At 70.8% G+C, this 43,909-nt stretch carries 38 protein-coding genes; 23 read left to right on the forward strand and 15 right to left on the reverse strand.

Annotated features, from left to right (window positions below; genetic code table 11):
- Positions 1–302 precede the first annotated feature (302 nt).
- From HG543_RS16025 to HG543_RS16035, 3 genes are all read left to right on the forward strand, one after another.
- Positions 303–791 (forward strand): hypothetical protein, encoded by a 489-nt coding sequence (locus tag HG543_RS16025; RefSeq protein ID WP_169345641.1) that lies wholly within the window; start codon positions 303–305, stop codon positions 789–791.
- 40 nt (positions 792–831) lie between these two features.
- Positions 832–1,533, forward strand: a complete 702-nt coding sequence (locus tag HG543_RS16030) for a phytanoyl-CoA dioxygenase family protein (RefSeq protein WP_169345642.1) — start codon at positions 832–834, stop codon at positions 1,531–1,533.
- Between the two features lie 213 nt (positions 1,534–1,746).
- Entirely contained in the window at positions 1,747–3,891 is a 2,145-nt protein-coding gene (locus HG543_RS16035; RefSeq protein ID WP_169345643.1) for an apiosidase-like domain-containing protein, read from the forward strand.
- A gap of 63 nt (positions 3,892–3,954) precedes the next feature.
- On the opposite strand, the gene HG543_RS16040 is transcribed toward HG543_RS16035, so the two are convergent.
- Positions 3,955–4,950 carry a hypothetical protein gene (locus HG543_RS16040; protein WP_169345644.1) on the reverse strand — a complete coding sequence of 332 codons (996 nt, stop codon included), beginning with the start codon at positions 4,948–4,950 and terminating at the stop codon, positions 3,955–3,957.
- Between the two features lie 168 nt (positions 4,951–5,118).
- Here HG543_RS16040 and HG543_RS16045 point away from each other — a divergent pair, with 168 nt between their 5' ends.
- The 7 genes from HG543_RS16045 to HG543_RS16075 all read left to right on the forward strand — a co-directional run bounded on the left by HG543_RS16045 (position 5,119) and on the right by HG543_RS16075 (position 13,694).
- A complete protein-coding gene (locus tag HG543_RS16045; protein WP_246357061.1) occupies positions 5,119–5,718 on the forward strand; it encodes an RNA polymerase sigma factor in 600 nt (199 codons plus the stop codon).
- A complete protein-coding gene (locus HG543_RS16050; protein ID WP_169345645.1) occupies positions 5,715–6,482 on the forward strand; it encodes an anti-sigma factor in 768 nt (255 codons plus the stop codon). The genes HG543_RS16045 and HG543_RS16050 overlap by 4 nt, the downstream gene beginning before the upstream one ends.
- Positions 6,479–8,149 carry a caspase family protein gene (locus tag HG543_RS16055; RefSeq protein WP_246357062.1) on the forward strand — a complete coding sequence of 557 codons (1,671 nt, stop codon included), beginning with the start codon at positions 6,479–6,481 and terminating at the stop codon, positions 8,147–8,149. Before HG543_RS16050 ends, HG543_RS16055 begins: the two co-directional genes overlap by 4 nt.
- A 71-nt stretch (positions 8,150–8,220) precedes the next feature.
- Complete coding sequence (locus HG543_RS16060; RefSeq protein WP_169345646.1) at positions 8,221–11,991, forward strand: FG-GAP-like repeat-containing protein; 3,771 nt, start codon at positions 8,221–8,223, stop codon at positions 11,989–11,991.
- Between the two features lie 102 nt (positions 11,992–12,093).
- Positions 12,094–12,828 carry a class I SAM-dependent methyltransferase gene (locus HG543_RS16065; RefSeq protein WP_211193961.1) on the forward strand — a complete coding sequence of 245 codons (735 nt, stop codon included), beginning with the start codon at positions 12,094–12,096 and terminating at the stop codon, positions 12,826–12,828.
- Positions 12,829–12,976: 148 nt separating this feature from the next.
- Positions 12,977–13,249, forward strand: coding sequence for a hypothetical protein (locus tag HG543_RS16070; RefSeq protein ID WP_169345647.1), 273 nt, complete (start codon positions 12,977–12,979; stop codon positions 13,247–13,249).
- Between the two features lie 7 nt (positions 13,250–13,256).
- A complete protein-coding gene (locus HG543_RS16075; protein ID WP_169345648.1) occupies positions 13,257–13,694 on the forward strand; it encodes a DUF4326 domain-containing protein in 438 nt (145 codons plus the stop codon).
- Positions 13,695–13,708: 14 nt separating this feature from the next.
- Here HG543_RS16075 and HG543_RS16080 read toward each other — a convergent pair whose 3' ends face one another.
- The gene (locus HG543_RS16080; RefSeq protein ID WP_169345649.1) at positions 13,709–14,074 is read right to left on the reverse strand and encodes a VOC family protein; all 366 of its coding nucleotides are present in this window, start codon (positions 14,072–14,074) and stop codon (positions 13,709–13,711) included.
- A 122-nt stretch (positions 14,075–14,196) separates the two neighbouring features.
- Here HG543_RS16080 and HG543_RS16085 point away from each other — a divergent pair, with 122 nt between their 5' ends.
- From HG543_RS16085 to HG543_RS16100, 4 genes are all read left to right on the forward strand, one after another.
- Positions 14,197–14,496 (forward strand): helix-turn-helix domain-containing protein, encoded by a 300-nt coding sequence (locus HG543_RS16085; RefSeq protein WP_169345650.1) that lies wholly within the window; start codon positions 14,197–14,199, stop codon positions 14,494–14,496.
- A 198-nt stretch (positions 14,497–14,694) separates the two neighbouring features.
- Positions 14,695–15,078: a hypothetical protein gene (locus HG543_RS16090; protein WP_169345651.1), complete on the forward strand. Its 384-nt coding sequence runs from the start codon at positions 14,695–14,697 to the stop codon at positions 15,076–15,078.
- Between the two features lie 65 nt (positions 15,079–15,143).
- Positions 15,144–16,862: a sigma 54-interacting transcriptional regulator gene (locus tag HG543_RS16095; protein WP_169345652.1), complete on the forward strand. Its 1,719-nt coding sequence runs from the start codon at positions 15,144–15,146 to the stop codon at positions 16,860–16,862.
- Between the two features lie 74 nt (positions 16,863–16,936).
- A complete protein-coding gene (locus HG543_RS16100) occupies positions 16,937–17,422 on the forward strand; it encodes a hypothetical protein (protein ID WP_169345653.1) in 486 nt (161 codons plus the stop codon).
- Here HG543_RS16100 and HG543_RS16105 read toward each other — a convergent pair.
- Together HG543_RS16105 and HG543_RS16110 are read right to left on the reverse strand one after the other, a co-directional pair.
- A complete protein-coding gene (locus HG543_RS16105; RefSeq protein ID WP_169345654.1) occupies positions 17,412–21,116 on the reverse strand; it encodes a serine/threonine-protein kinase in 3,705 nt (1,234 codons plus the stop codon). The genes HG543_RS16100 and HG543_RS16105 overlap by 11 nt on opposite strands.
- Positions 21,117–21,208: 92 nt before the next feature.
- Positions 21,209–22,162 (reverse strand): DUF1152 domain-containing protein, encoded by a 954-nt coding sequence (locus HG543_RS16110; protein WP_169345655.1) that lies wholly within the window; start codon positions 22,160–22,162, stop codon positions 21,209–21,211.
- A gap of 63 nt (positions 22,163–22,225) precedes the next feature.
- Between HG543_RS16110 and HG543_RS16115 the strand changes: the two genes are divergently transcribed.
- The 3 genes from HG543_RS16115 to HG543_RS16125 all read left to right on the forward strand — a co-directional run bounded on the left by HG543_RS16115 (position 22,226) and on the right by HG543_RS16125 (position 29,662).
- Entirely contained in the window at positions 22,226–23,185 is a 960-nt protein-coding gene (locus tag HG543_RS16115) for an ornithine cyclodeaminase family protein (protein ID WP_169345656.1), read from the forward strand.
- Between the two features lie 372 nt (positions 23,186–23,557).
- Positions 23,558–26,341 (forward strand): Ig-like domain-containing protein, encoded by a 2,784-nt coding sequence (locus HG543_RS16120; protein WP_246357063.1) that lies wholly within the window; start codon positions 23,558–23,560, stop codon positions 26,339–26,341.
- Between the two features lie 489 nt (positions 26,342–26,830).
- A complete protein-coding gene (locus HG543_RS16125) occupies positions 26,831–29,662 on the forward strand; it encodes an Ig-like domain-containing protein (protein ID WP_246357064.1) in 2,832 nt (943 codons plus the stop codon).
- A gap of 15 nt (positions 29,663–29,677) precedes the next feature.
- Here the strand turns inward: HG543_RS16125 and HG543_RS16130 are convergent, their stop codons facing one another.
- The 3 genes from HG543_RS16130 to HG543_RS16140 form a co-directional block, all read right to left on the reverse strand.
- The gene (locus HG543_RS16130; protein ID WP_169345659.1) at positions 29,678–30,244 is read right to left on the reverse strand and encodes an imm11 family protein; all 567 of its coding nucleotides are present in this window, start codon (positions 30,242–30,244) and stop codon (positions 29,678–29,680) included.
- 20 nt (positions 30,245–30,264) lie between these two features.
- Positions 30,265–31,569 (reverse strand): AHH domain-containing protein, encoded by a 1,305-nt coding sequence (locus tag HG543_RS16135; RefSeq protein WP_169345660.1) that lies wholly within the window; start codon positions 31,567–31,569, stop codon positions 30,265–30,267.
- Between the two features lie 104 nt (positions 31,570–31,673).
- Complete coding sequence (locus HG543_RS16140; RefSeq protein ID WP_169345661.1) at positions 31,674–32,153, reverse strand: cupin domain-containing protein; 480 nt, start codon at positions 32,151–32,153, stop codon at positions 31,674–31,676.
- Between the two features lie 278 nt (positions 32,154–32,431).
- Between HG543_RS16140 and HG543_RS16145 the strand changes: the two genes are divergently transcribed.
- Positions 32,432–33,316: a DUF2381 family protein gene (locus HG543_RS16145; protein WP_281404412.1), complete on the forward strand. Its 885-nt coding sequence runs from the start codon at positions 32,432–32,434 to the stop codon at positions 33,314–33,316.
- Positions 33,316–35,166, forward strand: coding sequence for a serine/threonine protein kinase (locus HG543_RS16150; RefSeq protein WP_169345663.1), 1,851 nt, complete (start codon positions 33,316–33,318; stop codon positions 35,164–35,166). The genes HG543_RS16145 and HG543_RS16150 overlap by 1 nt, the downstream gene beginning before the upstream one ends.
- A gap of 94 nt (positions 35,167–35,260) precedes the next feature.
- Here the strand turns inward: HG543_RS16150 and HG543_RS16155 are convergent, their stop codons facing one another.
- Positions 35,261–35,647, reverse strand: a complete 387-nt coding sequence (locus tag HG543_RS16155; protein ID WP_169345664.1) for a helix-turn-helix domain-containing protein — start codon at positions 35,645–35,647, stop codon at positions 35,261–35,263.
- 313 nt (positions 35,648–35,960) lie between these two features.
- Between HG543_RS16155 and HG543_RS16160 the strand changes: the two genes are divergently transcribed.
- Positions 35,961–36,332 (forward strand): sensory rhodopsin transducer, encoded by a 372-nt coding sequence (locus tag HG543_RS16160; protein WP_169345665.1) that lies wholly within the window; start codon positions 35,961–35,963, stop codon positions 36,330–36,332.
- Positions 36,333–36,345: 13 nt separating this feature from the next.
- Here the strand turns inward: HG543_RS16160 and HG543_RS16165 are convergent, their stop codons facing one another.
- Positions 36,346–36,882 (reverse strand): hypothetical protein, encoded by a 537-nt coding sequence (locus tag HG543_RS16165; RefSeq protein WP_169345666.1) that lies wholly within the window; start codon positions 36,880–36,882, stop codon positions 36,346–36,348.
- A gap of 400 nt (positions 36,883–37,282) precedes the next feature.
- Here HG543_RS16165 and HG543_RS16170 point away from each other — a divergent pair, with 400 nt between their 5' ends.
- On the forward strand, positions 37,283–37,558 hold the full coding sequence (locus tag HG543_RS16170; RefSeq protein ID WP_246357065.1) for a hypothetical protein: 276 nt from the start codon (positions 37,283–37,285) through the stop codon (positions 37,556–37,558).
- A 6-nt stretch (positions 37,559–37,564) separates the two neighbouring features.
- On the opposite strand, the gene HG543_RS16175 is transcribed toward HG543_RS16170, so the two are convergent.
- Positions 37,565–37,912 (reverse strand): response regulator, encoded by a 348-nt coding sequence (locus HG543_RS16175; RefSeq protein ID WP_343073374.1) that lies wholly within the window; start codon positions 37,910–37,912, stop codon positions 37,565–37,567.
- Between the two features lie 322 nt (positions 37,913–38,234).
- On the opposite strand from HG543_RS16175, the gene egtB reads away from it, so the two are divergent.
- Positions 38,235–39,575: an ergothioneine biosynthesis protein EgtB gene (gene egtB, locus HG543_RS16180; protein WP_171817832.1), complete on the forward strand. Its 1,341-nt coding sequence runs from the start codon at positions 38,235–38,237 to the stop codon at positions 39,573–39,575.
- 4 nt (positions 39,576–39,579) lie between these two features.
- The gene (egtD, locus tag HG543_RS16185) at positions 39,580–40,596 is read left to right on the forward strand and encodes an L-histidine N(alpha)-methyltransferase (protein WP_169345669.1); all 1,017 of its coding nucleotides are present in this window, start codon (positions 39,580–39,582) and stop codon (positions 40,594–40,596) included.
- Between the two features lie 442 nt (positions 40,597–41,038).
- Here egtD and HG543_RS16190 read toward each other — a convergent pair whose 3' ends face one another.
- From HG543_RS16190 to HG543_RS16210, 5 genes are all read right to left on the reverse strand, one after another.
- Positions 41,039–41,227: a hypothetical protein gene (locus HG543_RS16190; protein WP_169345670.1), complete on the reverse strand. Its 189-nt coding sequence runs from the start codon at positions 41,225–41,227 to the stop codon at positions 41,039–41,041.
- 282 nt (positions 41,228–41,509) lie between these two features.
- On the reverse strand, positions 41,510–41,983 hold the full coding sequence (locus HG543_RS16195) for a CoA-binding protein (RefSeq protein ID WP_169345671.1): 474 nt from the start codon (positions 41,981–41,983) through the stop codon (positions 41,510–41,512).
- Positions 41,984–42,062: 79 nt separating this feature from the next.
- A complete protein-coding gene (locus tag HG543_RS16200) occupies positions 42,063–42,617 on the reverse strand; it encodes a hypothetical protein (RefSeq protein WP_169345672.1) in 555 nt (184 codons plus the stop codon).
- On the reverse strand, positions 42,617–43,075 hold the full coding sequence (gene bacM, locus HG543_RS16205; protein ID WP_169345673.1) for a bactofilin BacM: 459 nt from the start codon (positions 43,073–43,075) through the stop codon (positions 42,617–42,619). Before bacM ends, HG543_RS16200 begins: the two co-directional genes overlap by 1 nt.
- 3 nt (positions 43,076–43,078) lie before the next feature.
- A partial coding sequence (locus HG543_RS16210) for a ParB/RepB/Spo0J family partition protein (RefSeq protein WP_169345674.1) occupies positions 43,079–43,909 on the reverse strand: 831 nt, incomplete at its 5' end.

Raw genomic sequence — 43,909 nt, forward strand, 5'->3', positions numbered from 1 at the left:
AAGCGGCGAACAGTCGCCGCTCCTCCATCTGCTCGGGCGTCAGCCTGAATGGCTGCTGCCCCATCACCACCACCCCCTTCTTCGGAACAACCGCTCCGATGTTTAGGGGATTCGTCGAGGCGGTTTAGGAACCATCCACGATGAACTCGCCAACTGGAAAAGCTGGCGAATGGGTGCCAATACGCGCGCAGCATCTCAGAATCCTTGAGTGCGTTGCCTCTGTGCCGTCTTCACAAGCAGCCCTGATGATACGCAGCGCGTCCACCCACTCCTGAGTCGCCACTCGCGGAGCACTCCCACGCATGCCTCGCGAGCCACCCATCGTCCTGCCCGTCTCGCTCCCTCTGCTCGGGCATGCCAACCCGTGGGCGCTGCTCCTCGCGAAGGATGAGGGCTTCCCGCTCTCCACCGCCTCGCTCCTGTCCGAGCGCTATGCGTTGAAGAGCGACGAGAAGCCCTTCGTGCGCGAGCTGCTCGACCGCAAGCGCAACCTGTGGGTCTTCCGCTGCGACCAGCGCCGCTTCGCGGGTGACTTCGTCGTCGTCGACATGTCCGAGCCCCGCCCCGCTCGGCGCCACGTCGTCGTGCTCGACCTCAAGATGGGTGCGCCCCTTGTGCTCGGCGGAGGCGGCGCTGGCATCCAGCTCACCCACGCACAGGACGCCGTGGACGGTGTCGCCGCTCGCAAGGGCGTCATCGCGCCGGGCACGCCGTACATCCTGGCCACGGGGGACAAGGACGCGATGATTGCCTTCCTGCGCGGGGGACGGCGCCAGCCTCGCCCTACGTAGCCCCTGGACAACACCGCCCCGCCTGTGACGGGCTCATGGGATGATCCGCTCGTTCCTCCAGGCACTGCATGACGACGGCTTCGCCCTCGCCCAGGGTGCGGCATCCGAGGAGCTGCTTCACACGCTGGAGACCTCCCTGCGGGACCTTCCGAGCGAGGAAGACAGCAAGCGCCGCGGAGGCCAGCGCAACGTGCTCGACTCCCCCGCCACCGTGGCCGCCATCTCCCGCGCCACTCCGCTCCGTGCACTGGCCCAGGCAGTCCTCGGCCCCGACTGCTTCGTCGCTCGCGCCCTGCTCTTCGACAAGACCGCCGAAGCCAACTGGAAGGTGCGCTGGCACCAGGACCTCACCATCGCCGTGCAGGAGCGCCGCGACGTCCCCGGCTTCGGCCCCTGGACGCACAAGGACGGTGTCACCCACACGCACGCGCCCACGTCACTGCTCGCGCGCATGGTCTCCCTGCGCATCCACCTGGATGACTGCGGCGAGGAGAACGGCCCCTTGCGCGTGCTCCCTGGCTCGCACCGCGTGGGCCGCATCTCGGAAGCCGAGCTGGATGCGTGGAAGGACCGCGTGCCCTCCGTCACCTGCCTCGCCCGGCGCGGGGACGTGCTCGCCTTCCACCCGCTCCTCCTCCACGCCTCGTCCCCCGCCACGCGCCCCGGACACCGCCGCGTCCTGCACCTGGAGCTCGCCGCTGATCCGCTTCCCGATGGCCTCGAATGGCGCTGGCGCCTGTGACAACGCATCACGACAACGCATCGCGACACGGACACAAAAGTTACAAACAAGGTCCATGAAATCAGGACTTTCTGGCCGAAACGGCCAGATGACGCATGGCAACAGCTTCCCGGAATGAGGAGAACCGCTGCCGCTGGGTGCGCCACGACCCGGCAGCGCCGCAACCCCCCGTGCGGCGTCCAGACAGCTCGAACCACATCGCGGGAGAACTTCGTGCGTAGACAGTTGCTGTCGTCCCTGCTGTGCCTCTCGTTCCTGACGGCGTGCGGCCCTGAAACCCCCTCCGAGCCCTCCCCCGAAGCACCGGAGACGACTCCCGCCTCCCTGGCGACGCCGCTGCCGAAGCTGCGCGTGAGCAGCAACGGGCGCTTCCTGGAGACGGTGAACGGCGCCCCGTTCTTCTACATGGGCGACACCGCCTGGCAGCTCGTCAACTACGTCAACCGCACCGACACGCTGAGGTACCTCGACAGCCGCGCGGCCCTCGGGTTCAACGTCGTGCAGACGGTCGCCGTGCCGTCCATGAACGGCACCGGCCCCAACATGCATGGGGACGCGCCGTTCCAGAACAACAACTTCGCCGCGCCCCTCGTCACCCCGGGCAGCGACCCGGCCAACAGCACCCAGTACGACTTCTGGGACCATCTCGACTTCGTCGTCAACGAGGCCGAGGCGCGCGGCCTCTACATCGCGCTGCTGCCCGCGTGGGGCGACTACGTGAAGGGCGGATACCTCAACACGTCCAATGCCCAGACCTACGGCCAGTTCCTCGGCAGCCGGTATGCGAGCAAGGCCATCATCTGGGTGCTCGGCGGCGACACGGTCCCCACCGGGTTCGAGGCCGTCTACCGCGCGCTGGCCCGGGGCATTGCCATCGGCACGTCCGGCACCGAGGACTACAGCAAGGTCCTGATGACCTTCCACCCCGCGGGCCGGCAGAAGTCCTCCACGTGGTTCCACAACGAGCCGTGGCTGGACTTCAACATGCAGCAGAACGGCCACTGCGACTACACGACCATGTACGCGGACATCACCGCGGACTACGGCCGCACCCCGGTGAAGCCCACCCTGGATGGTGAGCCCGCGTACGAGCAGATTGCCCTCTGTCTCAACACCTCGCAGCCTCACGTCACCGACTACCATGTCCGCCGGTACGCCTGGCTGAGCGTGTTCGCCGGTGCGCTCGGCCATACCTACGGGCACAACTCGGTGTGGCAGATGTACGCGCCGGGCCGTCGGTCGTGGTTCAACGCGGTGACCTACTGGTACGACGCCCTCAACCATCCGGGCACGACGCAGATGCAGTACCTCCGCCGCCTCATCGAGTCGCGGCCGTTCCTCTCGCGCATCCCCGACCAGGGCGTGCTGACCCATGATGGCGGTGCGTGGCAGGTCCGCGTGCAGGCCACGCGCGATGCGAACGGCACCTACGCCTTCGTCTACAGCTCGGGTGGGCAGTCCTTCACGGTGAACATGGCCCGCATCACCGGCGGCTCCGTGCGCGCCACCTGGTACAACCCGCGCACCGGTGCCACGCAGGTCCTCGGCACCTTCCCGAACACGGGCAGCCGGCAGTTCACACCGGCCAGCAGTGGCACGGGCAATGACTGGGTCCTGATTCTCGACGACGCCACGAAGAACTACCCGCTGCCGGGTGGCGGCACGACGCCTCCGCCGACCGAGGCGTACTCGACGCAGGCGGCGTCGGCCACGCCCTCCACCGCGGCTCCGGGGCAGGCGGTCAGCGTGTCGGTGTCCGTCCGCGCCGCCGCCGCGGTGTCCGGCCGCCACGTGAAGCTCACGGTGCGCAACGCCTCGAACACCTCCGTGTACGACCTCAACTTCGTGAATCACTCCTTCGGGCAGGGAGAGACGCGGGCGTATCAGCTCACCACGCCCACGACCCTGGCCGCCGGCACGTACTGCGTGACGTCGGGTGTCGCGAGCACGGATTGGGTGACCTGGTACTACTGGGACAACTGCGCGACCTCGTTCACCGTGTCCACCGCGCCCGCGCCGACCGTGGGCTTCACGCTGACGACGGCGACGACGTCGCCCGCGACGGTGAGCCGCGGCGGCACGGTGCGGCTGTCCAGCACCTTCCAGGCGAACGCGGCCGTCAGCGGCGTGAATGTGAAGGTCGACATCCGCGACGGCACGGGCACGACCACCGTCGTCTCCAACCCGATTGGGAATCAGGGCTTCACGCAGGGGCAGAGCCGGACGTTCTCGCTCGACTACGCCGTCCCCACGACGATGAGCCCGGGCACCTACTGCCTGGCCACGGGTGTGGCCACGGGCGACTGGGGCACCTGGTACACGTGGAATGGCTGCGCGGCGAAGTTCACGGTCCAGTAGCCGGCAGGCGCGGCGGGAGCCCGACACAGGGGCTCCCGCCACATCCCCTTCACATCGAGCGGCTCACGTCTCGTAGCCGGTCTGCTCGAAGACGACGACCTTCTTCGACTCGGGGAAGAGGATGACGAAGAGGCGGAACCAGCCCGAGGCGCCCGGGGCCACCGGGTACTCGTGGTAGCGGATCGCCACCTGTACGTTCTCCGTGCCGTTGCCGTACGTCGCGAGAAGCTGCGGGCCCAGCGCCTCGAACTCCGAGTACAGGTAGGCCTTCGCCTGCGCATAGCTGTACGCGATGGCGTCATCCGCCGCGAACGCGCTGTACTCCTGCAGCGTCATCACCGACCGGTCCGCCTGGGACAGCGTGGGCACGCCCGGGTGCGGCCAGTAGGCGTCGTAGGCACGCAGCGAGCCCTCCGTGTAGTAACGCGCCTCGTTGCCCGCCTCCACCGTCGCCTCCAGCTGCGCGGTCAGCGGCAGCGGCGTCAGCCCCGGCCCGTAGCCCGACGTGTCCGGCGTCGCGGCCGGCGGCGGGGGGCACGCCGCGCCGCTCACGCACGTGGTCTGCAACTGGAACTGCTTGCCCGCCCCGGTGGCCGAGCTCACCACCACCAGGTACTCACCCGCGGGCAGCTGCGCCTCGATGCGGCTCAGCTGGCCATACCCGTAGTCATCGTCCTGCACCCACGGGTGGGTGCCATAGCTGCCGCTCGCGTTCTTCGGGCCGTACACCATCAGGCCCGTGTCCAGGTACATGGAGGTGCCCTCGTGCGTCACCTCGAAGCGCGTCCGGAGCAGGCTCGCCGGCACCGTCACCTTGAAGGAGTAGTACTGCGGGTTCTGCGTGAAGTACGTCCGCACCGAGCCCCCCAGCGCCACCGGCCCCAGGTACGTCGTGCTGTCGTAGATGTTTCCGCTCACCGGCGGCGGCGGGAAGTACATCACCGCCTGCGGGCTCTCGCGCAGCGACTCCACCGGCGCGTTGCCTCCCGTCGGATTCTCACAGCCCGCCAGCACGACCATCGGAAGGACACCGCACACCTTCAGCATCTGTCGAAGCATTCTCTGGACCTCGGATGGGGGAGCCGCCCGCCTGCCACGGCCAAACCCGCAACTCAAGTAACGTGCGGGAAAAATGACGCGACCCCCGGGAAAATCGGGCCGCGAAAAACCTTCGTCCATTTCCGCCGCCCCAATCGTTGAGGGGCTGATGCGGTGGTGGATGACACGATGGGTGATGCCAGCAGCCTCTCGGAGCGTGGGGACATGAGCGACGGCGCCTCGGCCGACGAGCGCGCGTGGCTGGGCCGCTTCCACGCGGGGGATGCCCGCGTGCTCAACGCCTGCTACCGCGAGCACTTCGATACCGTGTACCGCAGCGCCTCCCGCGTCCTGTCCGGCGTGGACGCGGAGACCGTCGTCCACGACGTCTTCCTCCGCCTGCTCTCCAACGAGGCCATGCGCCGCTCCTTCCAGGGCGGCTCGCTCGCGGCCTGGCTCAACACCCTCGCGCGCAACCTCGCCGTGGACACCCTGCGCCGCCGCCAGCGCGAGCAGAACGCCCTCGCCCACCTCGCCGACGAACCCCGCTTCGACGAGGAGCCCGCCCCTCCCGAGCCCTCGCTCGACGCCAGCCACCTGCTGGAGCGCTTCCGCCGCGAGCACCTGCCCGCGAAGTGGGCACCCGTCTTCGAGGCCCGCTTCGTGCGCCAGCTCAGCCAACGCGAGGCCGCCGCCGCCCTCGGCCTCCACCGCACCACCCTCGCCTACCAGGAGCTCCGCATCCGCTCGCTCCTCAAGAAGTTCCTCCTCCCCCCGGAGGCCCGATGAACCCCGCCTGCGCCGTGCATCCCCTCGTCGACCGCCACTTCTCCGGCCGCATCCACCCGCGCGACGAGCAGCGCCTGCGCGCACACCTCCCGGACTGCCCCACCTGCCGCGAGCGCTACGAGCGCCACCTCCTCCTCGCTCGCCTCGACCCGCGTGCCCTCGACGCCCGCACCCGGCTCGCGCGCGGCCTGGGCCTCGATGCCCGTGCACCCACCCCGCCCTGGCGCCTCGCGCTCGTCCCCGTCGCGGTCGCCTGCCTCGCCCTGCTCGTGGTCCGCATCCCGTGGAATGGAACCTCCATTCCGGACGACGGCTTCACGCCCCGGGGCGCCGGCAACACCGTGGCCGAGGCGCGGCTGCTCGCCTACGCCGTGGAGCCCGGGGGACGCACCACCCTGCTCGGCCCCACGCTGCGGCCGGACCAGGAGCTCGCCTTCGCCTTCCGCAACCCCGACGCGCACCGCTTCCTCATGGTCTTCGCGCGCGACGCCGCCGGACAGGTCTACTGGTACCACCCGAGCTGGACCGACCCGGCGAGCAACCCCTCGGCCATCGCCATCCCTCCAGGCGACGCGCTTCGCGAGCTGCCCGAGGCCATCTCGCATTCGCTGCCGCCCGGGCCCCTCGCCCTTCACGCCGTGTTCCTGGATGCGCCGCTCACCGTGCGGCAAATGGAAGCACTGCTGACGCGCACGGGCTCCCTCGACTCGGTGCTCCCGTCCGGCGCGGACTCCACCTCGCTCCAGCTCCAGGTCGTTCCATGAGCTCCCGTCACCTGTTGCTCGCCCTGCTCGCCGCGGGCACCGCGAACGCGTCCGGCCCGGCGGTCCGCTCCACCTCCGCCGCGGCCCCGTCCCCGCCGAGCGCCCCGAGCGCTCCAGGTGTCCCACGCGTATCCGCTCCCGAGACCCTGCTCGCTTCGGGCGCCGCCACTCCGGCCGCTGCGACCTCCCCCGCCTCACGCACCGCGTCCTTCGCCCTCATCATCGGCGTCAACCGCGGCCACGAGCCGGACCAGCCCGTGCTGCGCTACGCGGATGACGATGCCGCGCGCTACCTCGACCTGTTCCGCCTGCTCGGCGCGCGCACGTACCTGCTCGCGCGCCTGGACGACAACACGCGCCGCCTGCACCCGCAGGCCGCCGCCGAGGCCCAGGACCCGAAGCGCGCCGAGCTGGCCGCCGCCGTGAAGCGCCTGTCCGAGGACATCGCCCTCGCGCGCAGCCGCGGCGTGGAGGCCGTCGCCTACGTCGTCTACGCGGGCCACGGCAACGTGCGCAACGGCGAGGGCTACGTGAGCCTCGAGGACGGTCCCCTCACCGCACCCATGCTCTCCGACCAGGTGGTGGGCGCGCTCGGCGCGGACCGCGTCCACCTCATCGTCGACGCGTGCTACTCGTACTTCCTCGCCTACAGCCGCGGCCCCGGCGGCCAGCGCCGTCCCCTGCCCGAGGGCTTCACCCGCGCGGTGGGGCTCGCCCAGGCGGACAACGTGGGCCTGCTGCTGTCCACCTCCTCCGCCCGCGAGAGCCACGAGTGGGAGGCATTCCAGGCCGGCGTCTTCAACCACGAGGTCCGCTCCGGCCTCTTCGGCGCCGCCGATGCCGACGGCGATGGTCAGGTGAGCTACCGCGAAATCGCCGCCTTCGTGGAGCGCGCCAACGCCGCCATTCCAAACGACCGCTTCCGTCCCCAGGTGCACGCACGTCCGCCCAAGGGCTCCGAGCAGCTCGTGGACCTGCGGCCCGGCCTGGAGCGCCGCCTCGAAGTCGATGGCTCCAAGGGCGCGCACTACGTGCTGGAGGACGCCAACGGCGTGCGCCTCGCCGAGTTCCACAACGCGCCCGGGCAGTCGCTCCGGTTGCTGCGCCCACCGCCGCGCGGCCCCGTCTTCCTGTGGCGCGTGGGGGACGCGACGGAGTTCCCCGTGCCCGCGGCGCCCGACGTGGTGAGCCTGGATTCACTCTCCGCCGAGCCCGTGCGCGTGGCCTCGCGCGGCGCCGCGCACACCGCCTTCCAGCACATCTTCACCCTGCCCTTCGGCCAGGAGTCCGTCGCCGGCTTCCAGTTCCCGCCCCTCTCGCCGCTCATGCCACCGGAGCCGGGCGCGCGAGGACTCTGGGCGGCACGCAAACCCGTGGGCTGGAGCGCGCTCGCCGCGGGCGCGGCCGCCGCCGGCGTGGGCCTGTGGTCCACCCTCGAGGCACGCGACCTGCGTGACGGCATCACCCCGAGCATGTCGCAGGCGGAAGCAGCCTCCCGCAACCGCCGCATCCGGAGCCTCAACACCCGCGGCGGACTGCTCTATGGGCTCGGTGGCGCGGCGGCGCTCGGCGGAGCACTGCTGCTGCTGTGGCCGCGGGGAGAGACGGTGCCGCTGGCCACCGCGAGCCCGGACGGCGCGGCACTCGGCGTGGCGGGAGCGTTCTGATGCGCCGCGCGCGAAGCCGGATTCGTCCAACGAACACCGCCCCGACGTTGATGCGTCGGAGGCGGAAATCCATGACCCCGACGAAGTCTTCCCGCGCCCTGCTCCTGCTGCTGAGCGCCTGGCTCATCACCACCGGCTGCATCAACCCCGTGAACGAGGGTGAGCGGCCCTGTCCCTGCGCCGCGGGCTGGACGTGCTGCCCCGAGGAGCAGGTCTGCGTGGCGGATGCCACCCGGTGCCGGTTGCCGAAGCCCCCCACCGCGAGCGCGCCCTCCGCGCCGCGCGCGGTGGAGGTCACCCCGGCGGTCCGCGCGGCCACGCTCGGCTGGTCCGCGCCGGAGCATGACGGCGGCGGTCCCATCACCGGCTACCAGGTGGACGTCGACCCCATCGAGGTGGGCATGGTGGTGGCGGTGGACGGACTCACCGCCGAGGTGACGGGACTGCGCGCGGGCGCCACGTACCGCTTCACCGTGGCCGCGCGCAACGTGGCGGGTGTGGGCGCGTCCGTGAGCGTCGCGAGCGTGCGACTGCCCGATGTGCCCTCGGCCCCGGTGGGCCTCGCCGTGGAGCGCGGGGACGGTCAGGTGCGCGTCACCTGGCAGCGGCCTCCGTCGGACGGCGGCCTGCCCATCACCGGCTACGTGGTGACGGCACACCCGCGCGGCGTGAGCGTCGCGGCGGACGGCGTGGAGGCAACGGCGGTGGTGCCCGAGCTCGTCAACGGCGAGGCCACCACCGTCACCGTGCGCGCCCTCAACGCGGTGGGCGCGGGCCCCGAGTCCGCCCCCTCCGCCCCCGTGGTCCCGGCCCGCAGGCCCGGTCCGCCGGCGTCCGCCGCCGCCGCGCCGGGCGTGCGCTCCATGTCCGTCTCCTGGAAGGCGCCGGACGACTCTGGAGGACTGCCCATCACCGGCTACGTGGTGACGGCCTCGCCGGGGGGCGCCCGCCAGGAGGTCGACGGCGCCACCACCTCCGCGGCCTTCACCAGCCTGGATGACGACACCGCCTACACCTTCGACGTGGTCGCGGTGAACGCGCTGGGCGAGAGCGCGGCGGCGGCGGCGGCGGGGCTCACGCCCGGACTTCCGGGCGCGCCCCGGGACGTGGAGGCGACACCGGGAGTGCGCTCCCTGACCGTGAAGTGGAGTCCGCCGGCCCTGGACGGCCGTGTGCCCCTCACCGGCTTCACCGTGACGGCGCAGCCGTCAGGCGTGAGCGTGGACGTGGGCCCAGACGCGCGCGAAGCCACACTGGAAGACATCCCCAGCACGAAGGCGCAGACCCTCACCCTCACCGCGCGCAACGCGGTGGGCGTGGGCCCCGTCTTGCCGGCCGGAACAGTACGCGCGCGGCCCGCGCCCGTCGAGGTGACGCGGCTGGAGCTCATCCCGGAGGAGGGCGGCTGCCGCCACCTGTCCTACGACCTGCGCCAACCGGATGGAGAGCACGCCAATATCCTGGTGGAAGTGGACACCGACGGAGATGGCTTCTTCACCCGCGCCACCCAGGCCGGTGCCACGATGTTCAGCGGTCTCCTCCGGCTGACCACCTCCGCCCAGGGCATCCAACACATCTTCCGCTGGAATCGCGCGCGAGACGTGCCAGGCGCCACCGAAGCGGCCCGGGTGCGGCTCACCGCCACCGTGCCCGGCACCGTGCCGTCCATGCGCACGCTGACCGTGGCCCTGCCGGCCACCCCGCGGCGCTGCGAGGTGGACTACGACTCCAGCCGGGTGCAATGGGTGCCCGAGGATTCGTCGCGAACCGCGTACGACATGACGTCCGGAGACTTCACCGGCGACGGCAAGCCGGACCTCATGGTCTCCCACTCCGGCTCCCCCGGAATCAGCCTCCTGAAGGGGATGGGGAACGGTGGCTTCGACCGCCCGGTCACCTCTCACACCACGTTGACGGGCCAGAAGCTGTCTTCCGGAGACCTGAACCAGGATGGGGTGCTGGACCTGGTCGCCGTCGACGTCGTCCAGGGGACAGGCCTGTACCTCCACGCGGCCCTCGGCGTGTACGGAGGGCTCCTCCAGGCGCCGATGACGACCCCGCTGCGCAGCGGTGGCTTCTCGTACAGGTCCACCACGCCCCTGGTGCGCGACCTGGATGGGGATGGCGCGCCGGAAGTGGTGGTGGCCCAGGACAGTGAGCTGTACGTGCTGCGACACACGGCTCACGGCGCGTTCACCGAGGTCGGGAGGTATTTCGCGGCCGCCGGCGGCCAGGCCCTGGGAGGGGACTTCGACCAGGACGGGCTGAGGGACGTGCTGGTCGTGGGCCGGTCCCTCCAGGCCTTCTATGGCAGGGGCCTGCTCGCCTTCACCCCGGTGTGGCTCGGAGACATGGCGGGCCTCATGGAATCCGTCATCTCCGCCGTGTCCGCGGACTTCAACGGCGACGGCGCTCCGGACATCGCGGCCACCGTGACGACGGACCTGGAGGTGCGCATCGAGGTTCGCCTCAATGACGGAACAGGACGCTTCGGGACGTCGCAGGTGGTCCACCGCTACGACCGGCAGGGCTGGGACGAATCCAGGAACCAGCTGACCACGGCGGACCTGGACGGCAACGGGACGCAGGACCTCATCCACGTCAACTGGTGGCGGGACGTCGTGAGCCTCCTGCTCGGACAGGGTGACGGCACGTTCACGGTCCAGGAGCGGCCCTGCGGGCGGTACCAGGAGCGCGTCGTGGCGGCGGACTTCGACGGCAGCGGAGAGGCCGACCTCGGGCTGCTCTCCGTCGAGTCCCGCAGCGTGCGCGTGCTCCAGAACTTCGAGCGGCCCCACCGCATCGAGGCGGGAGACGAGTTCCTCACCGCGGACTTCGACGGGGATGGCTGGGACGACGTGGCCTCGGTGGTCGGTGACTCCGGCGTCCAGGTGCACCTCACCCGGGCCACGGGCGGCATGGTGCGCAAGGGGCCCTTCCTCGCACCGAGGGGCATGCTGGACATCGTGGCGGGGCGCTTCGACGCGGGACCCACGGTGGACCTGCTCGTCCTCACCCTGACGCAGTCCCTCACGCTGCTGCGGGGGAACGGAGACGGCACCTTCGCTCCGGGCGAGAGCCTGGTCTCGGGATTCCGCCCCATCAAGATGGCGGCGGGAGACATCGACGGCGACGGAGACCTGGACGTGGTCTTCACCGACCGGCGGCCGGACAGCGGCGAGGTTCCCAGCTACGACGTGCGGCTGCTGCGAGGCGCGGGAGACGGAACCTTCACGGTCGGCGCGGTGCTCGCCACCCATTCCGCGGTGCAGGCGCTGGCCATGGGGGACATGAGCAAGGACGGCCGCGCGGACCTGCTGGTGCTCAGGAGGGTGCACCCGGCCTTCGAGCTGGGCATCTACCACGGCCGGGCGGACGGCACGCTGGCCAAGGAGCGGGACTACTCCCCCTTTGGCGTCACCTGCTCGGCCTCGGAGCTGTTGGTTCACGACCTCAACGCCGACGGGCACATGGACGTGTTCGTCTCCTGTGAGAGGGTGACGACTGGCACGGGGGCCGTGGGCGGCGTGCTCCCGCTGTGGGGGATGGACGGCCCCTGGTTCAACCCACGGGTCTTCCAGCCGATGGGCGCCGGCGCGAGAGGGCTCGCCGCGCGGGACATCGATGGAGATGGAAGGCAGGACCTGCTGGTGACCTCCCAGTCCGGCGACGCCCTCTGCGCCTTCACGTCGGAAGAGTTTGGCGACTTCCAGGAGCGCGCCTGCTTCGAGGCCCTGCCCCAGGCGAACATCGTCCTGCCGCTGGACCTGGAACATGACGGCATCACCGAGCTGCTGGTGGGCGGCGCCTCGCCCCACGCCACGCTGCTGCGCCCGCGGTGAGCCGCGGTGCTTCGTCGGGAGGAGGGCGGGGGGCCCTCCTCCTGGCGAGGTGCCTCCTCCGGGGACTCGGGGCAGGGGTGCTATCCTGCGTGGCACCCCCGCATGTCCCAGCAGCTCCCCACCCCGCCGGTGAAGGCGCGACAGGACGAGCCGTCCGATGACGCCGTGTCCTTCCCGACGCTCGTCGTCATCCGCGTGTACGCCGCGGTCCTGGAGCTGCTCACGCGGCTCGGTGATTTGGCGGTGGTGGTGTGGCGGCCCCGGCTCGTCGCGCCGTACCTGGGGCTGTGGCTGCGCGAGGTGCTCGTCTCCCCCTACCGGGTGCGGCGCTCCTTCGAGCTGACGCGCCTGCTGCACGCCAGCGGGCAGACCTTCAACGAGCTGATGTACGGCGAGACGCCGCTGCACACCGCCGTGTGGCTCTTCCGGAAGGCGGGGCTCGACGGCGGCGGTCGGCTGGTGGACCTGGGCGCGGGGCGCGGGCGCACGCTGCTCGCGGCCCGGTGGCTGGGCGCCCAGGCGCTCGGGGTGGAGCTGCTCCAGGCGCATGTCGCGCTCGCGGCGGGTCCGCTGAAGCGCGCGGGCGCGGAGCTCGTCCAGGGAGACGCCGCGCACGCGGACCTCCAGGACGCCACCCACGTCTTCACCAACTGGACCGCCCTCACCCCGGAGACGCGGGCCCGGCTCATCGAGCGCTTCCGCACCTGCCGCCCGGGCACCCGCATCCTCACCGTGACGCGGCCGGTGGAAGCCCCGGGGTTCACCGTCCTCTCGCGCCACTGGCTGCTCTTCACCTGGGGAATCGAGCAGGTGTGGGTCCAGGAGTACCGGGGCTGAGCGCCCGGAGGGGTGTTGCGCAACGCGAGAGCGGGTTCCGCGACGCCGCCGCGCAGGGTCGCGGGCTCGTCAGCTATCATCAGCCGCGACGCGGAACTTCCGGGCTCGCGACTCCGCGGCCCGTGACGAACATAGGAGCAGCAACGAAATGAAGGCCTGGATTGCCGTGGTGGCGCTGGCGGTGGTTCCCCTGGTGGGCTGTGGTTCCTCGCGCGAGCTGAACAAGGCGCGCATCGCGGCGAACACGGCGAAGAAGGACGCGGACACGCTGCGCGCGGAGAACAACGCGCTCAAGGCCAAGGTGGCCGAGCTGGAGGGTGAAGTCGCCACGCTGACCAAGGAGCGCGACGAGCTGAAGGCCGCCGCCGAGCAGCCGGCCCCGGCCGCCGTGCCGGCCTCCGGCAAGAAGAAGAAGCGCTAGGCCGGCCATGGGTGGCAAGCGCACCACGGCGGTCCACGTGCACGACGCCTGCGACGTGTACGTGGGCCGGGCCTTCCGCGCCTACGCGAAGCCAAGCCCCATCAACCCGGTGCCGGGCCGCTTCGGCAATCCCTTCAAGCCCGGCGGCGTGCGCACGCCGGGCGCCATGCTGCGCGCCTACTTCGCCCCGTGGCTCGGGGCGCTGCCCGAGGACGAGCAGCAGCGCATCCGCGAGGAGGCCCTGCGCCGCATGGGCCCCGAGGCGGACGCCATCGAGTCCTTCCGCTGGTACCTGGAATTGCGCGCGCGGCACGACGCGGACTACCGCGCGGACGTGCTCGCGCTGCGAGGCAAGCGCCTGGGCTGCTGGTGCAAGCCCGGCCCGTGCCACGCGGACGTGCTGTCGGAGTGGATCGACTCGCAGCCGGCGAGGAAGCGCGGGTAGGCCCTGCGGGGACTTCAGCGGGACGAGAGGACGAACTGGTTGCCGTCCGGGTCCTTGAACATCGCGAAGGTGCCCCAGGGCTGCTTCTGGGGCGGCCCGGTGAACTCCACCCCGCGGGCGCTCAGCGTCTCGTACGTCTTCATCACGTCGTCGCTGGCGAACGAGCCGTTGAAGAAGCCGCCGATGCGGTTCTCATGGCCCTCGGGCGTGAAGAGGACGACGGACGTCTCGGCGCCGGGGATGCGCAGCTCAATCCACCGCTGCTTCTCGTTGAACTGCTGGTCCGTGGCCACCTTGAACCCGAGCTTCTCCGTGTAGAACGCGAGGGCCCGGTCCTGGTCGCTCACCGGGATGCTGACGAACTTCACCATCCGAATCATGTCCGCTCTCCACGCGCGCCACGCCGGACGCGCGGAGACCCAGGTATCGCGGAACGGCCGCCAGCGAAAGGCTCCGCACGGGCACTATAGTGTCAGGCACTATAGTGATTTAAACCAGGGTCATGACTGCCATCCCCGTGGACGCCTACGTCCTCGAGACGCTGATGCCGGACCTGGTGGGTCACGACCGCTCCCCCTCCGCGTTCCTCGTCTATCTGCACCTGTGGTACCGCACGGCCGGTGCGAAGGAGCGCCGGTGCGCGGCGAGCCTCGCGCGGCTCGCGGAGGACACGGGCCTGTCCAAGAGCGCGGTGCAGGCCGCGCTGCGCCTGCTCAAGCGGCGCAAGCTGGTGAAGGCCGAGCGAGCGAGCCTCACCGCCGTGCCCGTCTACGAGGTTCTCCGCCCCTGGGTCCGCAAGTAGCCGGCCTCCGACATGTCGGCGCGTGCCTTCCGACACGTCGGAGACTGCGGCGACACAGGCGAAAGCCCGTGTGATTCGGGGGAAAGGGCTCTCCGGAGAGCATCGGCGCCCTGGCACATGCGCTGCACAAGGGGATGGCACGCGCGGATGGAGGACGCAGTGGTCCCCGACGCGCCCTCCACCGCAAGGAGCCGTGCCATGCCGACCGTTTCCGTTCCCAAGCCCACCGATGTGAAGCCCTCGCCGCAGACCACCGAGAGCCTCGCCGCCAGCATCGTCAACCAGACCTCGGCGGACCTCGTCCTCGTGAAGTCGGCCAGCGCGCTTCCGTGGATTCAGCCGCCGCCGCAGGTCATCCAGGCCGGCAAGATTGGCCAGTTCAACAGCCCCGGCGACTTCTCCAACGCCGCCAACGGTTACGTCGTCTACCAGGGGGCGAACGGCGCGACCTTCTCCCTGGAGTGGGCCATTCCCTCCGTCGGCAAGAACAGCATCACCTGGCAGGCGGAGGGTGGCCTGTCCGCGCAGGAGAGTGGCTCGCTGGACGGCTGGAACGTGTCGGCCACGTGGTTCATCTCCTGAAGCGTCTGGGCCAGGGGACGGGCTTCGCGTCGCGGTAGACTCGAGCCGCACCGCCAGAGGACCTCATGGCCCGCACGCTCGCCGATGTCTCCACCGCCGCCATCCGGGACCGGAGTGGCGGCCCCACGGGGCCACGCTCCGTCCCGGCCCTGACCGTCATCTCCCATCCCCTGCCCCGGCGCGTCGGCGAGCGGTTGCTGCTCGACGCCGTCAGCGCCGGCAGGGAGGTGGCCCTGTCCCGCAACGGCCCCGACTTCACGCGCCCCGGCTCCGCGTTGGGGGAGCCGCTGTCGGACCCCTTCATCAGCCGCAAGCCGCTGCTCCTCGCTCCGGGCACGCTGCCCGGCCACGTGCGGCTGACCAACAGCGACGGCGGCACGCAGGTGGGCATCGCCGGCACGCTCATGCAGGGCACGTGGGAGCTGTCCTCCGAGGAGCTGACCGCCGGAGTCCCGCTGGAGCTGGGCGGGCGCGTGGTGGTGCTGCTGCACCTCGCGGAGACCGGCGGCGAGGCGCCTGTGGCCGACACGCTCGGCATGGTGGGCGAGAGCACGGGCGTGCTGCGCCTGCGCCGGCACATCGAGCGCGTGGCGGACCTGGACGTGCCGGTGCTCATCCGAGGCGAGACGGGCACGGGCAAGGAGCGCGTCGCCCAGGCCATCCACCAGCGCAGCCGGCGCCGCGACGGGAAGTTCATCAGCGTCAACCTGGGCGCCATCCCCAAGGAACTGGCCGCCGCCGAGCTGTTCGGCACGCACAAGGGCGCGTTCACCGGCGCAACGCAGAGCCGTGAGGGCTTCTTCCGCGCGGCGCACGGCGGCACCCTCTTCCTCGACGAGGTGGGCGAGGCGCCTCCGGAAGTACAGGTGATGCTGCTGCGCGTGCTGGAGACGGGCGAGCTGTACCCCGTCGGCGGCAGCACCCCCGTCACCGTGGACGTGCGCCTGCTCGCGGCCACCGACGCGAACCTGGAGGAGCAGATTCGCGACGGCCGCTTCAAGGCCCCGCTGATGCACCGGCTCGCGGGCTACGACATCCACGTGCCTCCGCTGCGTGAGCGGCGCGAGGACCTCGGCCGCCTGTTCTTCCACTTCGCCCGCGAGGAGCTGGCCTCGATTGGCGAGGCGCACCGGCTCGACAACGATGATGCGTACGCGGAGCCGTGGCTGCCCGCGTCGCTCGCCGTGCGCCTGGTGCGCTTCTCGTGGCCGGGCAACATCCGCCAGCTGCGCAACCTCGCGCGGCAGCTCGTCATCGGCAGCCGGGGCCAGCCGAGGTTGCTCGCGGACCCGAGGCTGGAGCAGGAGCTGGCCGCCGCGGCGGGGAAGGCTCCAGCCAACGCCGCCAGCGCCCCTTCCCCTGGGAACACTTCGGCCAGCGAGGGCACCGCCATCACGTCCTCACCAGCGACGGGACCCGCAAGCGCCACCGTCGTGGCCTCAGCCGTGCCTGCCTCCCCGGCGCCACTGGAAGCGAAGGCGCCACGCCGGAAGGCATCGCAGCTGACGGAGCAGGAGCTGCTCGCCGCGCTGCGGGAGAACGACTGGGACCTCAAGGCCACGGCGGAGGCGCTCGGCATCGCGCGGCCGTCGCTCTACGACCTCATCGACAAGAGCCCCCACATCCGCACCGCGGGCGACCTGAGCGCGGAGGAAATCACCCGCTGCTTCCACGCGTGCGCGGGGGACCTGGACGCCATGGTGCGCACGCTGGAGGTGTCTCGGCGCGCCCTGGGCCGGCGGCTGAAGGAGCTGGGCCTGGAGCCTCGAAACACCCCGGCCTGAGAGGAAGTCGCCACGGCTGGCACACGACATGCTCTGTAGGCTGGCTCGAGTTCTCGAACGGGAGGGAGCCGCACATGCACAAGGGATTCATCGTCGGAGCCATCATTGCCGGAGTCTGGGGCGTCGCCTGCGCGACCCGCTCCAAGGGAGCGGAGGCCGGTGAGCCGGCGGCCGTGACGGAGTCGACTGGGAGCTGCGCGGACAACATCGACCTCGAAGTGGACCCGAAGGAGGGCGGAGGCAAGACGTTCAACAACAAGACGGGGACGTGGAGGCTGTGCAGTGGCGGCAACCTCACCGTGACCAACACGCTGCCGAAGACCGCGTGCCTCGACATCCTGAACCGCGCGGACGGAGGCACGTACACCACGGCCACCCTGGACGCGGATGGTGGAAGCTGGGATGCGTCCGTGACGGGGAAGAACGACTTCGAGCTCGGCGTCTGCAATCCGCAGGACGGGGGCCCCTGCTCGAATGGTTGCCCCAACATGCTGAGCGCCAGTGGCTCTGGAATCGACGACACCATCAAGGGCAACCTGGACATCGTCGTCACGGAGTAGCGCGCCCCAGGCGCTCCCGCTCGCGCGCCAGCAGCAGACCGGCACGCACGGCCCTCGCTTCGGCCCACGAGGCGCGGGCCGCCAATGCCGCCTCCGCGAGCGCCTGTCCCCGCTCCAGCACCGGCGCGGCGTCCAGCCCCGCCCGCCGCCGCGACTCGCCCCATGTCAGGCAGAAGCGGGCGAAGGCCACGCGGTGCTCGGGGCTGGCGGGCTCCAGGTCCACCGCCTTCTGGAAGGACGCCGCGGCGGTCTCGAAGTCCGCGTCGCGCGGCGGTCCACTCCGGGCCCGCCAGCGCGCCTCGACGGCCTGGGTCTCCCCCAGCAGCAGCCATGCCTGGGCCAGCCCTGGATTGAGCGTGAGCGCGCGGCGCAGCTCCCGGTTGGCCTGTTCGAGGCTTCGTCCCGGGTCACGTCCCTGCTCCAGCGCGAAGGCGGCCTCCACCTGGTGCACCGCGCCGAGCCAGGTCCACGGCTGCGGCACGTCCGGCAGCAGCTCCACCGCGCGCCGGAGCACCGCCTCCGCCGAGCGCACCGCGGGCAGCGGCGACTGTCCGCGCGCCAGCAGCGTCGTCGCGTGCCACGCGTGCACCTCGCCCGCGTTGTTGTGCGCGAAGCCCTGCGAGGGAGCCACGGCGATGGCGCCGTCGAAGGCGTCGAGGGCCTGACGCACCAGCGGCTCCGGCGCCTCACCCCGGTCGTACGCCTCCCTCGCCTGCTCGAGGAGGATGGTGCCCACGCCGTTGTGCAGCGGCGGCAGCTTCGGGTTGATGGAGACGCCCCGGCGGTAGGCTTCGAGCGCCTTCGCCAACTCCGGCCGCGCATCCGCCCCCGAGCTCCGCAGGCGCCGGGCGCGTGTCTCGTGCACCTCTCCCGCGTAGAACCAGGAGGCGACGAGCCCCGGGTTGAGCTCGCACGCGCGCGCCATGGCCTCCGTCGCGAGCTTCAGGTCTCCCTCCGCGTCCGGCGCGCGCGGGTGCGAGGCGCGCGACACGTACGCCTTTCCCAGGTTGGTCCAGCCCTCGGCGCGGCGCTCTTCCCGGAGGACGGCGGCCTGGAAGGCCTCCACGCTCCGCGTGCGGTAGGGCAGCGCGTCGCCGCCGACACCTTCCTCGACGTCGGCCCATACGCGGAAGACGAGGCCCATGTTGATGTGGAACTCGAAGTCGCGGCGCTCGGCGGGGATGCGCTCGAAGATGGCGGCGGCCTCACGTAGCAGCTCGCGTACATCCTGGCCCTTCTCCTGCCGATAGCGGGCGCGCTGCCACATGGCCACCGCCAGCTCCGTCAGGGCGCGCTCGTCCGAAGGCCCGAGCGCCACGGACTCACGCGCCGAGGTCAGGGCCTTCTCCAGCAGCGGCTCCACGTCTTCACCGTGACGCGCGCGGTACTCGGCGAGCCGGCGGTGGAATGACGCCTCCAGGATGAGGCTCGGCTGGTCATCGCGCGCCGCCGTGAGGGCCCGCTCCAGCGCCTTCACGCCGCGCTCGTACGAGGGCAGCACGTCCCCCCGCCCGTACATCTCCATGACGAGCGACTCATATTCGAGCCGCGCCAGCGCGCGGTGCACCGCCGGCACGCTGCGGCCGATGTCGGCGGCCTCGGCATGGGCGCGGCGGCCGGCATCGAGGTCGGCGCGAGCGCCCTCCAGGTCTCCCGAGTTCCACCGCCGGACGGCACGGGCCAGATGGATGTCCCCGCGCAGCAGGGGCGCCTCGTGGAACCAGGGCAGCCGGGCGCCGAGCGCGTCCAGCTTCGCGAGCGCGTCATCGGGCCGGTCCTCATGGAAGGCGAGCAGCGCCGCCACGTACTCCGGGGCGGGCACCTCCGCGCCCTCGCCGCGGCGGAGGAAGTCCAGCGCGGGCGCGCGGTAGCGGGCCTCCACCTCGCGCAGCCGGGCCTCGCGTGCCGTGGCGTCGCGCAGCCGCTCCGCCTCCAGGCGCTGCTCCTGGTAGAGGTGGCCCAGCACGAGGCCCAGCGCGTACGCCACGCGAGGCTCCTGGTCACCCCGCTGCCACGCGGTCTCCAGGTGCTCCCGGGCGCGCGCCTCGTCGCCCAGCGCGAGGAAGCCGCGCCCCAGCGCGTAGTGTCCGGGTCCCTCGGCCATGGGCCCCGCGTCGCGCAAGGTGGACTCGAGGTCGCGCATCCGCGCACGGAGGGCCTCCTGGTCCGCGCGTGTGTCGTGCAGGGGCGCGGTGCCGGAGTAGCGGGCCTGGGCCTCGATGCGCTCCACGCTCTCGGTGAAGCGGCGGGCCAGCGCCTCGCGCTGTGCGACCTCACGGCGGGCGAGGACGGCCTGCCCCATGGCGAAGGACACCGCGAGCAGCGCGACGGACGCGGCGGCCACCGCGCGCCGGTGCTTGCGCAGCCACTTGCGCGCGCGGTAGCCGGGTCCGGTGCGCGCCAGGACGGGCCCGCCGTCGAGGAAGCGGCCAAGGTCCTCCGCCAATGCGCGCGCGGAGCCGTAGCGCGCGGAGCGGTCCTTCTCCAGGCACTTGAGGGTGATGGCCTCCAGGTCCACGGGGATGTCGCGGTCCAGGTCGCGCGGCGGGCGGGGCTCCACGGAGGCGATGCGGCTGAGCACCTCCAATCCGTTGTCACCGGGGATGGGCGGTTGTCCGGTGAGCAGGGCGTACAGGGTGGCGCCCAGGCTGTAGACATCCGCGCGGCGGTCCAGGCGGGCCACCTCGCCGCGCGCCTGCTCGGGGGACATGTAGTGCGGCGTGCCAAGCACCGTGCCGGTGGCGGTGGCGCCGTCCTTCCAATCCCGGGCGAGGCCGAAGTCCATGACGTAGGGCCGGAGGCCCCCATCGCCGGTGCGCTCCACCAGCACGTTGGAGGGCTTGATGTCACGATGGACGAGCCCCGCGCGGTGGGCGGCGTGGACACCCTCGGCCGCCTCGCGCAGCAGCATGACCTTCTGCTCGACGGTGAGCGCGTCCACGAGCGCGTTGAGTGGCTGGCCATCCACGTACTGCATGGCGATGAAGACGCGGCCCTGCACCTCGCCGACTTCGTAGACCTTGCAGACGCGCTCGTGGTCGACGCGGGCCTGGGCGCGGGCCTCGGAGACGAAGCGGCGGGCGAGCTCGGCGTCATCGTCACGTACGAACTTGAGGGCCACGTGGCGGCGCAGCCGGGGGTCCCACGCGAGGAACACGCGGCCCATGCCGCCCTGCCCGAGGAAGCGCACGGGCTGGTAGCGCTCCCAACCGGGCACGGGGAACGCGGGCGTGTCGGAGGTCGGCTCGGCGTCACGCTCCCTGCCCGTCCCCGGAGCGGGAGGAGCAACGGCGCCCGGCTGGAGCGTCTCGTCCGAGGGGAGCGCCGCGACGCCCGGTGCCTGGACCCGGGCCTTTCCCTGCGTCCGCGTGTCATCCGAGCGCGCTCGCTCCGGGCCCGTGCCATGGCCTTCGTGCTGAACAGCCAGGCCATCCGTGCTCCGCGCGGCGCGCTCCGGACTACCGGGCGTGAGCGTGGCGTCCGCGACCGACGCGGAGACCTCGGGCGCCCCGGCCCCGATGTCACGACGCAGTGAAGCGAGGGAGTCCTCGGAGAGCCGGCCCCGCTCGAGCAGCAACTCCAGCGGGCCACGTCCCAGGCGTGTCGCCTCCTCGCGGAGGGCCTCCGCCTCCTCGCGGGACAGCAGCCCCTCCGCCAGCGCATGGCGCAGCTCGGCCTCGTATCGCTCGCTCATGGAAGGGTGCTCCGTCAGCGGCTGGCACGTCGTGGAATGGCGCCTTCAGCCGTGAGCGTACCGAAGCGCCCCTGCCCCGTCGAAGGCCCCCCTCACACCGGAATGTCCACCCAGGGCCGGATGGGTGAATGGGTGTTCCGGAACGCCTCGATGCGCTCGGACACCTCCCACGAGGTCTGCGTGTCGCGCAGCTGCTCCAGGTAGAGGCACCGCCGGGCCAGCGCCGTGAGGTCGAAGGCCCAGTACATGCTCATCAGCGGGTTGATCCACAGCTTGCTGCCCTCGGTGCGCACGGTGCGGTGCACGTTGCCGTACTCACCCTCGATGGCCGTCACCACCGACAGCGACACGATGCTGGGCGCGCGAGGCATCCGCTCGCACACGTACTCCACCGCCTCGCGGTACAGCGCCACCTCCGGCATGGGGGGCAGCAGCGCGGTGACGCCCAGGTACGCGCCCTGCTTGCTGAGCGCCGCCACGGACTCCAGGAAGTGCGCGTGGCAGACGCCATGGTGGAAGTCCACGCCGAAGCCCAGGCACACCACCAGCTTGTCCCGCAGGGGCAGCGAGTCCACCACCGCCAGGCTGGTGATGTCCTCCTCCGGAGTGCCCAGCCCCACCTCGTCGCCGCGCATCAGGATGTCCGTGCCCCCATCCACCAGCACCACGGTGTCGAAGCCCAGCTTCTCCCGCAGCGCCTCGTACGCCGCGCGCAGCGGCGCCACGCCCGTGCGCACGAAGCAGTAGATGGGCACGTGCTCGCCCCGGTCCTGGAACCAGCGCGACAGCAGGCCCTCCGGGAAGTAGTGGACCGGCCCCGGCGTCTGGCCATCCACCTCCATGAGCCCGGGGGCCAGCAGGCGTCCCTCCACCATCTCCAGGCGCGTGAAGCTCAGGTTGGCCAGCGACACCTTCTTGCCCAGCTCCCGCAGCCGGAAGAACAGCGGCAGCCCGCTGAACACATCGAAGCCCCCGCCCGCCCCCGCGATGAGCACGTGCTCCGCGTCCTTGAGCCTTTCGAACAACGGTGAAGTGAACAGGTCCATCCCCGCGACATCCTTCCCAGCGCCAGCATTCCGTGCGCCCGCACGTTGCTATATAGCGCCGCCATGCCCACCCTCATCCTCAGCGCGAAGGATTTGCGCTCCCTCTACACCGTCGAGATTGGCATCAACGCCGTCGAGCGTGCCTTCCGGGCCCACGGCCTCGGCGAGGCCCTGATGCCCCCGAAGGTGTACCTCTCCCTTCCCAAGTACGACGGCGACTTCCGCGCCATGCCGGCCTTCCTCGACGGGGCCGCGGGCGTGAAGTGGGTCAATGCCCATCCGCGCAACCCGGAGAAGCACGGCCTGCCCACCGTGCGCGCCCTCTACATCCTCAGTGACCCGGACACCGCGTCCCCGCTCGCCATCCTCGACGGCACCCTGCTCACCGCGTGGCGCACCGGCTGCGCGGGCGGCGTCGCGTCCAAGTTCCTCGCGAAGAAGCAGCCGCGCACGCTCGGCCTCGTGGGCTGCGGCGTCCAGGCCCGCGTCTTCATCGACGCGCACCGCGCCATCTACGGCGAGCTGGAGCTGCTGCTCGCGGACTCCTCCGAGGCCGCCGCCAAGGCGCTCCAGGCGGAGAAGGGTGGCCGCGTGGTGAGCCTGCAGGAGGCCTGCGGCGCCGACATCGTCTGCACCTCCACGCCCGTGCGCTCGCCCATCGTGAAGCGCGAGTGGATCCGCCCCGGCACGCACATCAACGCCATGGGCGCCGACGCCCCCGGCAAGCAGGAGCTGGACGCGCGCATCCTCCTCGACGGCCGCGTCTTCATCGACGACACCGAGCAGGCCACCCACTCCGGCGAGGTCAACGTGCCGCTGCACGACGGCCTCATGAAGGAGGAGCAGATCGCCGGCACCCTGGGCGAGGTCATCGCCGGCAAGAAGGCCGGGCGCTCCGGGGACGAAATCACCATCTTCGACTCCACCGGCCTCGCGCTGCAGGACGTCGCCCTGGCCCGCGCCCTCTACGACGTGGCCCTCTCCCGCGGCGTCGGCCAGTCGCTCGACATCGTCGGGGGCTGATTCCCTGCCCGCCCCCCAGGCGACACAATGCCTGTCACTGACGCGTAACGGAAAACCGAGGGTTGTCTTCAACCCTCGAGCAGACAGGGAAGTGTCCGAACCTCGGCTACTGGACGCTTCCCGTCCAACGGCAGTATTCCGGCATTCACCGCGCTGTCTGGGGGGATTTCCTTTCATTCGCAGGACGTCCGCGCCGTGCGGGGCCAGGAGGCTTGCGCACGCGAGGGCCGTCGTGCGTCTCGAGGGCGCCCCGGTGGACCGCGCGCGGTGCCAATCCCTGGCACCTGCCGTCGTCCCTGGAGCGTCATGCATTCCCATACACCCCCGCCGCACGCGCGGCGCCTTCCCGCCTTGTCATGGCTGGTGGCGCTGATGGCGGCAATCCTTGCCCTCCCCGCGTCCGCCCAGACGCAGACCAACACCCAGGCCACCCAGCGCGCCATCAACTTCCTCAGCGCGGACGTGGTCCACTGGACCCAGGAGAACAACTGCGTGGCCTGCCACCGCCAGGGCGCGGTGGTGTACGGCATGGCGAACGCCAAGGCCAACGGCTACGACATGAACTTCGTCGCGGCCAACGGGCGGACCAACCAGCAGAACCTGGACTTCCTCGCCGGGCGCATCCGCACGGACCAGCTCGCCAACGGCTCGTGGATTCACGACGGCAGATTCTACCGCAACGAGAAGACGTCCTTTTCCGTGTTCGGCCTGGCCGGGTACGACCAGAACGTCTCCACGCAGTACAGCTCCGCGCTCGTGGCGGCGGCCAACTGGGCGCTACTCATTCAGACCGGCGGCCGGTGGCAGTCGGACCACGCCAGCTTCCCGGTGGACCACGGCAGCGTTTCCACCACGGCGCGCCTCATGACGGGCCTCGCCCAGGCGAAGCAGCGCGTGGACCCGGCGCAGGCCGCGCGCTACCAGGCCGTGCTGGATTCGGCCGCCGCCTACCTGCGCAACAACCTCAACAACAATGACACCTCCGCCGCTGGCGATGGCATGCCGTACACGTTCCAGATGGCCTGGGCCATGGTGGGCTTGAAGGCCGCGGGCCCCGGCCCGAACGAAGCGAACACCACCGCGCTCGACCAGCTCGCCGAGCGCCTCATCAACCGCCCCTCCGCCGGAGGCGTGCCGGGCTGGGGCAACCTGGCCAACGAGGCGGCCAACGACTTCGCCACCGGCAGCGCCATCTACGGCCTGTGCCTCGCGGGCCGAGAGCCCGCCACGGAGCCGCGACTGCGCAACGCGATTGAGTGGCTGAAGACGCGCCAGTCCGCCGACGGCAGCTGGCGCACCGGCGCCGCCACCTTCGACATCCCCACCACCTTCGCGGCCCTGGGCCTGTCCTGCTTCGGTGACTTCAGCGTCTTGGTCTCCGTGGACGGCGCGAGCCGTCAGCAGCTCGGCGTCAACATCCCCGGCACGCAGCAGGCCCTCTTCACGTTCAAGGTGAAGAACCACGGCTACCAGGCGGACACGTACACGCTGAGCGTCCCGGGCGGCCTGCCCGGGTGGAGCGCGACGGTGAGTCAGCCCACGCTGTTCCTGCCCGCTGGCGACGAGGACACCGTCACCGTCACCGTCACCGCCCCGCCGCTGCTGTACCCCGCGCTCACCTCCGAGTTCACGCTCATCGCCGCCTCGGGTGGAGCCCCGGGCGTGTCCGGCTCCGCGCGCGCCACCGCGTACACCCCGCCCCTGCCTCCCGTGACGGGCACCGCCACCACCACCATCATCCAGACGCCCGCCGCCAATTCCCGCATCGTCATCGGCACGGGCGGCACGCTGTCCGCGCGGGTGACGAGCGGGGGGACTCCGGTAACGGGTCCCACCCGCGGCGTCGTCACCTTCTACGTCGCGGGCGTGCCCGTCGGCGCGGACACGGACGAGGACGGCGACGGCCTCTACACCTCGTCGTGGGTGCCCGCGGTGGACTCCTGGACGATGACGGGCGCGCAGGACTACCGCGCGGTGTACTCCGGCGTGGAGCGGGCGCCGCCGCTCGCCAACCTGCTGGGCAGCCTGGACTCGCGCACGCTCATCATCGACCCGTTCCCGCACCTCACGCCGAACGTCACCATCGGCAACCCGCCGGCCTTCACCCGCGAGACGGAGCTGGACATCTGGGGCTACGTCACGCCGCGCACCAACGGCGCCGTCATCGAATACGCGGCCTTCATCATCAACGGCGGCCCGCCCATCGTCCTCACGCCGGGCCACGGTGGCTACGTCGGCACGCACATCACGCTGGCCGATGGCCCGAACATCATCCAGCTGACCGCGCGTGACTCCTTCGGCGGCGTCACCACGAAGCAGGTCAACCTCACCGTGGACCGCGTGGCCCCCACCCTCACCATCCTGTCGCCGGTGAATGGCACGTCGCTCGGCGCGTCGCTCGTGACGGTGACGTCGTCGGTGGAGGACCAGACGCCGGTACGCGTGGAGACCCAGTGGGCTCACGTGGCGCTGCTGGAGTTCGGCGACGGCACCGTCACCGCCAGGGTCAACATGCCCAACTACGGCGAGCAGGGCATCCTGGTGCGCGCCACGGACAGCGCGGGCAACGTCACCGACCGCGTCGTCACCGTGTGGCTCGACCCGGGCACGCCCACGGTGAGCACCACCTTCGCGGAGGGCCAGCTCCACGGCCCGATGCCGGGCCACCAGTTCAGCTACGGCGTCAACGTGCAGACCGTCTCCGCCACCACCGTGCGCGTCAACGGCGGAGCGCCCATCTCTCTGCCGCGCGGCGGCGGTCAGGCGCAGCTGACGGCCACGCTGGTGCCGGGCGTCAACACGTTCAACATCACCGTGACGAGCGAGACGGGCGCCACCACCACCCTCATCCGCCGGCTGAACTACGACGTGCAGGCCCCCGTGGCCACGCTGCTCAGCCCGGCGCCGGGGAGCACCGTCAGCGGCATCATCACCGTGCGCGCGCGCGTCACCGACAACTACGCGACGGTGAACAACCTGGGCATCAGCCGCGACATGTCCAGCATCCGCGCGGGCGTCCTGCAGGCGGACGGCACGTGGACCGCGGAGTTCGACACCCGCGAGCTCGTCGACGGCGCGCACACCCTGGACTTCTGGATGAACGACGGCGTGGGCAACTCCACCATCCAGAGCTTCACCTTCAACGTCGACAACTGACGTCACCGGATGACGCCGCGCGTCCACCGCGCGCATGACGGACGGGACGCCGCGGCCGGCAGCATGGGCTCGCGGCGTCCCGTACTTCTTTCAGGGGTCTCCGTGGAGGCTGGGTCCAAATGCACCAGCCTCCGCGCGCGGAAAACGCGCAAGGGCAGACAGCCCATTGAAGACAGGATGACAACCCTTTCGCGGATGTCTGTGTCGCAACACGGGTAATCACAGTCATCCGGGTCTGGGTCCCTTCCGCATCATTTCACGCACTGCTGTGTCGCTATTGCCTCGGGGTGGACATCGACCCTTGTCGCTCGCCTGAGTGACAGGTGCGCAGCCCAGCAGGCGTGCGTATTTCATTGGGGGCGGTTTCTTGCGCCCACAGCGATAGCGGTATCCTCTCAGACAGGCAGTCCGTCCCATGAGCGCGGGGGGCGCGCACGAGACGGCAATGCCCCCCGTGCCCCCATGCTCAATCGCGCCGCTAAACCATTCATGTATCGCGCCCTGACATCACGGGGCTGGTTCGTCATCTCCGCGATGCTGGTGTGGCTGCTCGCACCCGCGGCGCGCGCGGCCACCAACGCGGAGGCCGCGCAGCGCGCCATCAACTTCCTCAGCGCGGATGCGGCGAACTGGACGGTGCGCTTCGGCTGCACGTCGTGTCACCGGCACGGCGCGGCGATGTTCGGCCTCGCCACGGCGCGCGCCAACGGCTACGACCTGGACGCGCCGACGTACAACGGGCGCACCAACCGGCAGAACCTGGAGTTCATCCTCGAGCGCCTCCAGTCCGAGCAGCGCGCGGACGGCTCCTGGATTCACCAGGGCAACTGGTATCCCCTGTCGAAGTCGAGCTACTCCGCCTTCGGGCTCGCGGGCTACGACGCGAACGTGGGCACGCAGTACACGGACGCGCTGGTGCGCGCCGCGGACTGGGCGGTGCGCACGCAGGACGCCCAGGGCCGCTGGAAGGAGGACATGGCCTTCTACCCGGTGGGCTATGGCCACGTCGGCTCCACCGCGCGGTTCATGACGGCCATCTCCCAGGCGAAGCAGCGCGTGGACCCGGCGAAGGCCGCGCAGTACCAGGCCGCGCTGGACAAGGCGGCGGCGTACGTGCGCGCCAACATGAACAACACCACCGACGGAGCCCTGACGGACGGCCAGCGCTACACGCACCAGACGGCGTGGGCCATTGTGGCCCTGAAGGCCGCGGGCGCGGGCGCCTCGAACGAGAACACCGCCGCCATCAACACCCTGGCCTCGCGGCTGCTGGCCACGCCCACGCTGGCCAACGCGTCCGGCTGGGGGACGCTCGCCAACGAGGCTCCGGACGAATACGCCACGAGCCTCACCCTCTACGCGCTGTGCGTCGCGGGACGGAAGCCGGGGGCGGACGGGCGCATGTCCGGAGCGCTCGAGTGGCTCAAGTCGCGCCAGGCCCCCAATGGGAGCTGGGGCGCGGGCACGCGCTACCCGGACATCCCCACCACCTTCGCCGCGCTCGGGCTGGCGTGCTTCGGGGACCACAGCGTCGGCGTCTCCGTGCAGGGGCCGGTGCGCAGGCCCCTGGAGCACGACCTTCCGAGCGGGCAGACCGCCTCGTACGCGTTCACGGTGCGCAACAACGGCTACAAGGCGGACAGCTACACGCTGAGCATCCAGGGCGGACTGCCCGGGTGGACGACGTCGCTGGACCGGACGACGCTGGCGCTCGGGCCGGACGCGTCCGCCACCGTCATCCTCACCGTCACCGCGCCGCCGGGGCTGGCTCCCTCGCTGGCGTCGGATGTCATGGTGGTGGCGGCGTCGGAAGGCGCGACGAGCGTGAAGGGCTCCGCGCGCGTCACCACGTACACCACGCCTCCGCCGCCCACCGAGGGCCTGGCGACGACCACCACGCTGCTGGCCCCCGAGGACGGCGAAATCACCGTGGCGCTGAACAACACGCTGTCCGCGCGCGTGGTGGACGGCCGGGGCTGGCAGGCGCGAGGCCCGGGCATGGGCGTGGTGACCTTCATGGTGGCGGGCGTCACGGTGGGCGCGGACAACGACGCGGATGGGGACGGCGTGTACTCGTTCGTCTGGAGGCCGCGGACCTCGACGTGGGATGAGTTGGGGACCCAGGATTTGCGCGCGGTGTACTCAGGGGTGACGCTCCTGCCCGAGCGGGAGAACCGGCTCGGCAGCACGGCGTCGCACGCGGTGGAGGTCCACCCGTCGCCGTACCCCCGGCCCTCGGTGACGCTGTGCGGACTGCCGGGCTTCACCGACCGGTCGGCGCTGCACGTGTGCGGCTACGTCACGCCGCTGGCGCAGGGCGCGAGCATCGAGTCCGCGGCATTCATCCTCCACGGGCAGAGCTACCCCGTGGTGCCGGATGCGAGCGGCGGCCTGGTGGCCGTGGACCTGCCGTTGAGGGATGGGCCGAATGTCATCCGGCTGGCGGCCACGGACACGTTCGGCGAAATCGACAGCGAGGAGGCGACGGTGATGGTGGACAGCACCGCGCCGGAAATCATCCTGCTGTCGCCCACGCCGGACGCCGCGCTGAGCGCGTACAGCGTGGACGTGCGGATGACGGTGCGCGACTGGTCGCCCGTGCGCGTGGAGACGAACTGGGTGAACGTCAGCCAGGTGCCCGCGGGCGGCGGCAACGTGACGCACACGGTGGGGCTGGGCGCCGGGGAGAACGCCCTGCTGATTCGAGCGACGGACTCGGTGGGCCACGTCACGGAGCGCGTGGTGCGGGTGTGGGTGGATGCGCAGGCGCCCTGGGTGGGGACGGGCCTTCCGGATGGATGGCTCGTGGGGCCACAGCAGGGGGACGTGATGTCCTACGACATCGGCGTGTACTGCGCGTCCTCGACGCAGGTGACGCTGTCCACGGGTGGGACGTACGCGCTGCCGCGCGGAGGCGGCGGCGTGCAGGCGCGGCTGAACCTGGTGCCGGGGACCAACACGTTCACGATTGACGTGAAGAGCGAGACGGGACTGCGGACGTCGCTGACGCGCACGGTGCGCTACGACAACTCGGCGCCAGAGGCGGAGTTGCTGGTGCCCGTGCCCGGTGGGACGTACAGCGGGCCCATCGTGCTCACGGCGCGGGCGACGGACACGCTGAGCGGGGTGCGCAGTGTCGCGTACACGCGGGATGGCTCGGGCATCCGGGGCGCCACGCTCCAGGCGGACGGCACGTGGACGGCCGAGCTCGACACTCGCGAGCTGGTGGACGGCGCGCACACGGTGGAGGTGTGGCTGGAGGATTGGGCGGGGAACTTCGTCATCCGGACGTTCCCCTTCTCCACGAGGAACCGGCCGTAGCGCGAGGCGCGAGGGCTACGCCTCCTCGAACTTCGTGCCGGTGATGCCGGCGTCCTCCAGGGCGGCCTTGAGGTCCTCGGAGACGACGAGGGCCACCGTCCAACCCCACGGACGGAAGATGCGGGCGTCGCCGACCTTCGTGGGGTCGATGCGCATGCCACGGACGTTCCGATACCAGCCCACCTTCTCCGGAGGTTGCCCGTCCTCCGGCGTGAAGAAGGCCACCTCCGCGCAGCGGGCATCGTCGATGCAGCGGATGATCTTCAGTGTGTTGAGAATGAAGTAGGGCCCTTCGTGCCCGTCCACCGTGACGGGAATGAACTGCACTTCCTGGATGCCCAATCGCTCGAAGACCTGGACGCCACGCTCGTGGATGACGGGGATGCTGAAGGCGGCCCAGCTGTATTCCAGCGGACGCCCGGGAACATCGAGCGTGAAGCGCGGCACGCAGCCCAGCTCCAGTCTCCGCCCCTCCTTGAACTGCCAGGGGTCAATCTCCTCGCCACGTGCATCCAGGGGCGCTCCGAGCTGCCAGCGGCCACGGGTGCGCCTGTCGTCCATCAGCTTGAAGTATCGACTCATGCCTCACGCTCTGCGAAGGACTACGTCCTGGTTGCCAATCGATTCAGTGCTGAGCCTGGGGTGCAAACCTCGTCGGCGAGCTTCTTCAATTCTTGCGTCAGCATGGTTCGACACTGTTCCCGACCGTTGCATCGCGTGAACACGGCCTCGAGCCGCTCATAGACGTTCACGTGGTAGTCCTCGGGATGAGGCCCTTGATGGCCTTTGAGATAGACGAGATTCGCCGAGTCATCGAGGCTCATTCCCGCCCGCGCGAAGAACCGCTGGAACAGCGGCGTCCAGGGGCCTCCATGTGCCGGAGAGATGTCGTTCTTGTTCGTGGCCAGGTGATGCCACTGGTACCCGTCCTTCTTCACCGAGCCATCGGCGCACGCACTGCCCGCCCCGCCTGATGCGGAGCTGGTCGCGGTGCCCACCGCCACCCCACTGACCACCAGCGCGCCGTCCGCCACCATCTGCACCGACGTCGCGCTCTGCCACGTCAGCCCTCCCGGCATCGCGTACCGGGACGGCGTGAGCAGCGACCAGAGCCCGCCCTCGGGCACCTTGGGCAGTGTCCTGCCCACGCCGAAGCTGGCCACCAGCACCAGCGTCCGCAGCGCCGTGCCTCCCATGGCGCGCCCGAAGCGCTCCGCCACTGCTTCCAATTCGTCCACCGTCCTCGCCGACTCCGCCTCTTGATAGAGCTGGTAGCAGGCCAGCCCCAGGTTCCTCAGCTCCAGCAGGCCCACGGCGATGGCCAGCCTCACCGTCAGCGCCGCGGCGAAGGCCTTGGAGAAGACCGGCTCGGGCAACGCCCAGGCCGCCAGATACACCGTCACCGACAGCGCCACGCTGGCCAGGAACGCCGGCGAGCTGAACAGCTCCTCCGCCGCGTCCCGGATGCCCGGGCCCATGTAGCGAGTCGACCGCCTCAGCGCGAGGAACACCCGGCTGTGCTCCACCGAGTCGGGCAGCGGCAGCCGTGAAGGGCCGTACCGCGCGAGGAACTCCTGCCGGAGCTGAAGCTCCCACGAAGCCGGTGCTCCCGAAGCCCCCGCCATCGCAAGTGCCCGCTGAAGACGGGGCTGTGGAGCCCGCCGGAGCGCCTGATGGAAGCCCGCGAGCACCGCGCGAGCCTCTTCCGGGCTCAACTCCTCCAGCGCGGGCACGGGCGCTCGTGGGCTGAAGTCGAGCCGCACACGCTCTCGGGATAACCGCGTGGCCCGGACACCGCTCGGCGCGCCGCCCTCACCCGGGTGCCCCTCCGGTGAAGTGGCACACGAAGTGGGCAGGACACAGCAGCAGACCAGGGCCAGGCGCAGCAGCAGGAATGCGGTCTTCATGCCCGGACAGCTTGCATGACCCTCCACGCTCTCCGCACCTCAGCGGCCAGGCCACGCCCAGCGGGCACAACACCCTCACAAATTTCGAACCCGGCCGCGCGTGACTACGGGCTCCCCTTCGCGAGCTGCCGCATCACCTCCGACAGCTCGGGGTACATCGCGGCGAGCGACTCCGCGGATGGCATCTCCCAGTCCGAGAAGTCGAAGCCCGGAGACACGGTACAGCCGACCAGCGTGTACTCCCCCTGAGGCACCGCGGCCTGCAACACGCCCGCATGCACCACCACCTGCGGCCGCTCGCCCTTCGTCACGTCCCGGCCCATCACCACCCTCTCCAGCCGGCCATCCGCGCCGACCAGGAGCAGCTCCAGCGGGTGCCCGTCGTAGAAGTGCCACACCTCGTCCGAGGTCACCCGGTGCCACGCCGCGAACGACCCTCGGGGCAGCAGGTAATAGATGGCCGTGCCCGCGGAACGCGGACCTCGCGGCGTCTCCACCGTCAACGACGCACGGTACATCTCCCGGTAGAAACCACCCTCGGGATGGGGCACCAACCCCAGCCCGCGCACGAGCTCATCGACCATGGCCGCGCAGTCTACGCGCCCATGCCCCTACGGCCGTGCCTCGACCCGGCGGCGGCGCGGCCATCGAGTCACATTCGTCGCTCGGATGACAGCCGCGAGACGGCGAGGAGCCCCTTCGGGCAGCGAGGACCCGGAAGCGCCTCCGACTCCCACGGAATCCACGCCTTCAGCCACCCATCCACACGCCCCCCCTCCCCCGGGCGCTCCATGTCGTTCCCTCCTGCTAGGGTAGCAACCCAGGAGGTAGTCAGCTCTTGCCCCAACCATTTTCCCGGGTCATGCTCGCTCTTACCACCTTGGCAGGTATGACGGCGGCTGCCGGGGACGCGAGCTTGGAGCGACAGATGCGTCAGCGGCACATCACCCTCTCCGCGGAGGCCCCGGCGACCCCGCACATCGTGCACGTGGCCGTGGGGACCGCCACCGTGCTGCTGTTCGACTCGCCGGTGCTGCCCGCCAGCCTGGAGCTCGGTGCGTCGCGAGAGCGGTTCGAGCGCATCGACATCACCGAGCGCGCCCTCATCCTCCAGCCCCGCCTGGAACTGGCGTCCCAGGAGCGCATCCCCCTGACGCTGCGCTTCGCCGACGGCCACTTTCCCAGCCGGGTGACGCTCGCCCTCATGGCGCGGCCCGGAGAGGTGGACCTCCAGGTCCGCGTCTTCCGCACCGCGCTCGCGCCCGAGGCGCTCGTGGAACACCTGGGCGCCATGCAGGCCCGCTGCGAGGACTCGGGGCGCTTCGCCAACCTCCTCTTCACCCGCAACCTGGGGGACGGCATCGTCGCGCGGGAGCTGAGCTACCGGGTCACGGGGAAGGCCGGTCCCCTGATGGTCCACCGGGTCGGTCCGCGGGCATTCCTGGGGGCCGACCTCCTGGCCCTCGAAATTCCCCTCTTCCTCGTGGAAGGGCATCTCTCCTGGCGCCCTGGCCGGGTGGAGGTATTCGTCGAGGCGACCGGGGAAGAAGTTCCCATCCGTTCGATGGACCTGGATGTGCAGGTACTCCAGCCCGGGGCCATGGGGCGGCTCGTCGTCGAGTTCCGGGCACGCCCGTCCTTCCCGTCCGAGCGGCTGCGGATCCACCTCCACGAGCAGAGGGGCCCACGCGGTCTGCAGCTGCGGGATGTCCACATTCTCCGGAGCCCCGCGGAGGAACGACATTGATGGTGACGCACCCGCTGGCCCTCCAACCCGGCATGTCCGTGGGCCCCTGGCGCATCCTGGCGCAGCTCGGCTCGGGCTCCTTCGGCATCGTGTTCCAGGTGGAGCACGAGGGGCGGCTCCACGCCCTCAAGTTCGCCCTGAGAAGCCCCGGCAGCGAAGACCTCGACCACACCGACGCGCGTTCCATGAAGGAGCTGGCCTGTCTGCTCCAGGCCGCCCACCCGAACGTGGTCCGCGTCTGGGCCCACGGCCGGTGGCCCGATGCGCGGACCGGCCATCACTACGTGGTCATGGATTTCGTGGAGGGCACCACCCTGGCGGACTGGGTGAAGCAGGCCCGCCCGTCAGCGCGCAGGGTGGCGCGCCTCTTCTCCAGGCTTGCCCGGACCCTGGGCGAACTCCATGCGCGCGATGTCTTCCACCGCGACCTCAAGCCCTCCAACATCCTCGTGCGCGCCGTGGACGAGGAACCCATCCTGGTGGACTTCGGCAGCGCGGACCATGCCGAGGCGCCGCCGCTCACCGAGAGCGCGCTTCCTCCCGGCACACCGCACTACCGCACCCCGGAGGCACTGCGCTTCCACCGCGAGCACCACGCCCGGCCCGACGCGCGCTATCCCTTCCGGGCGACAGACGACCTGTACGCCCTGGGAGTCACCCTCTACGAAGTGCTGGCGGGTGTACCGGCCTTCTCGCCCAGCCTGCCCCGGGAGCTACTCGTCGAGCACATCGAGGAGCGCCTGCCACCTCTTCCCTCTTCGCTGAACCCGCGAATTCCCGCTCCGCTGGAAGCCATCGTGCTGCGCCTGCTCCAGAAGCGGGCCAGGGACCGGTTTCCACATGGCGAGGCGTTGCACTCCGCCTTCGAGGACGCACTCCGTGCCGCGGATCCCGAGTGGGACGTCCCCCTGTTCTCCCCGGAGCCCACGAAGGAGCCCGCCTCCTCCACGCGGCGGACTCCCTCGGACATCTCGTCACGTGCGCTCCATGTCGGCCCGCTCGCGCCCCCAGCCTCGGCACAGGCCCGACGGCCCGCGCCCGCCTCGCACCTGTCGGCTTCTCCAGCCTCTTCTCCGCCCCGTTCCCGCCGCCTCGCCTCCTGGCATCTGCTGGGCGCGGCGGTGCTCCTCGGCCTGCTGGCCGTGCTGTCTCCCTACGAAGCACTCCAGGCCCGGGCCACGCCTCCACCCGCCATCGCGTCCCTCCAGGTGAAGGGTGTCACCGAAGCGCAGCCCCCCATCCCGACGTCGGGTATGGAGGGTGAAGCTTTGGAGGAAGAGACCGTGATGAACCCGATGACTCCTGGAACCCCCAAATGGAAGCGCTCGCTGCCGACCTGCCTCGCGGGCCTCGCGGCCGCCACCAGCCTGCACTGCGCGAGCACGCCCCCGCCCTACGCCACGCCCATGGCGGAGCAGCCGCGCAGGGACCAGCCCTGCTCTCCCGTGGCGCTGAGCAGCATGAAGACCGCGTTACGGGAGTATGGCGAACCGGCCGAGCTGCCCCTGGTGGGAACTGTCCAGCTCGACTACCTCCAGGACTTCGTCCACGGCGACAGCCTCGAGGGGGGCCTGAGGACGGGCGTCATCACGAGCATCACCCGCGATGACCGCGCCTTCCCGAGCAACACCCTCCTGCATGGCTGGGTCTGGGTGGACGGGGATGAGGCGGAAATCCAATGGCACGAGGCCTCCATCCCAGGGAGGGGGGACATCCCAGGGAGCCGTATCTCCATCTGTGCCCGGGTGGGGAACCTGAAGCGGCGCAAGGTCCTCCACTCCGAGGAGTCCACCCCGAAGAAGCCCGTCTGGGTGCGGACCGACCACTACGTGCTCGTCGAGCGGTGGTGACGCGCATGGGGCCCTCCCGAGCCGCCCTGCATCGCGCCACCGTCACCGCGGCCCGGGCCCCCGCGCCCTCACGGCGCCGGAGCCCGGCGGGGCCTCACTTCTTCTTCTGCTGCATGGCCGAGGCGACCAGGTTCATCAGCTTGAGCTGCACGGGGGACAGCTTGCGCAGGTTGCGCATCAGCCGGCGCATCTCCGGCGTGTCGTCCTCGCGCACCTTCACCGGGCCCGGCGCCTTGTCCTTCGCGGGCGGCGGCGCCGCGAGGTTCTCTCCCAGGCCGAGCAGTTCGTGCGGCGGCACATTCAGCACCACGCACAGCCGGCGCAGGTTCTGCACGCTGGGCAGCATGTGGCCCCGCTCCAGACGCCCGTACACCTCCGACGCCATGCCAATCCGCTCCGCGACATCCGCCTGCGTCAGTCCCATTCGCACCCGGGCGGCCCTCGACGCGGCTCCCAGCATGCTCGCCAGTTCTGTGTCCATGCGTGTGTCAGTCCACGAAAGGAGGGGCCCCGTTCCAGGCGCCTCGGAGGCCCATAGATAACCCTCAAGGTCGGGTACTTTCACCATACCTTCAGCGTTTTTTCAAACAACCTCGCCCCTGCGCGCCGGGGCCCGCACGCGCCTGGATTCCGTCACGCGCGGGCAAGGGCCCGCCGTGCTCCGTCACGCGCGCCACGGCCCCTCGCGGGGCGCGTCGCCTTTCCCACGAACGGTGTCACGGGCCCTTTGCGCGAGCGCTCGGCATGCGCACGCTCGTGCGCGACTTCACGCCTCGCGCAACGGAGCACCGCACATGGATTCCATGGGACGCCGCAGGTGGGCCATCGCCGAGGGCTACATTCCCAGCCAGAGCACCGGCCCGGCCCCCGCGATGACGAGCCACGAGACGGCCTGCCTCCTCAACACCGGCGAGCGCGACGCCCACGTCGAGCTCACCCTCTTCTTCAAGGACCGCGAGCCCGCCGGGCCCTACCGCGTCACCGTGCCCGCGCGCCGCACGCTCCACCTGCGCTTCAACGACCTACAAGAGCCGGAGCCCGTGCCTCGCGACACCGACTACGCCAGCGTGCTCGTGTCCGACGAGCCCATCGTCGTGCAGCACACCCGCCTCGACTCGCGCCAGGCGGAGAACGCGCTCATGACGACCATCGCCTTCTCGGAGTGAGCCCGCGCGCCTGTCAGCTGTCCACGCCCCGCGCCGCCGTCGCCGCCTCTCCCGCGTCCAGCAGCGCGCGGCGGCGCTCGGCGGCGGTGAAGAACACGGCCAGGGGCAGCCCCAGGAAGACGGCGTGCAGGACAATCTGCGGGAACTGCGGCACGCCCAGGAACCACGGGTAGTAGCCGCGCCCGATGAACTGGAAGCTCACCAGCCACACGGCGATGCCGTACAGCATCCCCACCGCCGATTGGAACTCCCAGCGCCCCCGCCCGTCCGGCGGCAGCATGGCGTCCAGGAACGAGTAGACGAGCCCGGCGACGGCGGACAGCGCGAAGTGGACGCCAAACCCCACCAGGAGCGCCGTGGCCGAGGACACCTGCGGCGTGAAGGCCGGAGGCCCCAGCGCCACTCCCGCGGACATGCGCACCGGACGCATGGGACTTTCACCCGTCGCCACGGCCAGCACCACTTCCGCCAGCGCCAGCACCACGCCCGCGGCCAACCCGAAGAGCAGGCCGTTCGTGGCGGACCAGGGGGTGTACCTCCGCCGAGCCATCGTGCCTCCTTGCCAGGGGCCGCCGCACGCTTCCGGCCCACGCGTCAACGTGGCCACGCGCGACGCGGGCGGGCAGCCGGTACACGGCGGAGGCTCGGGGCTCCGCCTCCCCGGCGAGCACCCGGGCACTCACTCCGCGCGTCCCACCCAGGGCACGCGGGACACCTTCGAGGGCACGCGCCGTCCCTCTTCACGCCACCGGGCGACCGGGCCCCCTCGCGCCCGCGCACCATGCCGGGGGGCTTCCGGACTGTCGTTTCTTCCCGGTCTCCAGGCAGGAATCTGTAACTCCTTCACCCTGGGTAGGCGTGCACCTGGGCATATCGTTGAAACGCCGAGGAGGCGCGGGCGGCACGCCGTTGGCATGGGCAGACGTCGGAAAGGAACGACGAAGCCGGGTATGCCGCAGCTCCATCATCGCAGCCAGGGTCCACACCGCGTGCACTATGCGCCCCAGGCCTGGCGCGAGGTGGGGCGGATGCCCGCGGAGACCTTCGCGGCGCTGCAAGGGGTGCTGGAGCGGCTCGGGGACGCCCACCTGCGCGCGCCCGAGGCCACGGGCGGGCGGGCCCGGCACCCGGTGCCCCAGCACGGGTTCGAGCTGGAGTACTCGTGGGACGAGCGCTCGCGCACGCTCACGCTGCTGGGGCTGGTCCGCGTGTCGCACGCGCCTTGAGTCCCGCTACGCCGAGGGGCCGCAGAGCGAGAACACCGCGTCCAGCAGCTCCTCCACGATGAAGGGCTTGCGCAACAGGCCCCGCGCGCCCGGCGGCGCCTCCGTGGAAACGGCGGTGAGCACCAGCACGGGCACGCCCTGCATGCGCGGCGTGTCGCGCATGCGCGCGAGGAACTCGTGCCCGTTCATCACCGGCATCATCAAATCCAGCAGGATGAGGCACGGCCGGCGCATGTGCGCCAGCTCGTCGAGCGCCTCGCTGCCGTTCGCGGCGATGGCGACCTCGTAGCCCTCCCCCTCCAGGATTTCCGCGATGGCGGCCCGGATGTCCTCGTCATCCTCCACGACGAGCACGGACCTCTGCGGCGCAGCGGTACCCATGCGCGAAAGCATAGAAGCCCCGCCTCGCGCACCGCGACCCACGTCTCCTCCCGAGACCGCTTTATTGGACAGAAATTCGCCCTCGCGCGCGAGGGCGGAATGGCCGTTCTGGACTATTACGTTTGAGCTGCAACCACGTGATGAAAACGTCCCGGGTCTCGAAACGGAAGGCGGTTCTGGCCGTCCAGCAGGTCACGTCCGCGTTGGAGCAACGTGCAGTCCCACACGGGAGTCTCGGGCGGAGGTGGGCCCGGGCTTACCTCCGCGAGGGGCGGCTCCCTAGGTTGGAGGGGTGATGTCGCGTATCGCAGAGGGGCAGGGAGTGCCCCGGCAGGGCGGTGAGCCGCGCGCCTGGAAGACGCGAGCGTGGGCCGAGCTGGAGACCTCCCGCGCGCGCGTGCTGGGCATGCTCGCGGGGCTGCCGGAGGCGGAGCTGTTGCGGCAGCACTCGTCGCTCATGTCGCCGCTCGTCTGGGACGTGGCGCACGTGGCGAACTACGAGGAGCAGTGGCTGCTGCGCGCGCTGGGCGCGCCGGCCTTCACGGACGCCGCCTTCGACGCCATCTACGACGCCTTCCAGCATCCCCGCGCCACGCGCTCGGAGCTGTCGCTGTTGAAGCCCGAGGCCGCCTTCGCCTACGCCGCCCGCGTACGCGAAGCGGTGCGCGAGCACCTGGACTCGCTGCCCGAGGACTCGCCCGAGCCGCTGCTCGCGGGAGGCTACGTCTTCGGCATGGTGGCGCAGCATGAGCAGCAGCACGCGGAGACGCTCGCCGCCACGCTGCAGCTGATGACCTCCCTGGAGTACCGCGTGCCCTCGCCGCGCCCCCGGCCGCGTCCCGGCGCGGTGCCGCTGGCGGAGGTGTTCATCCCGGGCGGCCCGGTGCGCCTGGGCAGCGACGGCGCGTGGGCCTACGACAACGAGCGGCCCGCCTTCGTCACCGAGGTCGGCCCCTTCCTCCTGGACGCGCACCCGGTGACGAATGGGGACTACCTCGTCTTCGTCGAGTCCGGCGGCTATGAGGACCCGCGCTGGTGGCACCCGAAGGGCTGGGACTTCGTCCAGGCGCAGGGGTTGAGACACCCGCAGTTCTGGCTGCCGCAGGGCGGCCACGTCTGGCTGCGGCGGCGCTTCGGCGTGGTGGAGCCGCTGCCGAAGGACGAGCCGGTGCAGCACGTGTGCTGGTACGAGGCGGACGCGTACGCGCGCTGGGCCGGCAAGCGGCTGCCCACGGAGGCCGAGTGGGAGAAGGCCGCGCGCGGCTCGGACGGCACACCGCGCGAGCACCCGTGGGGCGACGCGGCGCCGACGGAGGCGCACGCCAACCTGGGCGGTGGCACGTGGGGCCCGGCGCCGGTGGGCAGCTACCCGGCGGGCGTGAGCGCCGACGGCGTGTGGGGCCTGTTGGGCGACGTGTGGGAATGGACGGCGAGCGACTTCCGCCCGTACGCCGGCTTCCGCGCGTTCCCCTACCGCGAGTACTCCGAGGTGTTCTTCGGCGAGGACTACAAGGTGCTTCGGGGAGGAGCGTGGGCCAGCGCGCCGGTGGCGGTGCGCAATGGCTTCCGCAACTGGGACTTCCCCATCCGGCGACACATCTTCGCCGGGTTCCGCTGTGCACGGGACGTGAGGTGAGGTGATGCGGGTGAGGACTGCGCAGGTGTTGGGAACGGGCACGCCGGGAGCCTCGAGCGTGCGGGTGGACGTGTACGTGAAGCCCGGCGACGCCAAGCGCGCGCTGCGGGCCGAGGCGCTCGAGGGGCTGTGCAACACGCCCAAGGAGCTGTCACCCAAGTGGCTCTATGACGAGCGCGGCAGCCAGCTCTTCGACGACATCACCCGGCTGCCGGAGTACTACCCCACGCGGCGCGAGCGCGAAATCCTGCTCGCCCACGCGGGGGACATCGCGCGGCTGAGCGGCGCGGACACGCTGATTGAGCTGGGCAGCGGCACCAGCGAGAAGACGCGCCTGTTGCTGGACGCCATGGAGGAGGCGGGGGCGCTGGCGCGCTTCGTGCCCTTCGACGTGAGCGAGGCGTTCCTCCGGCGCGCGGCGGCGTCACTGGCGCGCGAGTACCCGGGCATCAGCGTGCACGCGGTGGTGGGCGACTTCGAGCGGCACCTGGGCCAGCTGCCCGGCGGCGGGCGCCGGCTGGTGGCCTTCCTCGGGGGCACCATCGGCAACTTCAAGCCGGCGCAGCGCGCGCTCTTCCTGCGCGAGCTGTCCGCGGGGCTCCAGCCGGGGGACGGGCTGCTCCTGGGCACGGACCTCATCAAGGACCGCGAGCGGCTGTACGCCGCGTACAACGACAGCGCCGGCGTCACGGCCGAGTTCAACCGCAACGTGCTGCGCGTGCTCAACCGCGAGCTGGGCGGCGACTTCGACCCGGACGCCTTCGAGCACTTCGCGCCCTTCGACGAGGAGAACGCGTGGATCGAAATGCGGCTGGTGTCCCGCCAGGCGCAGACGGTGTGGCTGTCCACGCTGCGCCGCCGGGTGGACTTCGCCGAGGGCGAGGTGCTGCGCACCGAGGTGAGCTGCAAGTTCCGGCAGGCCCAGGTGGAGGCCGAGCTCGCCGGGGCCGGGCTGACGCTGACGGAGTGGTGGACGGACGCCGCGGGCGACTTCGCGCTGTCCCTGGCCCTCAAACGGTGAGGGCCGTGAAAATACTTGTGTTCACCACGCAACTCCGTTGCGATGGGGTGCGAGAATGAAGTGACGCCGGACGGGTGTGGCCGGCGCTCAGGTCCGACAGGGCCGGGGACCTGAATGGCCCCTCCTCGGAGCAGGGAAACGCGGCGGAGTGACTCAGGGTCTTCTCAGCCCTGCTCGCGTCCCTCTTCGGGCGAGGAAGGTCCACACACCCCCGCGGGGGGACTCATCGGGCGCGCGGATGGAGATAGCCCCACCGCGACGCCCGATGGTTTTGCGGGTCCCGGGAGCACGCGTCGCGTTCCACGGCAGGGCTCACGCGGAAGGACTTCGTGCGTACCGCACCACCGGAGTGGGTGGGCGGGGGTGGGAAGCGGCTCACCGCGCGAGGGCACGGTGTGACGGGCGAGGCCGCGCGAGGGGCCTCACCCGGGTGCGACGGCGCTCAGCGGCGCGGCGGGTTGCGGCGCGAGGGCACGCGGACGGGGACGGGCTGGGCCTGGGGGCGCGTCCACGCGGCCCAGAGTCCCGCGACCACCGTGGCGATGACTCCACCGGCGACAATCACCTGCTCCCCCAGAGGTCCGAGGTCCACGGTGGCGAAGTGGAGGGGGAGCATTCCGGAGAACGACATGCGGGGACTCCTGGCAAGGCACTGCGTGGGAGGTCCTGATGGGTCCGTATGGGCGCCCACCGCGGGCCGGGGAGATGAAGGTTAGGAAACCGTGGCCAATTACGGAAGCCCCGTTGCGACGATGGCGACGCGGCGTGCACGGAAGTGCACCCACGGTCCTGTCCTCCAGGGCATCCGCTCCGTCACGATGTTCATAACGGGTTGGACACGCGACGCACGCCGGTTGTTCACGAGGGCGCCTCGCCTGCCTGGTTCCTCGTGGAACCCGGGGCACCCACCGCGTCAGGCGGGAGCGCCCGAGCCGGCGGACTCCTGCCGCTCCTGTTCGAGCTTCATCAGCTCCAGCTTCATGCACCGGTCCTGCACCACGCGGATGCCGGCGCGGGCCAGCCGCTCGGCCGCGGCGTCATTGCGGATGCCGAGTTGGAACCACACCGCCCTCGGCTTCTTCGCGAGCAGGTCGTCCACGTGCGCGTCGATGTCCTCGGGTTTGCGGAACACGTCCACCACGTCCACCGCGCCGGGCACGTCCGCCACCGCCGAGTACACGGGCTGCCCCAGGATGGGCTCGCGCTCCCCGTGCACCGACACCGGGACGATGTCGTAGCCGTGCTTCTGGAGATAATGGGGCACCGCGTACGCGGGCTTGTGCGCGTCACGCTCGGAGCGGATGCCCAGCACCGCGATGCGCCGTCCGCGCGCGAGCACCTCCTGCACGCCGGCATCGTCCTCGACGAGGTTGTCCTTCCAGTCCATGGCCGCCTCCTTCACCGGAAGGTTGCCACGGCGCGCCCGGCCGGCGAGTGCAACCCCGCCGCCGGACGCCTCACGCGGACTACTTCGGCGCGGCCTGGACCTCGATGTTGCGGCAGGCCTCGGTGGCCAGCCGCACGTCCTCCGGCGAGGCGCCGGGCAGCGTCGCGCAGAGGAACAAGTCGCTTCCCACGCGCCGCGCGCCGAAGAAGCCGGGCGCCTGGACGCCCACGCCACCATCCGCCAGCTTCGGCGCGAAGGTGATGCGCAGGAGGGAGTAGCTGTTCGCCTCCTCCTCTTCCTGGTCCAGCGACAGCTCGTAGCCCTTCAGCTCCTCGCGGACGCGGTCGGCCAGGGCATCCACGGTGGGCATCTGCTCGCCCTGCCCGCGCCGCAGGTCCACCCGCAGCACCGGGCGGCCGGGCGGGCCCGCCTGGAAGCTCTCGTCCGGCGCCACCTGCGCGGACCAACCGTCCGGCAGCGGCACCTTCACGCCCGAGCGCAGGGGCGAGGCGCGCTCCCCGCTGTCCGCCGAGGCCACCGCAGGAGGGGCGTCCTCCTGCTTGCAGCCCTTGCATCCGGACAGCAGGGCGAGCGCCAGCACCGTGGCCGGCGCGATGTGCGTCCCGAGGCGCACTACTTCTTGTCGCCGCCGGGAGGAGGAGGCCGGGTACCGCCGCCGGCGCCCAGGTTCTCCATCTTCAGCGAGCCCTCGAAGATGACGCCGCGGTCCATGGACAGCGACGGCGTCTCGAGGTTGCCCTTCACGCGGCCGGGCGTCTTCAGCTCGATGATCTGGGTGGCCTTCACGTTGCCTTCGACCTGCCCGTTGATGATGACGGTGCCCGCCTGGATTTCGGCCTGCACGCGAGCGCCGTCACCAATGACGAGCACGTCCTTGGTGATGATCTGCCCGTTGAACTTGCCGTCGATGCGGACCTGCCCCTCGAAGGTGAGCTTGCCCTCGAACTCGCTCCCCTTGCCCAGGAGCGTGTGGACTTCACCAGAGCGCTGCGACACGGATTCCTCCTCCCGCCTGAACAGAGGCTTGCTGCTGCTGGGTGCTTCTTCTTTTTTCCCGCCAAGGAGCGCCACGTCCTACTCCTTCCTGAGAAGCTTCAAGAGCCGGTCGAGGTCATCGTAGGAGAAGAAGTCCACCTCGATGGTGCCCTTTCCGGGGCTTCGTTCGGTGAGCCGAACTTTCGTCCCCAGCCGACGTTGAAGCTCCTCCACCAGTGACTTCACCTGCGGGCTCTGCTTCGGCGCCGACTTGCCCGCATCCTTCTTGCCGTGAGAGCGACTCTGCTGGACGAGCCGCTCCGTGTCACGCACGGAGAGCTTCTTTTCCGTGACCTGCTTCGCCAGGTTCTGCAGCTCGGGCAGGCGCGGGACGCCCAACAGGGCCCTCGCGTGGCCCATGCTGAGCGAGCCGTCCGCCACCATGCCCTTCACGTCCTCGGGCAGCGCGAGCAGCCGGAGGGCGTTGGCCACCGTGGAACGCTCCTTGCCCACGCGCTGGCTGACCTGCTCCTGAGTGAGCTTGAACTCCTCGACGAGGCGCCGGTAGCCCTCGGCCTCTTCGATGGGGTTGAGGTCCGCGCGCTGGAGGTTCTCCACCAGCGCCAGTTCGAAGGCCTGGACCTCCGTCACATCCTTGACGATGGCGGGCACTTCCTTGAGGCCGGCGGCCTGGGAAGCGCGCCAGCGGCGCTCGCCGGCGATGATGCGGTAGCCGTCACCGTCCTTGCGGACGAGGATGGGCTGGAGGACGCCCTGCACCCGGATGGACTCGGTGAGCTCCTTGAGCTTCTCCTCGTCGAAGTGCTGGCGCGGCTGCTCCTTGTCGCGGTGGATGGACTCGATGGGCAGCTTGATGACCCCCGCCTTGTTGGCGGCCTGCTCGGCGGCCTTGCCGGCGGGGGCGGGGGC

The organism is Pyxidicoccus fallax (genome assembly GCF_012933655.1).
GTDB lineage: Bacteria > Myxococcota > Myxococcia > Myxococcales > Myxococcaceae > Myxococcus > Myxococcus fallax.

Excerpts from the sequence above, each read along its gene's own strand:
- HG543_RS16065 (WP_211193961.1), top strand. The coding sequence starts at position 12,094 with ATGTCCCAGCAGCTCCCCACCCCGCCGGTGAAGGCGCGACAGGACGAG.
- HG543_RS16110 (WP_169345655.1), bottom strand. The coding sequence starts at position 22,162 with ATGGACCTGTTCACTTCACCGTTGTTCGAAAGGCTCAAGGACGCGGAG.
- egtD (WP_169345669.1), top strand. The coding sequence starts at position 39,580 with ATGCGGGTGAGGACTGCGCAGGTGTTGGGAACGGGCACGCCGGGAGCC.
- HG543_RS16075 (WP_169345648.1), top strand. The coding sequence starts at position 13,257 with ATGGGTGGCAAGCGCACCACGGCGGTCCACGTGCACGACGCCTGCGAC.
- HG543_RS16045 (WP_246357061.1), top strand. The coding sequence starts at position 5,119 with ATGGGTGATGCCAGCAGCCTCTCGGAGCGTGGGGACATGAGCGACGGC.
- HG543_RS16115 (WP_169345656.1), top strand. The coding sequence starts at position 22,226 with ATGCCCACCCTCATCCTCAGCGCGAAGGATTTGCGCTCCCTCTACACC.
- HG543_RS16040 (WP_169345644.1), bottom strand. The coding sequence starts at position 4,950 with ATGCTTCGACAGATGCTGAAGGTGTGCGGTGTCCTTCCGATGGTCGTG.
- HG543_RS16050 (WP_169345645.1), top strand. The coding sequence starts at position 5,715 with ATGAACCCCGCCTGCGCCGTGCATCCCCTCGTCGACCGCCACTTCTCC.
- HG543_RS16090 (WP_169345651.1), top strand. The coding sequence starts at position 14,695 with ATGCCGACCGTTTCCGTTCCCAAGCCCACCGATGTGAAGCCCTCGCCG.
- HG543_RS16060 (WP_169345646.1), top strand. The coding sequence starts at position 8,221 with ATGACCCCGACGAAGTCTTCCCGCGCCCTGCTCCTGCTGCTGAGCGCC.
- HG543_RS16155 (WP_169345664.1), bottom strand. The coding sequence starts at position 35,647 with ATGGACACAGAACTGGCGAGCATGCTGGGAGCCGCGTCGAGGGCCGCC.
- HG543_RS16160 (WP_169345665.1), top strand. The coding sequence starts at position 35,961 with ATGGATTCCATGGGACGCCGCAGGTGGGCCATCGCCGAGGGCTACATT.
- HG543_RS16080 (WP_169345649.1), bottom strand. The coding sequence starts at position 14,074 with ATGATTCGGATGGTGAAGTTCGTCAGCATCCCGGTGAGCGACCAGGAC.
- HG543_RS16140 (WP_169345661.1), bottom strand. The coding sequence starts at position 32,153 with ATGGTCGATGAGCTCGTGCGCGGGCTGGGGTTGGTGCCCCATCCCGAG.
- HG543_RS16130 (WP_169345659.1), bottom strand. The coding sequence starts at position 30,244 with ATGAGTCGATACTTCAAGCTGATGGACGACAGGCGCACCCGTGGCCGC.
- HG543_RS16070 (WP_169345647.1), top strand. The coding sequence starts at position 12,977 with ATGAAGGCCTGGATTGCCGTGGTGGCGCTGGCGGTGGTTCCCCTGGTG.
- HG543_RS16055 (WP_246357062.1), top strand. The coding sequence starts at position 6,479 with ATGAGCTCCCGTCACCTGTTGCTCGCCCTGCTCGCCGCGGGCACCGCG.
- HG543_RS16145 (WP_281404412.1), top strand. The coding sequence starts at position 32,432 with ATGCTCGCTCTTACCACCTTGGCAGGTATGACGGCGGCTGCCGGGGAC.
- HG543_RS16165 (WP_169345666.1), bottom strand. The coding sequence starts at position 36,882 with ATGGCTCGGCGGAGGTACACCCCCTGGTCCGCCACGAACGGCCTGCTC.
- HG543_RS16190 (WP_169345670.1), bottom strand. The coding sequence starts at position 41,227 with ATGTCGTTCTCCGGAATGCTCCCCCTCCACTTCGCCACCGTGGACCTC.
- HG543_RS16170 (WP_246357065.1), top strand. The coding sequence starts at position 37,283 with ATGCCGCAGCTCCATCATCGCAGCCAGGGTCCACACCGCGTGCACTAT.
- HG543_RS16095 (WP_169345652.1), top strand. The coding sequence starts at position 15,144 with ATGGCCCGCACGCTCGCCGATGTCTCCACCGCCGCCATCCGGGACCGG.
- HG543_RS16135 (WP_169345660.1), bottom strand. The coding sequence starts at position 31,569 with ATGAAGACCGCATTCCTGCTGCTGCGCCTGGCCCTGGTCTGCTGCTGT.
- HG543_RS16125 (WP_246357064.1), top strand. The coding sequence starts at position 26,831 with ATGTATCGCGCCCTGACATCACGGGGCTGGTTCGTCATCTCCGCGATG.
- HG543_RS16120 (WP_246357063.1), top strand. The coding sequence starts at position 23,558 with ATGGCGGCAATCCTTGCCCTCCCCGCGTCCGCCCAGACGCAGACCAAC.
- HG543_RS16025 (WP_169345641.1), top strand. The coding sequence starts at position 303 with ATGCCTCGCGAGCCACCCATCGTCCTGCCCGTCTCGCTCCCTCTGCTC.
- egtB (WP_171817832.1), top strand. The coding sequence starts at position 38,235 with ATGTCGCGTATCGCAGAGGGGCAGGGAGTGCCCCGGCAGGGCGGTGAG.
- HG543_RS16150 (WP_169345663.1), top strand. The coding sequence starts at position 33,316 with ATGGTGACGCACCCGCTGGCCCTCCAACCCGGCATGTCCGTGGGCCCC.
- HG543_RS16085 (WP_169345650.1), top strand. The coding sequence starts at position 14,197 with ATGACTGCCATCCCCGTGGACGCCTACGTCCTCGAGACGCTGATGCCG.
- HG543_RS16195 (WP_169345671.1), bottom strand. The coding sequence starts at position 41,983 with ATGGACTGGAAGGACAACCTCGTCGAGGACGATGCCGGCGTGCAGGAG.
- HG543_RS16030 (WP_169345642.1), top strand. The coding sequence starts at position 832 with ATGATCCGCTCGTTCCTCCAGGCACTGCATGACGACGGCTTCGCCCTC.
- HG543_RS16105 (WP_169345654.1), bottom strand. The coding sequence starts at position 21,116 with ATGAGCGAGCGATACGAGGCCGAGCTGCGCCATGCGCTGGCGGAGGGG.
- HG543_RS16100 (WP_169345653.1), top strand. The coding sequence starts at position 16,937 with ATGCACAAGGGATTCATCGTCGGAGCCATCATTGCCGGAGTCTGGGGC.